General features: G+C 70.7%; 60 protein-coding genes, 1 tRNA gene and 1 other RNA gene (2 of these 62 only partly in view). 41 read left to right on the forward strand and 21 right to left on the reverse strand.

Features of this window, described 5'->3' with window-relative positions:
• From ypfJ to IEZ08_RS17920, 3 genes are all read left to right on the forward strand, one after another.
• Positions 1 to 692 carry the 3' portion of a KPN_02809 family neutral zinc metallopeptidase gene (gene ypfJ, locus IEZ08_RS17910; RefSeq protein WP_068928211.1) on the forward strand. Its footprint begins 163 nt before the window's first position, so the window shows 692 of its 855 coding nt (coding positions 164–855); the start codon falls outside the window, past its left edge; its stop codon occupies positions 690 to 692.
• Between the two features lie 113 nt (positions 693 to 805).
• Positions 806 to 1,108 carry a type II toxin-antitoxin system VapB family antitoxin gene (locus tag IEZ08_RS17915; RefSeq protein ID WP_068928210.1) on the forward strand — a complete coding sequence of 101 codons (303 nt, stop codon included), beginning with the start codon at positions 806 to 808 and terminating at the stop codon, positions 1,106 to 1,108.
• Positions 1,109 to 1,738: 630 nt separating this feature from the next.
• Positions 1,739 to 2,572, forward strand: a complete 834-nt coding sequence (locus tag IEZ08_RS17920) for a hypothetical protein (RefSeq protein WP_189242515.1) — start codon at positions 1,739 to 1,741, stop codon at positions 2,570 to 2,572.
• A gap of 55 nt (positions 2,573 to 2,627) precedes the next feature.
• On the opposite strand, the gene IEZ08_RS17925 is transcribed toward IEZ08_RS17920, so the two are convergent.
• On the reverse strand, positions 2,628 to 3,293 hold the full coding sequence (locus IEZ08_RS17925) for a GntR family transcriptional regulator (protein ID WP_189242516.1): 666 nt from the start codon (positions 3,291 to 3,293) through the stop codon (positions 2,628 to 2,630).
• Positions 3,294 to 3,492: 199 nt separating this feature from the next.
• Here IEZ08_RS17925 and IEZ08_RS17930 point away from each other — a divergent pair, with 199 nt between their 5' ends.
• The 20 genes from IEZ08_RS17930 (at position 3,493) to IEZ08_RS18025 (ending at position 17,343) form a co-directional block, all read left to right on the forward strand.
• Positions 3,493 to 3,666, forward strand: a complete 174-nt coding sequence (locus tag IEZ08_RS17930; RefSeq protein WP_189242517.1) for a hypothetical protein — start codon at positions 3,493 to 3,495, stop codon at positions 3,664 to 3,666.
• A gap of 27 nt (positions 3,667 to 3,693) precedes the next feature.
• The gene (locus IEZ08_RS17935; protein WP_189242518.1) at positions 3,694 to 4,062 is read left to right on the forward strand and encodes a WhiB family transcriptional regulator; all 369 of its coding nucleotides are present in this window, start codon (positions 3,694 to 3,696) and stop codon (positions 4,060 to 4,062) included.
• On the forward strand, positions 4,062 to 4,229 hold the full coding sequence (locus IEZ08_RS17940; protein ID WP_189242519.1) for a hypothetical protein: 168 nt from the start codon (positions 4,062 to 4,064) through the stop codon (positions 4,227 to 4,229). Before IEZ08_RS17935 ends, IEZ08_RS17940 begins: the two co-directional genes overlap by 1 nt.
• 17 nt (positions 4,230 to 4,246) lie before the next feature.
• Positions 4,247 to 4,693, forward strand: coding sequence for a DUF3307 domain-containing protein (locus IEZ08_RS17945; RefSeq protein WP_203863156.1), 447 nt, complete (start codon positions 4,247 to 4,249; stop codon positions 4,691 to 4,693).
• A gap of 17 nt (positions 4,694 to 4,710) precedes the next feature.
• Positions 4,711 to 5,289, forward strand: a complete 579-nt coding sequence (locus tag IEZ08_RS17950; protein ID WP_189242520.1) for a hypothetical protein — start codon at positions 4,711 to 4,713, stop codon at positions 5,287 to 5,289.
• A gap of 62 nt (positions 5,290 to 5,351) precedes the next feature.
• Positions 5,352 to 6,419, forward strand: a complete 1,068-nt coding sequence (locus IEZ08_RS17955) for a RapZ C-terminal domain-containing protein (RefSeq protein WP_189242521.1) — start codon at positions 5,352 to 5,354, stop codon at positions 6,417 to 6,419.
• Positions 6,416 to 6,925, forward strand: a complete 510-nt coding sequence (locus tag IEZ08_RS17960; RefSeq protein WP_189242522.1) for a hypothetical protein — start codon at positions 6,416 to 6,418, stop codon at positions 6,923 to 6,925. Before IEZ08_RS17955 ends, IEZ08_RS17960 begins: the two co-directional genes overlap by 4 nt.
• Positions 6,922 to 7,119, forward strand: a complete 198-nt coding sequence (locus IEZ08_RS17965) for a hypothetical protein (RefSeq protein ID WP_189242523.1) — start codon at positions 6,922 to 6,924, stop codon at positions 7,117 to 7,119. The genes IEZ08_RS17960 and IEZ08_RS17965 overlap by 4 nt, the downstream gene beginning before the upstream one ends.
• Entirely contained in the window at positions 7,116 to 7,736 is a 621-nt protein-coding gene (locus IEZ08_RS17970; protein WP_189242524.1) for a M48 family metalloprotease, read from the forward strand. The genes IEZ08_RS17965 and IEZ08_RS17970 overlap by 4 nt, the downstream gene beginning before the upstream one ends.
• Positions 7,733 to 8,665 carry a conjugal transfer protein TraI gene (locus tag IEZ08_RS17975; protein WP_189242525.1) on the forward strand — a complete coding sequence of 311 codons (933 nt, stop codon included), beginning with the start codon at positions 7,733 to 7,735 and terminating at the stop codon, positions 8,663 to 8,665. The genes IEZ08_RS17970 and IEZ08_RS17975 overlap by 4 nt, the downstream gene beginning before the upstream one ends.
• Positions 8,662 to 9,312, forward strand: a complete 651-nt coding sequence (locus IEZ08_RS17980; RefSeq protein ID WP_189242526.1) for a hypothetical protein — start codon at positions 8,662 to 8,664, stop codon at positions 9,310 to 9,312. Before IEZ08_RS17975 ends, IEZ08_RS17980 begins: the two co-directional genes overlap by 4 nt.
• The gene (locus tag IEZ08_RS17985; RefSeq protein ID WP_189242527.1) at positions 9,309 to 11,591 is read left to right on the forward strand and encodes a P-loop NTPase family protein; all 2,283 of its coding nucleotides are present in this window, start codon (positions 9,309 to 9,311) and stop codon (positions 11,589 to 11,591) included. Before IEZ08_RS17980 ends, IEZ08_RS17985 begins: the two co-directional genes overlap by 4 nt.
• Positions 11,592 to 11,731: 140 nt before the next feature.
• Positions 11,732 to 11,950: a hypothetical protein gene (locus IEZ08_RS17990; protein ID WP_189242528.1), complete on the forward strand. Its 219-nt coding sequence runs from the start codon at positions 11,732 to 11,734 to the stop codon at positions 11,948 to 11,950.
• A gap of 26 nt (positions 11,951 to 11,976) precedes the next feature.
• Entirely contained in the window at positions 11,977 to 12,657 is a 681-nt protein-coding gene (locus IEZ08_RS17995; RefSeq protein WP_189242529.1) for a hypothetical protein, read from the forward strand.
• A 22-nt stretch (positions 12,658 to 12,679) separates the two neighbouring features.
• Positions 12,680 to 13,528 carry a phosphoadenosine phosphosulfate reductase gene (locus tag IEZ08_RS18000; RefSeq protein ID WP_203863157.1) on the forward strand — a complete coding sequence of 283 codons (849 nt, stop codon included), beginning with the start codon at positions 12,680 to 12,682 and terminating at the stop codon, positions 13,526 to 13,528.
• Entirely contained in the window at positions 13,525 to 13,812 is a 288-nt protein-coding gene (locus tag IEZ08_RS18005) for a hypothetical protein (protein WP_189242530.1), read from the forward strand. Before IEZ08_RS18000 ends, IEZ08_RS18005 begins: the two co-directional genes overlap by 4 nt.
• A gap of 11 nt (positions 13,813 to 13,823) precedes the next feature.
• On the forward strand, positions 13,824 to 14,711 hold the full coding sequence (locus IEZ08_RS18010) for a bifunctional DNA primase/polymerase (protein WP_189242531.1): 888 nt from the start codon (positions 13,824 to 13,826) through the stop codon (positions 14,709 to 14,711).
• The gene (locus IEZ08_RS18015) at positions 14,708 to 15,862 is read left to right on the forward strand and encodes an AAA family ATPase (RefSeq protein ID WP_189242532.1); all 1,155 of its coding nucleotides are present in this window, start codon (positions 14,708 to 14,710) and stop codon (positions 15,860 to 15,862) included. Before IEZ08_RS18010 ends, IEZ08_RS18015 begins: the two co-directional genes overlap by 4 nt.
• Positions 15,859 to 16,119: a helix-turn-helix domain-containing protein gene (locus tag IEZ08_RS18020; protein WP_189242533.1), complete on the forward strand. Its 261-nt coding sequence runs from the start codon at positions 15,859 to 15,861 to the stop codon at positions 16,117 to 16,119. The genes IEZ08_RS18015 and IEZ08_RS18020 overlap by 4 nt, the downstream gene beginning before the upstream one ends.
• Before the next feature lie 12 nt (positions 16,120 to 16,131).
• Positions 16,132 to 17,343 carry a tyrosine-type recombinase/integrase gene (locus tag IEZ08_RS18025; protein WP_189242534.1) on the forward strand — a complete coding sequence of 404 codons (1,212 nt, stop codon included), beginning with the start codon at positions 16,132 to 16,134 and terminating at the stop codon, positions 17,341 to 17,343.
• Between the two features lie 95 nt (positions 17,344 to 17,438).
• On the opposite strand, the gene IEZ08_RS18030 is transcribed toward IEZ08_RS18025, so the two are convergent.
• The 3 genes from IEZ08_RS18030 to IEZ08_RS18040 form a co-directional block, all read right to left on the reverse strand.
• Complete coding sequence (locus IEZ08_RS18030) at positions 17,439 to 18,113, reverse strand: hypothetical protein (protein WP_189242535.1); 675 nt, start codon at positions 18,111 to 18,113, stop codon at positions 17,439 to 17,441.
• Entirely contained in the window at positions 18,113 to 18,442 is a 330-nt protein-coding gene (locus tag IEZ08_RS40635) for a PadR family transcriptional regulator (RefSeq protein ID WP_373294359.1), read from the reverse strand. The genes IEZ08_RS18030 and IEZ08_RS40635 overlap by 1 nt, the downstream gene beginning before the upstream one ends.
• Before the next feature lie 190 nt (positions 18,443 to 18,632).
• Positions 18,633 to 18,721: transfer RNA gene (locus IEZ08_RS18040), tRNA-Ser, on the reverse strand.
• A gap of 82 nt (positions 18,722 to 18,803) precedes the next feature.
• Between IEZ08_RS18040 and ffs the strand changes: the two genes are divergently transcribed.
• Positions 18,804 to 18,902: signal recognition particle sRNA small type (gene ffs / locus IEZ08_RS18045), an RNA gene on the forward strand.
• A gap of 31 nt (positions 18,903 to 18,933) precedes the next feature.
• A complete protein-coding gene (locus IEZ08_RS18050) occupies positions 18,934 to 21,288 on the forward strand; it encodes a DNA polymerase III subunit gamma and tau (protein ID WP_189242537.1) in 2,355 nt (784 codons plus the stop codon).
• 87 nt (positions 21,289 to 21,375) lie between these two features.
• Here IEZ08_RS18050 and IEZ08_RS18055 read toward each other — a convergent pair whose 3' ends face one another.
• Complete coding sequence (locus tag IEZ08_RS18055; RefSeq protein WP_141704324.1) at positions 21,376 to 22,965, reverse strand: helix-turn-helix domain-containing protein; 1,590 nt, start codon at positions 22,963 to 22,965, stop codon at positions 21,376 to 21,378.
• A 517-nt stretch (positions 22,966 to 23,482) separates the two neighbouring features.
• Between IEZ08_RS18055 and IEZ08_RS18060 the strand changes: the two genes are divergently transcribed.
• The 8 genes from IEZ08_RS18060 (at position 23,483) to IEZ08_RS18095 (ending at position 30,012) form a co-directional block, all read left to right on the forward strand.
• On the forward strand, positions 23,483 to 23,836 hold the full coding sequence (locus IEZ08_RS18060; protein ID WP_176728702.1) for a YbaB/EbfC family nucleoid-associated protein: 354 nt from the start codon (positions 23,483 to 23,485) through the stop codon (positions 23,834 to 23,836).
• A 3-nt stretch (positions 23,837 to 23,839) separates the two neighbouring features.
• Positions 23,840 to 24,439, forward strand: a complete 600-nt coding sequence (gene recR, locus IEZ08_RS18065) for a recombination mediator RecR (protein WP_068928207.1) — start codon at positions 23,840 to 23,842, stop codon at positions 24,437 to 24,439.
• Positions 24,432 to 24,962, forward strand: a complete 531-nt coding sequence (locus IEZ08_RS18070; protein WP_189242538.1) for a DUF5063 domain-containing protein — start codon at positions 24,432 to 24,434, stop codon at positions 24,960 to 24,962. The genes recR and IEZ08_RS18070 overlap by 8 nt, the downstream gene beginning before the upstream one ends.
• 91 nt (positions 24,963 to 25,053) lie before the next feature.
• Complete coding sequence (locus tag IEZ08_RS18075) at positions 25,054 to 26,328, forward strand: aspartate kinase (RefSeq protein ID WP_068928205.1); 1,275 nt, start codon at positions 25,054 to 25,056, stop codon at positions 26,326 to 26,328.
• Positions 26,325 to 27,398: an aspartate-semialdehyde dehydrogenase gene (locus IEZ08_RS18080; RefSeq protein WP_068928204.1), complete on the forward strand. Its 1,074-nt coding sequence runs from the start codon at positions 26,325 to 26,327 to the stop codon at positions 27,396 to 27,398. The genes IEZ08_RS18075 and IEZ08_RS18080 overlap by 4 nt, the downstream gene beginning before the upstream one ends.
• 246 nt (positions 27,399 to 27,644) lie before the next feature.
• Positions 27,645 to 28,265, forward strand: a complete 621-nt coding sequence (locus IEZ08_RS18085) for a TetR/AcrR family transcriptional regulator (RefSeq protein ID WP_229803225.1) — start codon at positions 27,645 to 27,647, stop codon at positions 28,263 to 28,265.
• Positions 28,266 to 28,465: 200 nt separating this feature from the next.
• A complete protein-coding gene (locus IEZ08_RS18090; RefSeq protein WP_068929306.1) occupies positions 28,466 to 29,434 on the forward strand; it encodes an LLM class F420-dependent oxidoreductase in 969 nt (322 codons plus the stop codon).
• 239 nt (positions 29,435 to 29,673) lie between these two features.
• Positions 29,674 to 30,012: a YkvA family protein gene (locus tag IEZ08_RS18095; protein ID WP_068928202.1), complete on the forward strand. Its 339-nt coding sequence runs from the start codon at positions 29,674 to 29,676 to the stop codon at positions 30,010 to 30,012.
• Here the strand turns inward: IEZ08_RS18095 and IEZ08_RS18100 are convergent.
• Positions 29,993 to 31,189, reverse strand: a complete 1,197-nt coding sequence (locus IEZ08_RS18100; RefSeq protein ID WP_068928201.1) for an amidohydrolase family protein — start codon at positions 31,187 to 31,189, stop codon at positions 29,993 to 29,995. The genes IEZ08_RS18095 and IEZ08_RS18100 overlap by 20 nt on opposite strands.
• A gap of 318 nt (positions 31,190 to 31,507) precedes the next feature.
• On the opposite strand from IEZ08_RS18100, the gene IEZ08_RS18105 reads away from it, so the two are divergent.
• Together IEZ08_RS18105 and IEZ08_RS18110 are read left to right on the forward strand one after the other, a co-directional pair.
• Complete coding sequence (locus tag IEZ08_RS18105; RefSeq protein ID WP_068928200.1) at positions 31,508 to 32,272, forward strand: hypothetical protein; 765 nt, start codon at positions 31,508 to 31,510, stop codon at positions 32,270 to 32,272.
• Positions 32,273 to 32,332: 60 nt separating this feature from the next.
• Positions 32,333 to 33,028 (forward strand): hypothetical protein, encoded by a 696-nt coding sequence (locus tag IEZ08_RS18110; protein ID WP_068928199.1) that lies wholly within the window; start codon positions 32,333 to 32,335, stop codon positions 33,026 to 33,028.
• Positions 33,029 to 33,112: 84 nt separating this feature from the next.
• Here the strand turns inward: IEZ08_RS18110 and IEZ08_RS18115 are convergent, their stop codons facing one another.
• Entirely contained in the window at positions 33,113 to 33,967 is an 855-nt protein-coding gene (locus tag IEZ08_RS18115) for an SURF1 family cytochrome oxidase biogenesis protein (protein ID WP_189242539.1), read from the reverse strand.
• A gap of 126 nt (positions 33,968 to 34,093) precedes the next feature.
• Complete coding sequence (locus tag IEZ08_RS18120; protein WP_229803227.1) at positions 34,094 to 34,672, reverse strand: winged helix-turn-helix transcriptional regulator; 579 nt, start codon at positions 34,670 to 34,672, stop codon at positions 34,094 to 34,096.
• A 185-nt stretch (positions 34,673 to 34,857) separates the two neighbouring features.
• Here IEZ08_RS18120 and IEZ08_RS18125 point away from each other — a divergent pair, with 185 nt between their 5' ends.
• Together IEZ08_RS18125 and IEZ08_RS18130 are read left to right on the forward strand one after the other, a co-directional pair.
• On the forward strand, positions 34,858 to 35,352 hold the full coding sequence (locus IEZ08_RS18125; protein ID WP_229803229.1) for a GNAT family N-acetyltransferase: 495 nt from the start codon (positions 34,858 to 34,860) through the stop codon (positions 35,350 to 35,352).
• Positions 35,353 to 35,404: 52 nt separating this feature from the next.
• Positions 35,405 to 36,001 (forward strand): TetR/AcrR family transcriptional regulator, encoded by a 597-nt coding sequence (locus tag IEZ08_RS18130; RefSeq protein WP_068928197.1) that lies wholly within the window; start codon positions 35,405 to 35,407, stop codon positions 35,999 to 36,001.
• A gap of 28 nt (positions 36,002 to 36,029) precedes the next feature.
• Here IEZ08_RS18130 and IEZ08_RS18135 read toward each other — a convergent pair whose 3' ends face one another.
• Positions 36,030 to 36,341: a hypothetical protein gene (locus IEZ08_RS18135; RefSeq protein ID WP_068928196.1), complete on the reverse strand. Its 312-nt coding sequence runs from the start codon at positions 36,339 to 36,341 to the stop codon at positions 36,030 to 36,032.
• Between the two features lie 135 nt (positions 36,342 to 36,476).
• On the opposite strand from IEZ08_RS18135, the gene IEZ08_RS18140 reads away from it, so the two are divergent.
• Positions 36,477 to 37,919 (forward strand): DUF7059 domain-containing protein, encoded by a 1,443-nt coding sequence (locus IEZ08_RS18140; protein WP_229803230.1) that lies wholly within the window; start codon positions 36,477 to 36,479, stop codon positions 37,917 to 37,919.
• 352 nt (positions 37,920 to 38,271) lie between these two features.
• Here the strand turns inward: IEZ08_RS18140 and IEZ08_RS18145 are convergent, their stop codons facing one another.
• The 3 genes from IEZ08_RS18145 to IEZ08_RS18155 form a co-directional block, all read right to left on the reverse strand.
• Complete coding sequence (locus IEZ08_RS18145; protein WP_189242541.1) at positions 38,272 to 41,373, reverse strand: AfsR/SARP family transcriptional regulator; 3,102 nt, start codon at positions 41,371 to 41,373, stop codon at positions 38,272 to 38,274.
• A gap of 308 nt (positions 41,374 to 41,681) precedes the next feature.
• Positions 41,682 to 42,326 (reverse strand): GNAT family N-acetyltransferase, encoded by a 645-nt coding sequence (locus IEZ08_RS18150; protein ID WP_084781125.1) that lies wholly within the window; start codon positions 42,324 to 42,326, stop codon positions 41,682 to 41,684.
• A gap of 184 nt (positions 42,327 to 42,510) precedes the next feature.
• A complete protein-coding gene (locus IEZ08_RS18155; RefSeq protein ID WP_189242542.1) occupies positions 42,511 to 43,797 on the reverse strand; it encodes a pyridoxal phosphate-dependent aminotransferase in 1,287 nt (428 codons plus the stop codon).
• Positions 43,798 to 43,892: 95 nt separating this feature from the next.
• Between IEZ08_RS18155 and IEZ08_RS18160 the strand changes: the two genes are divergently transcribed.
• From IEZ08_RS18160 to IEZ08_RS18170, 3 genes are all read left to right on the forward strand, one after another.
• Positions 43,893 to 44,828: a LysR family transcriptional regulator gene (locus IEZ08_RS18160; RefSeq protein ID WP_068928191.1), complete on the forward strand. Its 936-nt coding sequence runs from the start codon at positions 43,893 to 43,895 to the stop codon at positions 44,826 to 44,828.
• A 95-nt stretch (positions 44,829 to 44,923) separates the two neighbouring features.
• Positions 44,924 to 45,592: a ribonuclease HII gene (rnhB, locus tag IEZ08_RS18165; protein ID WP_189242543.1), complete on the forward strand. Its 669-nt coding sequence runs from the start codon at positions 44,924 to 44,926 to the stop codon at positions 45,590 to 45,592.
• 13 nt (positions 45,593 to 45,605) lie between these two features.
• Entirely contained in the window at positions 45,606 to 46,640 is a 1,035-nt protein-coding gene (locus tag IEZ08_RS18170; protein WP_068928189.1) for an LLM class flavin-dependent oxidoreductase, read from the forward strand.
• A 19-nt stretch (positions 46,641 to 46,659) separates the two neighbouring features.
• On the opposite strand, the gene IEZ08_RS18175 is transcribed toward IEZ08_RS18170, so the two are convergent.
• The 9 genes from IEZ08_RS18175 to IEZ08_RS18215 all read right to left on the reverse strand — a co-directional run.
• Positions 46,660 to 46,905 carry a hypothetical protein gene (locus IEZ08_RS18175; RefSeq protein WP_229803231.1) on the reverse strand — a complete coding sequence of 82 codons (246 nt, stop codon included), beginning with the start codon at positions 46,903 to 46,905 and terminating at the stop codon, positions 46,660 to 46,662.
• A gap of 62 nt (positions 46,906 to 46,967) precedes the next feature.
• A complete protein-coding gene (locus tag IEZ08_RS18180; protein ID WP_141704322.1) occupies positions 46,968 to 47,252 on the reverse strand; it encodes a hypothetical protein in 285 nt (94 codons plus the stop codon).
• A 63-nt stretch (positions 47,253 to 47,315) separates the two neighbouring features.
• On the reverse strand, positions 47,316 to 47,567 hold the full coding sequence (locus IEZ08_RS18185; RefSeq protein ID WP_068928186.1) for an AbrB/MazE/SpoVT family DNA-binding domain-containing protein: 252 nt from the start codon (positions 47,565 to 47,567) through the stop codon (positions 47,316 to 47,318).
• Positions 47,568 to 47,696: 129 nt separating this feature from the next.
• Entirely contained in the window at positions 47,697 to 48,083 is a 387-nt protein-coding gene (locus IEZ08_RS18190) for an SCO5389 family protein (protein WP_068928185.1), read from the reverse strand.
• Between the two features lie 63 nt (positions 48,084 to 48,146).
• Positions 48,147 to 49,112: an ATP-binding protein gene (locus tag IEZ08_RS18195; RefSeq protein WP_189242544.1), complete on the reverse strand. Its 966-nt coding sequence runs from the start codon at positions 49,110 to 49,112 to the stop codon at positions 48,147 to 48,149.
• Between the two features lie 170 nt (positions 49,113 to 49,282).
• Positions 49,283 to 50,758 (reverse strand): LCP family protein, encoded by a 1,476-nt coding sequence (locus tag IEZ08_RS18200; protein WP_189242545.1) that lies wholly within the window; start codon positions 50,756 to 50,758, stop codon positions 49,283 to 49,285.
• Positions 50,759 to 50,951: 193 nt separating this feature from the next.
• Positions 50,952 to 51,893 carry an NAD-dependent epimerase/dehydratase family protein gene (locus IEZ08_RS18205; protein WP_068928183.1) on the reverse strand — a complete coding sequence of 314 codons (942 nt, stop codon included), beginning with the start codon at positions 51,891 to 51,893 and terminating at the stop codon, positions 50,952 to 50,954.
• Positions 51,890 to 53,413 carry a class I adenylate-forming enzyme family protein gene (locus tag IEZ08_RS18210; RefSeq protein WP_068928182.1) on the reverse strand — a complete coding sequence of 508 codons (1,524 nt, stop codon included), beginning with the start codon at positions 53,411 to 53,413 and terminating at the stop codon, positions 51,890 to 51,892. The genes IEZ08_RS18205 and IEZ08_RS18210 overlap by 4 nt, the downstream gene beginning before the upstream one ends.
• A gap of 79 nt (positions 53,414 to 53,492) precedes the next feature.
• Positions 53,493 to 54,146, reverse strand: the 3' portion of a protein-coding gene (locus IEZ08_RS18215) for a cytochrome P450 (protein ID WP_229803232.1). It continues 513 nt past the right edge of the window; the window shows 654 of its 1,167 coding nt (coding positions 514–1,167); its start codon lies off the right edge, out of view; the stop codon is at positions 53,493 to 53,495.

A 54,146-nucleotide genomic window follows, 5' to 3' on the forward strand; every position in this document is an offset into this window, starting at 1 on the left:
GCGACCCCGCACCGGTCGGTCCCAGCTCGAACCTGGGGGCCCAGTGCAAGACCGGTGAGGACGCCGACCAGAACGAGGAGTGCCGGGTGGTCGGCGTGGTCAACAGCATCCAGGAGTACTGGCCCAACGCCGTCGAGGGATACCAGCCGGCGAAGACCGTGCTGTTCTCCGGCGCGGTGAACACCGGTTGCGGGGCCGCCGACTCCTCGGTGGGGCCGTTCTACTGCCCGAACGACCAGCGGGTCTACCTCGACCTGAGTTTCTTCGACCAGTTGCAGAGCCGCTTCGGCGCGGAGGGCGGGCCGTTCGCCCAGGCTTATGTGATCGGGCATGAGTACGGCCACCACGTGCAGAACCTGACCGGCGTCCTGAGCCGGTCGCAGAACGACCGGCAGGGGCCGGAGAGCGGGGCGGTCCGGGTGGAGCTGCAGGCGGACTGCTACGCGGGCGCGTGGGCCAAGAACGCCTACGAGACCGGGCTGTTCGAGAAGCCGTTCACCCAGTCCGACATCGAGCAGGCGCTGAGCGCCGCCGCCGCGGTGGGCGACGACAACATCCAGAAGCGCGCCCAGGGCCGGGTCGACCCGGAGGGGTTCACCCACGGAACCTCCGAACAGCGCGTCAAGTGGTTCTCCACCGGTTACGAGACCGGTGACCCGCGGCGCTGCGACACCTTCTCCGGCGGGATCTGAGAAAAACATCGGGAGCCTTCTCTGCCCGTTCCCGTACGGGTTTCGCGCTGGTTCCGCGTGGCGCGAGAAGACGGGGGCGGGCAAAGAACCCGATTCTCTCCTAAAATATATGGGTGATCTTCAAGCTGATCGGCGATGGACGGCCGTACCCCGACCACGGTCTCTCGAACCGCGAGTGGGCCCAGATACCGCCGCGCCAGGTCCGGCTCGACGCTTTGGTCACCACGAAAGCGGTGCTCGACCTGCATTCCCTGCTCGCCAAGGACTCCACGTTCTACGGCGATCTCTTCCCGCACGTGGTGCAGTGGCGCGGCGAGCTGTATCTGGAGGACGGCCTGCATCGGGCCCTGCGCTCCGCGCTGCACCAGCGCTCGGTCCTGCACGCCCGGGTCCTGGAGCTCCGCTCGGACGACTGAGTCCGGCGGCTCCCGGCCTCCTCGGCGTGCCGAGACGGAGCCGTACTGAGGCGACAACGCCAGAGGGGCCGGTCCGCATGCGCGGGCCGGCCCCTCTGAGCTGGCGGAGGATAGGAGATTTGAACTCCTGAGGGGTTGCCCCCAACACGATTTCCAAGTCCGTGGATCTCTGTTCGCCGGGGGTCACGGGGGTATCAGGCACGAGGTCACGGGCAGGGCCGTACCCCGGTGAACGGCCGTGTACGGCGGTGAACTGAGACGGAAACTGAGACGGAGCCGAGGCTCTGAATGCCCCTCCGTGGTCGGAGACGACGGGGAGTACCCCTTCCTCCCTCCCCTTGCGAGAACGGCTCTCTGCCGGCCTCACAGCGCCGCGCTGCTTCCCTGTGCCATTCGGATGGGCCAGCAGTGATGGCGAGAGACGCTGAAACACGATCGTGTTTCAGCCATCCTGGCCGACGGGGACAGGTGTCCCCAGGTGTCCCCTGACTCGGACCATTGTTTTCCCAGTTCAGGGCCTAAGCGGGGACTCGGGGGACAGCGGGGACACCTACCGCCGTAGCCGAGGATCGACTTCCGATGCGTCAGGAAGCGTGGCACAGGCGAGGTCAGTGCGGGAAACTCGTCTGCATGGCTCAGCTGGCTATGACATCAGCACGATGGGACGAACTCACTGCGCTGCTGAACGATGAGCAGCGGCTTCAGTCCGAGTATCCCAAGGTCGCCGAGTACCTGGATATGGCGACGAGGCTGCCAGGGACAGGCGACGCCAACACCGACGCGGCGTTCGATCTGCGGCTCGTGCACTTCATGACCGGCGGAAGCGATGTGAGTTCCAACCCCTACTGGGACATCGTTGAGCCGTTCGTGTTCGAGCACGAGGGCCGCCGCGTAGTGAACGGTGGCAGAGCGGAAGGAAGCGCGCGACTCGCCTTTGCGCAGATGGTCTTGCAGGCGACATACGCCTACGCGATACCTTCCCCGCAGACCATCGAGTGGATATCCCGTTTCTGTGCCGATCTCCCGATCGTGGAGCTGGGGGCCGGCCGGGGCTACTGGGCAGCACAGTTGTCGCGTTCAGGGCTGGTCGTTGAGGCATATGACGTGGAGCCGCCGGACAAGACCAAGAACACGTCCTTCCCTGGGGCAACTGGGCAGGCAGACGTATGGCACCCTGTCAATGATCTTCACGGCTTCGCGACTCGCGCTCAGGTAGCCGACCACGTGCTGTTTCTTTGCTGGCCGCCCGGCTGGGGGGACACGATGTCATCTGAGGCACTGACATCCTTCGAGGAGTCCGGGGGAAGACGACTCATCTACATCGGAGAGTCCAAGGGAGGCAAGACCGGCAACGACGCCTTCTTTGACGCCCTGACAGCCCGCTGGAGGTTGGACTCCGTAGATCCACACTTTGTTTCGTGGTGGACAGAGGCAGATGTCGCTCAGGGCTGGGTGCGGAAGTGAGGATACAGAAGAAAGGGGGCGCCGACCTGGTCGGCGCCCCCTTTTGCTTTCTCCCCTACTTGAGGGCCATGCGGAACACGAAGGCGTCGTAGCGATCTCTCGGGTACGAGACATTCGAGATCATGATGATCCGATCATCGGCGGAGAGAAACCGCTGCTGGACCGTCTTGACGAGATCGCCGGGGGTCGTACGCAACCACTCGGCATGCAGCGATGTCGGTAGCTGGTCCGAGACGGTCTCTTCCAGGAAGTCGGCCCCCGATACATCGGCAACATCCACCGGGTGGTAGGTGTCCGAGATCGAGATCGGCCGACCATCCTCGCTGGCCCGGGTGATGACGTGGGTGATTAGCTCGCCCTCCGTGAGGCCCAGAGCCTCCGCAAGTTCGCTGGTAGCGGGGATCTGCTCAGTCTCGCGTTCTACTCGGATGTCTCGATCGGTTTCGTTCTGGAACGTGCGCTCGGCGGATTCCAGTTGGCGTTCGGGAGAAACCCGAACGAGGTTGGGCCGGTCGGCGACGAAGATTCCCCTCCTCCGTACGGATCGAACGAGCCCCTGACTCTGGAGCAGTTCGATCGCCTTTCGAACCACGATGTCCGATACGCCGTTCTGCTGGGCGATCTCGGCGTAGCTCGGTAGTTGCACGCCGGCCGGAAGCTCCCCCGCGCGAATGCGCCGGGCGTACTCACCTGCGACACGGACGTAGGCCGGTTCTGGCACTTGAGGATCAATCCCTTCAGCTGCTTCTTCGGTGACGCCTACAGCGTATACGCAGCATCGTATACCAAGGGCTTGTGCGTATACGAAGTTACGTATACGCTGAACCTGTAACCCGCTCCCCAGGGGGTCCGTGCAGGTCAGGAGCCTGTGCGCTGATCCCCGCCGGATGTGACAACGACTTCCTGAAGGGACCTGTTCGATGCTTCCCACCCCGACGAAGACCGGCCGCTTCCTCCCGACCCTGCTCCTGGTCCTGGCGCTGATCTTCATCGTCCGCCAGCCCGAGAAGGCCGCGCACTTCGCCACCAGTGCCCTGAACGGCCTGATCGCCCTGGCCGACGCCATCGGCACCTTCGCCAGCAACCTCGGCTGACCCGACCGCAGAAAGGAGTTCACCGTCATGACCCGTCTCATGAAGACCGTCCCGCTTCTCCCCGCCGTCGGTGGGGGCAAGGTCCGTCCCGAGCGCTACCACCTGCCCCGGCGCGGGGCCGCCGACCTCGCCGAGCTGCGGAACGTGCTGATCGATGCCGGCCCGGCCTGTGACACCACCGACGCGGAGCTGTTCACCGGCCCCGATGAGGTCGAGCCCGACGAGGTCCGGGAGGCCCGTGAGGCGGTGGCCAAGGAGATCTGCGCCGGGTGCCCGGCGCGCACCGCGTGCCTGGCTTATGCCCTGGCCATTCGCCCCGCGGTCGGGGTGTGGGCCGGTCACACGGCCGACGAGATCCGCACCATGGCCACCGCCAGCGCCCGCGAGGTGGCGTGATGGCCCGCTTCTCCTGCCTGGACTGCGGCACCCGCTCCAACAGCGCGATCAGTTGCCGCCGCTGCCGTAGCACCGCCCGCCAGATCCAGCGCTGCCCCATCCACGGGGGCCGCTGCATCGGCGCCTGCCGGATGTGCCGCCGCCTGGCCCGCTCCCGTTCCTGCTGACTTCCGAGGTGATCCCCATGACGATGACCACCGACCTGGCCGCCTTCGCCGCCCTGTTCGCCGCCCACAACGTGGGCGATCACTGGGTGCAGACCCACCACCAGGCGTGCGCCAAGGCCGCGCCCACCACCGCCGGGCGAATCGCCTGCCTGAAGCACGTGGTCACCCTCACTGCCACCAAGGCCGCCGCGCTGGCCGCGCTCGCCCTGATGGTCGGCCTGACGCTGCACCCGCTGGCTCTGCTGGTCGGGCTGGCGGTGGACGCCGCATCGCACTACTGGGCCGATCGGCGCGTCACTCTCGCCGCCCTGGCCGACGCGATCGGCAAGCGCGGTTTCTACGAGCTGGGCAGCCCGCGCCCCGGCCGCGACGACGCCCCCCACCTGGGCACCGGCGCCTACGCCCTGGACCAGTCCTGGCACATCGGCTGGCTGTTCATCGCCGCCCTGATCATCACCATCTGATCGGAGACCCGCCCACCATGAGCGCCTTGATCCTGACCCTCCCGACCACCCCCGACCATCCCGACAGATCCACCTATCCCCACCTGGAGGAGGCCGCCGCCGGGCGACCCTTCGACCAGGTCGGCGTGGAGTTTTGCCCCTCTCAGCCCACCAACCAGCGCGGTCTGACCCGCCTGGTGCTCTACCCCGGCGTGATCAACGACGACGCTGACGAGTTCTTCGCCTGGGGCTACTGCTGGCTGCTGGCCGCCGCCATGAACGAGGCCACCGGCTGGCCGTACGGCCTGGTCGAGCGGTGGCGCGAAGGTGCCTGGGAGTGGACCCATGTCGGCGTCATCACCCCGGCCGGCTGCTTCCTGGACATCCGGGGTTGTCACGACCGCGACGACCTGACCGCCACGTTGGTGACCGCCTACGGCACGCCAACCCGCATCCGCACCGGCACCTTCGCCGACCTGCGGCAGGCCATGCGGATGTCGGAGGACACCACGCCGGACTGGTGGCTGGGCACGCTGCGGGCGCCCATCCTCACCGACGTCGTGCGCTACTTCGCCGCCCACCTGCTCACCCAGCACGCGCGAAGGGAGACGGCGTGATGGCCCACCTTCCTGCCCACCGCGGCCCCGCCGCACCTGTGACCTGTCGAGACGGAGATGAGATGAACACCACCACCCGCACCTACACCCACCCCGACGTGCTGACCATCGGCGTCCGCGACGGCTGGGCCGACCCGGAAACCGACCCGGCCCGCCTCGACTGGACTGCCCGGCAGGCCGCCGCCGTCATCCCGTTCGCCGTGGTGGACGGCCGGCCGGTCAACCCGTACGCGCCCACCGGCATCCGCTATGGCAGAGGCGAACTGGGCCACTGGGGCGAAGCGCTGTGTGCCGACGCCGTCGTGACCGCCACCGACCCGACCGGCCGCCGCTGGCTGGTCATGGTCGAGCGCGATGACGGCCACGGCTGGGCACTGCCCGGCGGCACCGTGGACCCCGGTGAGAGCCCGGCTCAGGCCGCGGTGCGCGAGCTGGCCGAAGAGACCGGCCTGCACCTGGGAGACGACGCGCCCTGGCAGCCACTCCCGGCCCGCTACGTGCCCGACCCCCGCGCTTCCGATGAGGCATGGATGGTCACCGTGCCCGCCCACTGCCACCTGGGAACCATGGACCACGCCGACCTGCCCACCGTGACCGGAGCCGACGACGCCGCCCGCGCCGCCTGGGTACGCGCCGACGACTACGCCGTCCTGACCGCCGACCTGGAGGCGATCTACGGCAGGACCGTCTTCGCCGCCCACACTGCCCTGCTGCGGGACTTCCTCGACCTGCCGATGCCGAGAGTCGCCGTCATCTCCTTCGGCTACGGCCACGGCACCCCGCCCCCGGCCGATCTCACCTTTGATGTGCGCACCGCGCTGCGCAACCCGCACCACGACCCGGCTATGCGCTATCGCACCGGCCTGGAGGAGGCCGTACACGAGCACGTCATGACCACCCCCGGCGCCACCGACATCGTGCGCTTCCTGACCGCCCTGGCACTCGGCCTGCTGCCCGAGACCCCCACCGGCCAGCCGGTGCGCATCGCCATCGGCTGCGCAGGCGGACGGCACCGCTCGGTCGCCCTGGCCGAAGCCCTGGCCGCCGTGCTGGATGACCTCGACATCGGCGCCATCGCTGAGCACCGCGACATCACCAAGCCCGTTCTGCCGAAGGGAGCCCACCGGTGAGCCTCGCCCTGCTCCCCACCACCCCCGACGTCAGCCGTACGCCGCGGGTGCTGCTGACCGACCCGGCCGGACTGTTCGCCACCCTGGCCGCCCTGCGCCTGCCCCGCGGCTTCTACGTCATCTGTGGATCGGCCGCGCTGTACATCCGCGGCCTGCGCGCCCGCCTGGGGGACCTGGATGTGCTGGCCACCGGCCCCGCCTGGGACATCGTCACTACCCTGGATGCCCCGCGCCCGGCCCTGTCCGGCCACGGCCTGGTCATTCACCACCCGCACGCGGCGATCGAGTTCGTGGACCGCTGGACCCCCGGCTGGGACACCACCCGCCTGATCACCTCCGCCGACCTCATCGACGGCCTGCCCTTCATGCGCCTGGGCGATGTGCTGGCCTGGAAGCAAGTCGCTCGCCGTCCCAAGGACCTGCCCGATATCGCCGCCGTGAACCGGCTGCGCCGGGCCTGGACTGGTCCTCACCCCGCCGTCCTGGGACGGAGGTGGGCGGCATGACCTGTCTGTCCCTCGCGCTGCGGGTGCACCTGAACGACCTGCTCATCTGGGCACGCGCCCGCGGCCTCATCGCCACCGCTGCCCTGCGCGGTCAGCGCACCAGCACCGTTGCCCGCGCCTGGTCGGCTTGCCCGGCCAACTGGTGCGACCGGCCCGCCTGCCCGTCCTGCTGGAGCCGGGGGTGGACGGCATGAGCACTCCCACCCCGGCGAGCCTGGCAGCCCTGGCCGACACCCTACGCACCGCCGCGGCACTGCCCGGCCTGCTGGTCTACCTCAGCCCCGAGCTGGACGACAACGCCTGCGCCGAGACGCGGCGCTGCACCCCGGCGCCGCTGGTCGGCATCGGCACCGCCCTGCTGGCCACCGCCGGATCGGACGCGCTGCATGGCACCATCGCCCACGAGATCGCCCACCACGCGCTCGGCCACTCCACCGACCCGGCCGTCCCGCTCTTGGATCGGCTGAGCACCTGCTCGGCCATCGGGGCGGCGCTGGCCTGGGCCGCGCACCTGCCCGGCGCCCTGACCCTGGCCCTGGCCGTCGTCGCCATCACCGCCTACCTGACGTCGGCCTGGATGCAACGCCGCGCCGAGTACGCCGCCGACGCCTACGCCGCCGTGCTGCTGGATCGCATCGGCCAGCCCGGCGCCGCCATCGTCGCCGCCACGCTCAGCGCGCACCTGGCCGACGAACCCCGCTGGTATGCCCGCATCGGCTGGCTGACCGGCAGCCACCCGACCACCGCTGCCCGGCTGCACCGCCTCACCCACCCCCGCACACCGAACACCGCAAGGAGAACCCACGCATGAGCGTGACCACCCCGACCCCGGAACCCACCCCCGACGACGTCTCACGCGGCCTGGTCGCACTGGAACGCCACCTCGCCGAACAGGCCTCCCGTCCGGCATCGCGCCCGCCGGCCATTCCCAGCGAGACCCGGCGGGTCCGGCAGCTCCGCGCCGAAGTGGCCGAAGCACACGCCCTAGCCGACCTCCAGGACGACGACACGCCACTGACGCTGGACACGCCCAAGGTCCGCAAGCGCCGCAAGGCCGCCCACGAGGCCGCCCGGCTGCACGCGCTGGCTCAGGACCCGGCCATGCGCGCCTGGCAGGCCGCCCGCATGCGGCGCCTGCTGGTCACCATGGCCCTGATCTCACTGACCCTCGCCCTGGCCTGGTCCACCGCGGGCGTGCAGGCGTTCGCCGCCGACGACGCCCCGGCCTGGTCCCCGGCCTGGATCTTCGCCTGGCTGGTCGAGCCGTTCCTGTCGCTGGCCCTGCTGGTCGTCGTCGGTGCCCGCGCCTACACCGCCACCCGCAACCAGCCCATCACCGCCCCCGCCCTGATCCGCATCGAATGGCTGTTCCTGGCCCTGACGGTCGGCATGAACGCCTGGCCGTACCTGCCGCTCGTGGCGGAGGAGTTCTCCTTCTCCCGGCTGGTGCTGCACGTCCTGGGGCCGATCGTCGCGGTGGCCATCGTCACCGCCCTGCCGATCATCCTGGCTGCGTTCACCGGCCTGGACCACGGCCCCCTTACTGGCCTTACGTACAGGGCGAACACCGGCCCGCAGGGGGCCGACATCGCCACCCTGACCGACAGAGCGCGGCGACTGATCGACAACGGCGAGCTGCCCGCCGCCCCGAGCGCCCGCCGGATTCAGCGGACCCTGCGATGCGCCATGGACGCCGCCCGCGCGGTGCGCGACGCCCTGACCGAAGGAGAGAGCCGATGACACGGAAGATCCCGCCCACCCACCCCGTCACCCCCGGAAGCGTCTGGCGTGACCGCCGCGACATCGACGGCATGCGCACGCTGCGGGTGGAGTCCATCGACGGCGAGCGCGCCGTGTGCACCACCCTGACCAACTCCTCCGAGGTGCACAGGCGCCTGATGCTGGCCGCCGAACACCCCGAGTACGGCCCGCTGTACGGCAACGTCCGCGACATGCGCGGCTCCACCACCCGCATCCTGCTGGATCGTTTCCGCCCCACTTGCAACGGCTTCGACCTCGTCACCACCCGCCTGGGACAGCCCAGCGAGGACGACCGCGAGCAGGCCAGGGCCTACATCGACGCCCACTTCCGGATGCTGTTCACCCAGCACCGCGGGATGCCGTGGGCGGACTTCTGCGCCCTGAGCGACGAGCACAGCGAGTGGGAGCACACGGAAACGCTCACGGACCTGCGCGCCCAGCAGATCAGCGAGACCGTCATCGGCACCCCTCAGGCCCGGCCCGTACGCGCTCTGCTGGCCGCGCTCGGACACTCCCTGATCGAGCCGTCCCGTTCCGTACGGGACGCGGCCCCCACTCCGCCAAGAACAGTGGCCGCGCCCCGCAACCCCGCCCACAGCAACGGCAACGAGGTGACCTCATCATGACCGACCACACGACCACCACCAACGGCCATCACCCTGTTCCACCCGTAGAGCTGGCCGTTCTGCCCGAGCACCCGCCGGTCCCGAACCCGGGTGACGGCCCCGGCGCCGAGGTGGTGTCCATCACCGCCGTCCGCGACCGTCGCCACCCCTACCCGTCCGCAACCCCGCAGCAGGACGCTCCGGCCGACGGCTCAGTGCTGGAGGGCGAGGTCATCCGGGTGGACCAGCCCGGCGAGGCGGACCGCGACTGGCGGACTGAGCTGGCTGAGAAGAACCGCACCCGCCGCCCGATCGTGCCGCTGTGGCTGCGCTCGCGCGCCGAGGCGATCGAGACGCTGAAGTGGGCGGGTGAGTACGCCGCCTACGTGTCCGGCTACCAGCTCGCCCGCACCCCGCTGTATGCCACCCGGCTGACCCTGCGCGCCCCGCGCGGCCTGGCCCGCCTGGTCTACGGCATGGTGCGCTGGACCTTCGACCTGGAAGGCGAGCCGGTCCGGCTGGCCACCGTGGTCAAGGCCGACCCCGAGTCCTACCTGAAGCTGTCCCGCCAGCGTGACTCGCGGGTGCGGCTGCGGGTGTGGGTGACCGGTGCCGCGCTGGTCACACTGCTGATCGCCTCCCTCGTGGTGGCGTCGGCGCCCACCGCCGCCCAATGGACAGCGCTCGCGGCGGCCGTGGCCGTGCTGGGCATCGTCGGCCGCCCGGCCGACCGGCCGCTGATCGAGCGCGCGGTCATTCCGACCCGCGTGGAGAAGCTGACCAGCGACATCGTCATCCGCGCCCTGTCCACGCTGAGCATCGCCGGCATCACCCAAGCCCTGGCCAAGAACCCGGCCGACGCCATCCGGTTCGTGGCCCCGATCACCCGCGACGGCCCCGGCTGGCGTGCAGACATCGATCTGCCCTACGGCGTGACCGTGGGCGACGTCCTGGACAAGCGCGACCGATTGTCAGGGTCGTTGCGCCGCCCGCTGGGCTGCATCTGGCCCGAAGGCGACTCCTCCGTCCATGAGGGACGGCTGATCCTGTGGGTCGGTGACAAGGACCTGTCCAAGACCATCGTCAAGTCGCCCCTGCTCAAGGCCGCCAGCCACGATGTGTTCAAGGGCATCCCGTTCGGCAACGACCCGCGGGGCCGCCTGATCACGGTGCCGCTGATCGAGAACAACGTGCTGATCGGCTCGCTGCCCGGCCAGGGCAAGACCGCATCCGTGCGGGAGCTGGCCGCTGGGGTAGTGCTCGATCCGACCGCCGAGCCGTGGTTCCACGAGCTGAAGGGCTCCGGCGACCTGGACCCCTATGAGAAGGTCTGCCACCGCTACGTCTCCGGCATCGAAGACGAGGCCATCGGCTATGCCGCCGACTCCCTGGTCCTGCTGCGCGCGGAAGTCATGCGCCGTGCCGGGGTGCTCAAGAGCCTGCCGAGCGACCTGTGCCCGGACAAGAAGGTAACCCGGGCCATCGCCGATCGGCGCTCACTGGGATTGCACCCGCTGGTGTGCATCATCGACGAGTGCCAGAACCTGTTCGCCCACCCCAAGTACGGCAAGCAGGCCGGTGAGGACGCCGAGTTCATTATCAAGCTGGGGCGCGCGCTGGGGGTGGTGCTGATCCTGGCCACCCAGCGCCCCGACAAGGACAGCCTGCCCACCGGGATCAGCGCGAATGTGTCTATCCGGTTCTGCCTGCGGGTGGCCGGTCAGGTCGAAAACGACATGATCTTGGGCACGTCGGCCTACAAGAACGGCATCCGGGCCACGCTGTTCGTGCCCGGTCCGCCCGACAAGGGCGGTGACGCCGGGACCGGCTACCTGGTCGGCGCCACCCCGATGCCCAAGGTGGTCAAGTCCGCCTACCTCGACACCACCGCCACGCAGCTCATCGCCGATCGGGCGTACGCGCTGCGCAAGGCCGCCGGGAGGCTGACCGGTCACGCCGCCGGGGAGCAGCCCGCGGCCAGCGCGCCCGCCTATGACCTGCTGGCCGACGTCGCCGCGGTGCTGGCCGCCGATGAGGCCAAGATCTGGAATGAGGTGGTGGTGGACCGACTGGCCGAACTGCGGCCCGAGGTCTACGGCCCCTGGGCACAGCAGGAAGGCCCGGCCAAGACCGCGCAACTCACCAACGCCCTCAAGCCCTACGGCGTCAAGACGGGTCAGGTCTGGGGCACCCCGCCCGGCGGCGGCAAGGGCGCCAACCGGATCGGCATTGTCCGCGACGACATCCTGAGCGCCATCACGGAGCGTGATGGAAAGCGGGGTTCCGGCGCCGGTTCCTGAGCCTCGATCTGCCTCTAGGTCTAGAGGCTTCCCCCTCTAGACCTAGAGGCCCGCCTAGAGCCCGATTTCCTGATCTACCAGCGATCTAGCGCCTAGAGCGCGACCTGCGAAAACCCCGAAAACCGGCCCTGGAGGCCCTCATGGCAAGCGCCATCGTCCTGCTAGTCCTCTGCCTACCCATCGTCACTCTCTGTTACATCGGCTTCTGCCTCGCCTCCCCCTGGGGCAAGTGCGCGCGGTGCGCGCCCGGCGAGGTGAACCGCACCTGCCGGGCCTGCAACGGCACCGGGATGCGCCCGCGCATCGGCTGGCAGCTCTACACGCACTTCCGCCGCATCCACCGGGACGGCACCCGATGACCCCCGCGCCCAAGGAGCCCACCGCCATGACCACCACCATCGCCACCCGTGAGATCACCACAGAGATGACCGGCCGCGAGCTGCGCCAATTCCTCGGCGCGGTCCTACCGCACGCTGGCACCGATGCCCTGCTCGACGTGCTGACCGTCGTGATCCTGGAGGCATCCGGCGGCATGCTGCACGCGCTGGCCACCGACCGCTACACCCTGGCCCTCGCTCGCCGGCCTCTGCCCGAAGCCACATCCGGCGCCCTCATCGGGGCCGTGGCCGCGGCCGCCCTTCAGGCAATCGTTCGCCAGATCAAACCTCGGGCCAGCGTGCGCCTCACCCTCACCTCCGAAGGGCTGAGCATCGACCAGCTCAGCGACCCGCAGATCAGCTACCGCCTGCCGAGTCGCCCGGCCTTCACCCCGCTGCTGCGGTGGCGGCCCTGGCTGGCCGAACAGCTGAAGCAGAAGCCCCAACCGGTAGTGACCGCCGCCCGCGGGATTGCGCTCAACCCCGCCTACCTGGCCCGCTTCCGCACCGCCTCACGCGACGGCCTGCCGCTGGAGATGCGCCCGGCGGGACGCTGCATGGTCATCACCTGCGGAAGCCACTTCTTCGGTCTGGCCATGCCCATGGACCTCAGCAAAGCGCGTGCCGCCAACCCAGACCCGCTCACCGGCTGGCTGACCGACCCGCCGCCCGCACAGCGAGCGGCCTAACGCCGGAAAGGAGGACCCCGTCATGACCATCACCACCGCGGCCCCCGCCACCCCGGCACCCGAGACCGTCCCTGACCTGGAGACCTTCAGCTACGGCGGCGGCTGGCAATCCACCGCCGCCCTGGTCCTGGCCGCCCGCGGCGAACTGCCCTTCCGCACCTTCCTGTTCGCCAACGTCAGCGACGACTCCGAACACCCCGCCACCTTGCGCTACCTGGCTGAACACGCGGCGCCGTTCGCCGCCGCCCACGGCATCGCCCTGCACCAGCTGGCCCGCATCCGCCGCGATGGCTCCACCGAGACCCTGTATGGCCGGCTGACCAAGCCCGAGTCCCGCTCGCTGCCGATCCCGGTGCGCATGTCCAACGGCGCCCCTGGCACCCGCTCCTGCACGGCCGACTTCAAGATTCGGGTGATCGGCCGCTGGCTCAAGGCCCACGGCGCTACCGCCGAGCACCCGGCCACCATCGGCATCGGCATCAGCCTGGACGAGATCGAACGCGCCAACAATCGCCGCTGCGAGCCGCACGAGCGCATCGTCTACCCGCTGCTGGACCTGCGCATCCGCCGCGCCGACTGCCCCCGCATCATCCGCTCCGCGGGCCTGCCCGTCCCACCCAAATCCTCGTGCTGGTTCTGTCCGCTGCATCGGCTGAGCGCCTGGACCGACATGCGCCGCACCGAACCGGAGCTGTTCGAACGCGCGTGCGCGCTGGAAGCCCACCTCAACGCCCGCCGGGCCGACCTCGGCAAGGACCCGGTCTGGCTGACCCGGCGCGGCGCCCCGCTTGCTGAGGTGGTGCCCACGGACAACGTACTGCCGCTCGACTTCGGCGACGGCGCCTGTGACTCCGGCTGGTGCTTCACATGATCGGGCAGGTCATCGCCCGCGCGGCAGGCACCTGCCAGTGCCGCGCCGACTCCTCCACAGCCTGTGGACGGCCGCACAAGTCCACCGGCGGCACCTGTCTGATTCCGCACCTTCCCGAGCGGCCATTGCACATCGTGCCGCGCGCCGATGTCCGCCCCGAGCGGGCCGCCGCGCTGCCAGCAGAGGAGTTCATGGCTCTTTGCGACGGCTGCCACGCCGCCCTGCTGGCCATGCGCCGCAAGAGCCGCGTCCGCGCCGTGCCCGTCCCTGACGCCCTGTTCTAAAGGAGCACTAGATGAACAGCACCGTCCGCTACGCACTGGCCGCCGCCGCCCGCGGCTGGCACGTCTTCCCGCTCGCGATCGGCGACAAGCGCCCTATGCGCGGCTTCACCGCCTGGGAACAGCAAGCCACCGCCGACCCGGAGGCCATCCGCCGCATCTGGGCACGCCAGCCCTTCAACATCGGCATCGCCTGTGGGCCGTCCCGGCTCGTGGTCATCGACCTCGATGTGCCGAAGGACGGCCAGCGCCCGCCCGCACCGTTCGATGTACCCGGCGTCAACGACGGCGCCGACGCCTTCGCGCTCGTCTGCGCACAGGCTGGCCAGCCGTTCCCATTCGAGACCTTCCAAGTCCGCACCCGCAAGGGCGGTCTACACCTGTACTTCACCGCCCCGAAAGGGACGTCGCTGGGCAACACCGCCGGACGGCTGGGGTGGCTGATCGACACTCGAGCCTCCGGCGGCTACGTCGTCGGCCCGGGCAGTCTCGTGAATCTGCCGGACGGCACCGGTACCTACGAGCCGATTCACACGGGGGCCGTTGCGCCGCTCCCGGCATGGCTGGTCGAACGCCTTCGCCCGGCACCGTTGCCCCCCCAAAAGCCGGTCACAGTGCCGCTGGCCGCGACCGATAGACGAAGCGCCTACTTGCGCGCGGCTATCACCGCGGAATTGGAGCGGGTGACCGGCTCCCCGCCGGACGGTCACAACGATGCCCTGTATCAGGCGTCAGTGGCGCTGGGTCAGCTCGTTGCCGGAGGAGCACTGTCCGAGAGCGAGGTGACCGCCTGGTTGACCGCTGCCGCCGCGCAAGTCGGCCAACAGCCCGGCGAGACCCGCCGCACCATCGCCTCCGGTCTGCGGGCTGGGGCCAGACGGCCCCGGAGCATCGCGGCATGAGCACCCCGCCGCGTCCCACCTTGCGCCTGGTGTCTGGCACCGACGCCCCTCCCAGGGCTGAGGTGTCGGCGCCGGGCGCGCCCGGCGGTCTGCGCACCTCTTGGACCGCCGATGAGCTGATGGCCATGACCTTCCCCGAACCCTGCTGGGCCGTGCCGAACCTCATCGCTGAAGGGGTCAACCTGCTGGCCGGGCCACCCAAGGTCGGCAAGTCCTGGCTGTCGCTGGGGGTCGCCCTGGCGGTGGCCGCCGGGGGCAGAGCCTTGGAGGCCATTCCCGTGCAGAGCGGCCCCGTGCTCTACCTCGCCCTGGAAGACACCCCACGCCGTCTCCAGTCGCGCATGGGAAAGCTTCTGGGCGGTCAGAAGGCGCCTGCGGGGCTGACCCTGGCTACTTCCTGTCCCACCCTCCCGCAAGGCGGACAAGAGGCCATCGGGCGATGGCTGGAACGCCATGCCGACGCGCGCATGGTCGTCATCGACGTCTTCGCCAAGATTCGCGGTACTACGGCGCCGGGGCTGTCGGCCTATGACGCCGACTACGCCGCTATGGGCCACGTCAAGCGCCTGGCCGATACCTACGGCGTGGCGATCGTGCTCGTCCACCACGTCCGCAAGATGGCCTCTGACGACTTCCTGACCGAGGTCTCCGGTACCAACGGCTTGGCCGGCGCCGCCGATGCCACGCTCGTGCTCAAACGCGCCCGCGGCACCGCCGACGGCGTGCTGCACGTCACCGGTCGCGACGTGGACGAAGCCGAGTACGCCATGGCCTTCCAACCGGCCTGCGGTGCCTGGCACCTGCTCGACGGCCCTCCGGAAGACCACGCCCTGTCCGAGACCCGCGCGGCCATCATCCGCCACGTCCGAGCCCACCCGGGAAGCGGTCCCAAGGCCATCGCTGAGGCGATCCAGCTCGGCTATGACAACGTCAAGCGCACCTGCCAGCGCATGGCTGCTGACGGCCAGCTCCACGCCGACGCCGCCGGACGTTACCGCGTGCCGGGGACAGCCCCTACAGCAAGTGTCCCCGCTGTCCCCACTGTCCCCGAACCGCTGCCTACCAGCGAAAACGCAGATGAGTTCGGGGGACACCTGCCCGTTGCGGGTGTCCCCGCTGTCCCCGCTGATGAGGAGAACACTCCGTCATGACCACCACGGCGCCGGACAGCGTCCGGCTCACCGCCATCACCGCCACGGACCCGGAAGAGTCACCCCTGCTACTCACGGTCGAAGAGGCCGCAAGGAAACTCCGGATCTGCCGCACCCGGATGTACCACCTGCTGAAGACAGGAGAGGTCGAATCCACCCTCATCGGCAGATCCCGCCGGGTGCCGGTTGAGTGCCTGCACGAGTACGTGAACAACCTGCTGGCCAACGGTGGCCAGCGACAGAAGACCGTGGCCTGAAGGAGGCGCTGAATGGGACGTAAGCCGAACGGCGCTTCGACGGTCTACCTCGGCAAGGACGGGTACTGGCACGGGCGGGTGATCGTAGGTGTCAAGGACAACGGCCAGCCGGACCGCCGTCATGTGCAGGCCAGGACCGAGTCCGAGGTTATCCGGAAGGTTCGCGAGCTGGAGCGGGCACGCGACGACGGGAACGTCCGCAAGGCGGGCCAGCGGTGGACCGTCGCCAAGTGGCTCACACACTGGATCGAGCACATCGCGGTCCCGCCGGCCATCCGGGAGAACTCCCACGCGAGCTACCGCGTGGACGTACAGACCCACCTCATCCCCGGTATCGGAGCGCACCGCCTCGACAGACTGACCCCCGAGCACTTGGAAAAGCTCTACGCCAAGATGCAGCGCGAGGGAAAGTCCGCAGGAACCGCCCACCACGTGCACCGAACGATCCGGGCAGCGCTCAACGTGGCCGTACGGCGAGGCCACCTCACCCGCAACCCCGCCATGCTCGCCAAGGCACCCACCGTTGTGGAGGAGGAGGTAGAGCCCTACGAGATTGACGAAGTGAAGCGTCTGCTGAAGGCCGCCGAAGCGCTCCCGCGCAACAGCACCCGATGGGCCGTCGCCCTGGCCCTGGGCCTTCGCCAGAGCGAAGCCCTGGGCCTGAAATGGGCAGACATAGATCTCGACAAGGGCACCCTGCGCGTACGGCGGGGCCGCCAGCGCCCCAAGTACGAACACGGGTGCGGGGAGACCTGTGGGCGCAAGGCGGGGTACTGCCCACAGCGCAAGCAGGTTCGAGCGGACACAGCGGAGACGAAGTCCCTGGCCGGACGCCGAACCATCGGCCTGCCCGGCCAGCTCGTCACCCTGCTCCGCACGCACCGGGAGGAACAGGACGCGGACAGGGCGAACGCTCGGGACCTCTGGAAGGAAGGCGGGTGGGTCTTCGCCACCGCGACGGGCGGCCCCCTCAACCCGAACACCGACTACCACCAGTGGAAGGACCTGCTGAAGGCCGCCGAACTCCGAGACGCCCGGCTACACGACGCGCGGCACACCGCCGCAACGGTCCTCCTGATTCTGGGAGTCCCCGAGCGGACCGTGATGGCCATCATGGGATGGTCGAGCACCGGCATGACCCGTAGGTATCAACACGTGACCGACACCATCCGGCACACCGTCGCCAAGCAGGTGGACGAACTACTCTGGAAAACTACTTCGTAACCTCTTACGAAGAATTTCTACGATAAGTGTGCGATGAACTTTTGTAGAGCTATGCCCATGTGATTACAGTGGCATAGCTCTATGTTTTGATACAATTAAACATCTAGATCGATGGATTTCACTCTCGCGTATAGGAGAGCTTGGGGTATTACCTTAAGGGAGACTCTGATCCAGCTTTTGGGTCGTTCTCGGCGCAGTGCTTCGATGACTATGAAAGATGTTATCGCGCCTCGTAAGAGTGCTTTACAGGCTGCTCGGGAGGCTCGGCTGCCATCTATGGGGAAGAGAAGATATACCTTTACTCCGCTCCCATTCTTTGCTTCGTACATGATGTCGTTTGTGTCGACTCTTGCGGTCACTGCGAAGGCTGCTACTACCTGCGCCATCGCTATCATGTAGATCGACTTTGCGACGTCTTGTATGCCTTCCCGGATAGCCTTTACCCCTGCCGTTTCCTTGCTTTTTTGAATGGCCCATAGATTTGCTGCGAATGCTCGCGCGGTAACGGCTCCGTATTCGAGAGCCATCCTTCGGCTGCCAAGCCAGATGCTGATCGACTTGATGAGTTTTATTAACTTTAAGCCGTCGAGAGATGCGAGTTCAGCTAGCCATTCATCCTCGTATCGAGAGCGTAACTCTTCCTGGGGAAGCTTGACTGCTGCCCTGTGTATGATGCGGGGCGCAAGCCATGCACTAACATCTAGTAGTTCGGCTGTAATGCCACCGAGGAGTGCGCCACCGAAGATGCCGAGCCAGAATTCCGGGCCCATCAGCCGATGCTCCCTCTAGCGGGAAACCACGAACGGGGTGTCGTGCGGCGGAGAGCTGCTTCAATCGCAGAGCGCGCCTGGCAGGCTCCGTCCTCAGTGAGGCGGTAGTAGCGACGGCGTGGCCGACCCAGTTCGGTTGATTCCTGGTCTTCCCAGAAGGACTCCACCCAGCCCGCCTGCTCCAGGCGGGCAAGGATGGGATACAGCGACCCTGTCGCCAACCCCGCCTCCCTCGCGATATCGAAGCCGTACCGCGAAGCGCTCAGATCATCCAAGAACACCTTGAGTACGGCCTGCGTCGCGAGGGTCATACGTAGACCACGAGACATGTCGGAACTCTACATAGGGGTGGAGGAGGTTTCAAGGTGGTTCCCTTGATCGTCTAGGAGGGTGTCCTCGGTTCGTGATCCCTGCTGCGATGCGGCTCTGCGGGGCCTCGGACAGCGTCCAACTGAGACTGAAACTGAGACGACAACGCCAGAGGGGCCGGACGGCGTGAACCGTCCGGCCCCTCTGAGCTGGCGGAGGATAGGAGATTTGAACTCCTGAGGGGTTGCCCCCAACACGATTTCCAATCGTGCGCCCTAGGCCAACTAGGCGAATCCTCCGCCCGCAAGCTTAGCGGACTTTGCGCGGTACTTCGCACACCAATTCGCGGCGTCGAGTACTGCGCCGGGGGGATAGACTGTCGGAGGACCCCTCGCGCGGCGTCATCCTGTGAACCTCCCCAGGGCCGGAAGGCAGCAAGGATAAGCGGGCTCTGGCGGGTGTGCGAGGGGTTCCTTCGTTGCAGGACCCCTCGCAGGCGGGAGCTCCCTGGATGAGTCTGGCGCTCTACCGCAAATACCGGCCCGGGACCTTCGCCGAGGTCAAGGGGCAGGAGCACGTCACAGAGCCGCTGCGGCAGGCGCTGCGGAGCGGCCGGATCAACCACGCCTACCTGTTCAGCGGGCCGCGCGGCTGCGGCAAGACCTCCAGCGCCCGCATCCTCGCCCGGTCCCTGAACTGCGAGCAGGGACCGACCCCCGACCCGTGCGGCGAGTGCGAGTCGTGTGTGGCGCTGGCCCCGACGGGCCCCGGCCACCTCGACGTCATCGAGATCGACGCGGCCTCGCACGGCGGTGTGGACGACGCCCGCGACCTGCGCGAGCGGGCTTTCTTCGCGCCCGTGTCGGCGCGTTACAAGATCTACATCATCGACGAGGCGCACATGGTGACCCGTGAGGGGTTCAACGCGCTTCTCAAGCTCGTCGAGGAGCCCCCGCCCCACCTGAAGTTCGTCTTCGCGACCACCGAGCCGGAGAAGGTCATCGGGACGATCAAGTCCCGGACCCACCACTACCCGTTCCGGTTGATCCCGCCGGCGTCGCTGCGCGCGCTCATGGAGGAGATCCTCACCGCCGAGGACGTCCCGTTCGAACCGGCCGCGCTGCCGCTGGTGGTGCGGGCGGGTGCGGGCTCCGCCCGTGACTCGTTGTCGATCCTCGACCAGTTGTACGCCGGGTCCGACGAGGCGGGCATCACCTACGCGCGGGCGGTCTCCCTGCTCGGCTACACCGACGGCGACCTGCTCGACGACGTGGTCGACGCGTTCGCGGCACGGGACGGCGCGCGGGTGTTCCAGGCGGTGAACCGGGTGATCGAGGGCGGCCACGACCCCCGGCGCTTCGCCATGGACCTGCTGGAGCGCTTCCGCGACCTGGTGATCCTGGCCAACGTCCCGGAGGCGGCCAGCAGCGGCCTGCTCGACCGGCCCGCGGACGAACTGGAGCGCCTCCAGGCGCAGGCCGCGTCGATGGGGCCCGCCGACCTGACCAGGGCCGCCGAGGTCTTCAACACCGGGTTGATCGAGATGCGCGGCGCGGCCTCCCCCCGGCTGCTGCTGGAGCTGATGTGCGCCCGGGTGCTGCTGCCCGGGGCGGCCCAGGGGGAGGCGGCACTGCTCGCCCGGCTGGAGCGGCTGGAGCGGAGCGGCGTCGCGGCGGCTCCGGCGGGGTACGCCGCTCCGGTTCCCGCGGGATACGCCTCCCCGGCCCCCACGGGGTACTCCGCCCCGGCTTCCGAGGGATATCTCGCACCGACCCCCGCCGCGTACACGGCTCCCGCCTCCGCCGCGTCTCAGGCCCCGGTTCCCGCGGGTGCCGTACCGGCCGCTCAGGACGAGAGCGGTGCGGTGGCACGCCCGGACTCCGGTACGGCCTCCGGGACGCCCGCGTCTCCGTCTCCGGCTCCGTCTCCGTCAGCTGGTTCGGACGATTGGCCCACCCCTGTCAGGCCGGGTGCCGCCCCCGCGGCCGAGTCGTCCGCGCCGGCTCCGGCCCAGACGCCCTCCCCGGCCCAGGTCCAGGCGCCGCCCGTGTCCGGGGCGGAGGCGGGAGCCGTCCAGCAGGCGTGGCCGCAGGTGCTCGGCGCTCTCAAGCGGCGCAGCATCGTCGTCTGGGCGAACGTCAACACCAACGCCCAGGTCGTCGGGGTGGAAGGCAAGATCGTCACGTTGGGGTTCACCCAGGTCGGGGCGATGCGGAACTTCACCGGCGGCGGCAAGGACACGGTCGTCGCGGCGGCGCTGCAGGACGTGCTCGGCGGCAGCTGGAAGGTCGAGGCCGTCGTGGGCGGGTACGGCGGAGGCGCTCCCGCCTCCGGAGGCGGCCGTCCCCCCGCCGCCCCGCCGCAGCCCCCGTCCCCCCGGCCGGAACAGGACGCGCCCCGGCCCGGCCCGTCGCCCGCGGTCCCCGCCCCGGCCGCCCCGCCGGACCAGGAGGGCCGTACGGCCCAGGCCCGGCAGGAGGTCACGGTCGGCGCGGGAGACCGGTCGGCGCGGACGGCTCCGGCGCCCCAGCCCGCCCAGCCCGCCCAGGCTGTTCGGTCGGCCCCGACCACCACGGACGAGTCCTGGCCGGACGAGCCCATGCCCGAGGATCCCGGTTCGCCCCCGCCGGGTCCCGGCCTGGCCGCCGCCCGCTCGGCGGCCCGGGCCGCCGCTCAGACGGGTCCCCGTACCGGAGGGAACAAGCCCGCCTGGCCGGACGCGGTCCCGGGACGCGGGCCCGCACCCGACGCCGACGAGGTCGACCCGCTGAACGACGCGGACGCCGACGTCGACGAGCTCAGCGGTATGGCCCTCATCCAGCGCGAACTCGGCGGCCAGATCATCGAGGAGATCGACCACTCCTGACCGGTCGCCCCTCGCCGTACCGGCGTCGTGGGGAAGACAGCCGGGTGCGGTGAGCCGGGTGCGGTGAGCCGGGTGCGGTGAGGGCGCTCAGGGGTCGCAGGCGGCGAGGCGGATGCGGGCGGTGACGGCCCGGGGGTCGTCGGCGGGCAGGGCGGCGACGAGGCGTTCCAGGACGTGGACGTCGTTTCTGCCGGGTTCGGTCCCGGCGTAGGCCCACAGGTCGTCCGGGGTGCCCCGGCGCAGGAGACAGGCGTGGACCTGGCCGTCGAGTTCCTCGCGTTCGCCGCGGATGGCGGGGGACTCGGAGGCGGGCAGCAGCGGACCCCGATAGATCTCGGCGACCCCGGCGGTGTCCTCGGCGGCGAGCAGGCGCTTGAGGGTCAGGAAGTCCGCCTCGACCGCGCAGGTCAGCCGGTACGGCTTGGCGGCCACGGCCGGGCCGAGCTGGGCGCGGAGGCGGTGGATCTCGGCACGTGCCGTCACCGGGTTGCCCGCGTCGCCGTACAGGAGGAGGGAGAGGCGGTCGGCGGTCAGGCCCCGGGGGTTCAGCGCGAGCAGGGCGAGGATCTCGGCGTGGCGCGGGGACAGCGGGACGCGGACCCCGTCCAGGCGTGCCCAGGGGTGCTCGGCGCCGAGGAAGGGCAGGATCAACCGGGAGGTGCGGGACCGGCCGGGGAGACGGAGCAGGAAGCCGCCCTCCAGCGGTTCGAGCACGCCGGCCCGGCCGTCCGGGAGGAGCACTTCGCCTCCGGCTCCGAGGTTCCCGGCTCCGAGGCTTCCGGCTCCGCGGTTCCCGGCTCCGCGGTTCCCGGCATCGGGTGTTACGGACTCCGGGGTCCCTGCCCCGGGGTTTCCGGGACCAAGGGTTCCCGGCTCCAGGTTTCCGGGCTCGGGCAGCGCGATACGGCCTCCCCGGCCCATGGCGAGGTCACCGGCGACGATCCGGCCGGTGGCGGTGACCAGGGCGCCCGGCGCGCCGCGCAGCGCCCGCAGGCGACCCTCGTGACGGGCGCGGAACCGGTCGTCGCGCTCGCGCATGCGGAGCTGGAGATGGCTCTCGGCCAGGCGCGCGGTCGTCTCGACGAGGGCGACGGTCGCCGGGTGCAGGGCGCTCATGACGCCGCTGATGTCGATGCAGCCCAGCACGTCGCCGCTGTCGGGGTCGGTGATCGGAGCCGACGAGCACGACCAGGGATGGAGCACGCCGAGCAGGTGTTCGGCCGAGCAGACGTGAACGGGACGGCCGGTCGCCAGGGCGGTGCCGATGCCGTTGGTACCGACCATCCGCTCGCCCCAGTGGAAGCCGTCGGCCAGGCCGACCTCGTCGGCGCGTCCCATCACCCGGCTGCTGCCGCCGCGCCAGAGCACCCGGCCCTCCGCGTCGGTGACGATGAGGACGTGCGCGGTCTCGTCGGCCATGTGCAGGAGCGTCCCGGTGATGAGGGGCAGCAGACCGCCCATCGGGTGGGCGGACCTGATGTCCCGGACGTCGCCGGGGGAGAAGGCGGGCGGGGCCGAGACGGCGCAGGGGTCGACGCCCGCGGCGAGGGACCGGCGCCAGGACGCGGAGATCAGGCTCCGGAAGCCCTCGCCGTCGGGCGGCGGACCGCCGGTCAGAACCGCCTCGTACAGGCGGCGCAGCCGCGTCGAGTGGGCGTCCGGATCGGAGATCCGCACGGAGCCCGCGGAGGTCGCAGGGCCCACGGAACTCGCAGGTCCCGCGGAGGTCGCGGAGGTTGCGGCGCTCGGGCGGCCGCCGGTCATACACAACTCTCCTGACGTCGGATCGATGGCCAGGGCATCGGGGGGCATCGGCGGGCATCGGTGGTGGGAGGGCGTCGGGCCCTCGGCTCGTTGCCCTCAGCTCATTGAAGCAAACCGCGGGCGCGCAACGTGAGTGAACGAACGCAACGTGTATGCAACCTGCGCCTCGTTACGGTGTGGCCACGCACCGCCGAACGCGGCCGCTCCGGTGGTTGCGACGTCGGGTCCCGGATGTCTGGAGGGGGGTCCGGGGCCCGGCGCGCGGCCGTCCTCATCGCCGGGCGATCCCCGGGCGGCGCATGGTCGTTCGGGAAGAGTTCCCTGTCGGCATGGGCATCCCCGGGGAACACATGCCCGCGCCAGTGCACGACGCGGCTTTCACCCCGTAGGCTCGGTGACGACTGATGTCGTGGATGAGGAGCGCATGACGGTGAACCCAGGGGACGTCAACCTCCAGCAGTTGCTGGAGCAGGCACAGCTCATGCAGCAGCAGCTGGTGAGCGCCCAGCAGGAGCTGAACGACGCGGAGATCGAGGGCTCGGCGGGCGGAGGCCTGGTCGTCGCCACGGTCAACGGCGGAGGCGAGCTGCTGGAACTGAGGATCAGTCCGGAGGCCGTGGATCCCAGTGATCCCCAGGAGACGGCCGACACCATCGCCGACCTCGTCATCGCGGCGATCCGCGATGCCGTGCGGGCCGCGGCCGAGTTGCAGCAGGAGAAGCTCGGTCCGCTCGCCCAGGGGCTGGGCGGCGGGGGCGGGCTCGGCCAGCTGCCCGGGTTCTAGATCATGTACGAGGGGGTCGTCCAGAACCTGATCGACGAGCTCGGCATGTTGCCGGGTGTCGGTCCCAAGAGCGCGCAGCGGATCGCGTTCCACCTGCTGGCCGCGGAGCCGACCGACGTCAAGCGGCTCGCGCACGCGCTGCTGGAGGTCAAGGAGAAGGTCCGCTTCTGCCGCGTCTGCGGGAACGTGGCGGCGGAGGAGGAGTGCCGGATCTGCCGCGACACCCGGCGCGATCCCCATGTGATCTGCGTCGTGGAGGAGTCCAAGGACGTCGTCGCGATCGAGAAGACCCGCGAGTTCCGTGGCCGTTACCACGTGCTCGGCGGGGCGATCAGCCCGATCGACGGCGTCGGCCCCGATGACCTGCGCATCCGGGAGCTGATGACGCGCCTGGCCGACGGCCAGGTGACGGAGCTGATCCTCGCCACCGACCCCAACCTGGAGGGGGAGGCGACGGCGACCTATCTGGCCCGTCTGGTGAAGCCGATGGGTTTGAAAGTCACACGACTGGCCAGCGGTCTACCGGTGGGCGGTGACCTCGAATACGCCGACGAGGTGACCCTGGGCCGCGCGTTCGAAGGACGGAGGCTGCTGGATGTCTGATGAGTGGAGCGCGTTCGCCGACCGCATCGCGGTGCATGCGCAGAACTACCTGGACGGTCTGTCCCGGTTGGCCGGAGGCGAGGGCGGCAACGCCGTCCTGCCGCTGCTGCTGGTGGAGGTGGCGCAGGTCAGCTCGGCCGGTGCGCAGCTCGGCGCGAGCCAGGACGTGATCCTGTCCGGCAACTGGGAGCCGCATCTGAGCGAGGACCCCGACGTCGACCCGCTCCGTACGGCCCTCGCCGAGCGGCTGAGCCCGGTGGACGACTACGCGGAGGTCTTCGACCCCTACAAGGACACCGCCGTCACTCCGTACCGCCTCTCGGACGACCTCACCGCGGTGGCCGCCGACCTGATCCACGGTCTGCGGCACTACCAGGCGGGCCGTCCGCTGGAGGCTCTCTGGTGGTGGCAGTACTCCTACTTCAACACCTGGGGAAACCACGCGGGAGCGGCGATGCGGGCGCTTCAGGCGCTCGTCGCCCACACCCGTCTGGACGTGGCCGAAGAGCGCACGACGGTGTGATCGTCCACATAGTGGTCTAAACCAGAGGGAACATATCGGTGCGCCAGTAGACTGAGAGCTCCACAGCCCTAGATTGCTTCGGAGACATCTCGTGGCGCTCGTTGTTCAGAAGTACGGTGGTTCGTCCGTCGCCGACGCGACCAGCATCAAGCGGGTCGCCCAGCGGATCGTCGCGACGAAAAAAGCCGGCAACGACGTCGTGGTGGTCGTCTCCGCGATGGGCGACACCACCGACGAGCTCCTCGACCTCGCCCAGCAGGTCTCGCCGCTGCCCCCGGGCCGCGAGCTCGACATGCTGCTGACCGCGGGCGAGCGCATCTCGATGGCGCTGCTGGCGATGGCGATCGCGAACCTGGGTCACGAGGCCCGCTCGTTCACCGGCTCCCAGGCCGGTGTCATCACCGACTCCACCCATGGCAAGGCGCGGATCATCGACGTCACGCCCGGGCGGATCCGGGAGGCGCTCGACGAGGGCCAGATCGCGATCGTGGCCGGGTTCCAGGGTGTCTCGCAGAACACCAAGGACATCACCACGCTGGGCCGGGGCGGTTCGGACACCACGGCGGTCGCGCTGGCCGCCGCCCTGGAAGCCGACGTGTGTGAGATCTACACCGACGTGGACGGCGTCTTCACCGCGGACCCGCGCATCGTGCCGGCCGCCCGCAAGATCCCCAGGATCTCCTACGAGGAGATGATGGAGATGGCGGCGTGCGGCGCGAAGATCCTGCACCTGCGCTGCGTCGAGTACGCCCGCCGGTTCAACCTGCCGATCCACGTCAGAAGCTCGTTCAGCACCAAGGAAGGCACGTGGGTCGTCGCAGACCCCGACAGTGAGGGAACAGAGATGGAGCAGCCGATCATCTCCGGCGTCGCGCACGACCGGAGCGAGGCCAAGGTCACCGTCGTCGGGGTGCCCGACAAGGTCGGCGAGGCTGCGACGATCTTCAAAACGCTGGCGGACGCCGAGATCAATATCGACATGATCGTGCAGAACGTGTCGGCGGCGGCGACCGGCCGGACGGACATCTCCTTCACCCTTCCCACGAGCGACGGCCCTGCGGCCCTGTCCGCGCTGAAGAAGGTCCAGGACCGCATCGGCTTCGAGTCGCTGCAGTTCGACGACCAGATCGGGAAGGTGTCCCTGATCGGTGCGGGCATGCGCTCGCACCCCGGCGTCACCGCCACCTTCTTCGCCGCCCTCGCCGACGCGGGGGTGAACATCGAGATGATCTCCACCTCGGAGATCCGCATCTCGGTGATCGTCGGGCAGGACGAGGTGGACGCGGCCGTCGGTGCCGCGCACCGCGCGTTCGACCTCGACGCGGACCAGGTTGAGGCTGTTGTCTACGGAGGTACCGGGCGATGAGCGCTCGCAAGCCCACTCTTGCTCTTATCGGCGCGACCGGTGCCGTCGGCACCGTCATGCGCGACATCATCTCCAGCCGTGAGGACGTCTACGGCGAGATCAAGCTCGTCGCCTCCGCCCGTTCCGCGGGCAAGGTCCTGCGGGTCCGCGGCGAGGACGTGGTCGTCCAGGAGCTGACCCCCGAGGTCTTCGACGGCGTCGACATCGCGATCTTCGACGTGCCCGACGAGGTCTCCGCGACCTGGGTGCCGATCGCCGCCGAGCGCGGCGCGGTCGTCATCGACAAGTCCGGCACCTTCCGGATGGACCCGGACGTGCCGCTGGTCGTGCCGGAGGTCAACCCCGAGGCCGCGCGCAACCGGCCGCGGAACATCATCTCCACCCCGAACTGCACCACGCTGTCGATGATGGCCGCAATGGGCGCGCTGCACGAGCAGTACGGCCTGCGCGAGCTGGTGGTCGCCTCCTACCAGGCGGCCTCCGGCGCGGGCGTGGCCGGTTCGGCCCGCCTCTACGACGAGGTCGAGGCGCTCGCGGGCGACCGTACGGCGGGGCAGACCGCCGGCGACGTGCGCAAGGCGATCCAGAACAAGCTGGGCGACGGCGAGTCGCCGTTCCCGGCCCCGCTGGCCTTCAACGTCGTGCCGTGGGCGGGCTCGCTCAAGGACGGCGGCTGGGCCTCCGAGGAGCTCAAGCTCCGCAACGAGTCCCGGAAGATCCTCGGGATCGACGACCTGAAGGTCTCGGCGACCTGCGTCCGCGTCCCGGTGATCACCACCCACTCGCTGGCCGTGCACGCGACCTTCGAGCGCGAGATCACCGTCGCCGACGCCCACCGGATCCTGGAGGCCGCCCCGACCGTGGTCGTCATGGACGACCCGGCCAACGGCGTCTTCCCGACCCCGGCAGACGTCGTGGGCACCGATCCCACCTACGTGGGCCGGATCCGCCAGGCGCTCGACTTCCCGAACACGCTCGATCTGTTCGTCTGCGGCGACAACCTGCGCAAGGGCGCGGCTCTGAACGCGGCGGAGATCGCCGAGCTGGTCGCGGCCGAGTTCGCCGGATAGTCCTGGATCCTCATCGTCCGGACGGCCATGGCGGCCATGACCGCCATGGCCGGATCGCCCTTCCGCCGAGAGGAGCGATGCCACCGCTGAAACCCGGCGACTCCTCCGAGGGCCCTGTTTTTACCCTGTGATGCCGATCACCGTGCGCCGCCATGACCTGATGGGGTCAGGGGACGTACAGTGACGAGCGTGGCCACGTCTGCCCGGAAGAGGGTCCGGGGATCCGATCGGACCCGTGAGATCATTGTGGAGACAGCTCTGCGGTTGTTCCGCGAACGGGGCTACGAGGCCACCACGATGCGCGCCATCGCCGCCGAGGCGGGGGTCTCGGTGGGCAACGCCTACTACTACTTCTCCTCCAAGGAAGCGCTGGTCCAGGCCTACTACGACCGGGCGCAGGCCGAGCACGAGGCGGCGTGCGAGGGGTTGCTGGCCACCGAGCGGTCCTTCGCCGGGCGCCTGGACGGGGTGCTGCGCGAGTGGGTACGGGTCTCCGAGCCGTACCACGAGTTCGCGGTGAAGTTCTTCAAGCACGCGGCCGAGCCGACCAACCCGCTCAGCCCCTTCAGCGTCGAGTCCTCGCCCGCGCGGGAGTCGTCGATCGCGATCTACCGCCGGGTCGTGGAGGGGTCGGAGGGGCGGATGGACCCGGAGTTCCGCAAGGAACTGCCCGAGCTGCTCTGGCTGCTCTCGATGGGCGTGGTGCTGTTCTGGGTGCACGACACCTCGGAGGGGTGCCGGAAGACCTACCGGCTCATCGAGCTGACCGTGCCGCTGGTGGACCGGCTGGTCGCGCTCTCGCACCTGCCGGGCCTGCGGGGCATCGCGAAGGATTTCATCGCCGGGGTCCACGAGCTGCGTTCCTGAGGTTCCCCGCGTTCCTGAGGTTCCCCCGGACGGGGGCCGGGAACGGGCCGTTCTCCGCAACATACCGTCCGGTTGGTATGGTCAGATTGTTGACGGCCCCCGGTACCGGTGCGGCAAGCTACACCAGAACGTCGTTCTAGACAGTTCCGGACAGTGGTGTTCCGGACAGTGTTCGAGCAGGAACCATGGGAGGCAGCACGATGGCGACGGGCGCACGCTGGGGAATGACGGTTCCCTTCTACGACCGTTCACTGGCCGCATCGAAGGACCTGGTCGCCGAGCTGCCCGAGCTCGGCTACACCGACATCTGGTCGGCGGAGGTCAACGGCGTCGACGGCTTCACACCGCTCGCGCTCGCCTCCGAGTGGGCTCCCGGCCTCCGCCTGGGCAGCGCGATCGTCCCGGTCTCCACCCGGGGACCCGGCCTGCTGGCCATGTCGGCCGCCACGCTCGCCGACCTCGCCCCCGAGCGGTTCGTGCTGGGCATCGGCGCCTCCTCCCCGGCCATCGTCGAGCGCTGGAACGCCGGGGAGTTCGTCAAGCCGTTCTCCAGGACCCGCGACACGCTTCGCTTCCTGAAGAAGGCGCTGGCCGGCGAGAAGGTCACCGAGAAGTACGAGACCTTCGAGGTCAAGGGCTTCAAGCTGGAGCGCGCCCCCAAGGTCGCGCCGAAGATCGTCCTGGCCGCGCTCCGCCCCCGGATGCTCCGCCTGGCCGCCGAGGAGGCCGACGGCGCGATCACCAACTGGCTCTCCCCGCAGGACGTACGGAAGGTCCGCGCGGAGATCGGCCCGGACACCGAGCTGATCGCCCGTCTCTTCGTGTGCGTCAGCGAGGACGCGGAGAAGGTCAGGGAACTCGCCCGGTGGATGCTCGCCAGCTACCTGACCGTCCCCGTCTACGCGGCCTTCCACGACTGGCTGGGACGCGGTGAGACCCTCCGCCCGCTGCACGAGGCCTGGGCCGCCGGAGACCGCCAGGCGGCGCTCAAGGCCATCCCGGACGAGGTCGTCGACGACCTCGTCGTCCACGGCGACGCGGCGACCTGCCGCGCCCGGATCCGGGAGTACGTCGACAACGGCCTCACCACCCCGGTGCTCGCGCCCATCCCGGGCGGCGAGATCCCCATCACGCAGGCCGTACGGGATCTGGCCCCCACCGCGGGTTGAGCGCCGCCCACGGGCACCGGACGACTCCGCGCCACGGCTCGCCGTACCGGCGCCCTCTCCGCCCCGCGGTCCGGTGGAAGGGCGTGGTGCGGCGCCGGGGCGGGCACGGGGCGCCGGGAGTCCGGCGGAAGGGTGCGGTGGGATGCCGGGGAACCCTCCGAGGGGATCACGCGTTATATCGCGAGGAGGCCGGGTAGAGGCCGCGACTGGAACGAGCGTGTTCTGCGAGGAGGTTCCCCATGGCGAAGGCGGCACGTGCGGCGCAGGCCTGGAAGGCGTACAGGGAGGTGACCCGGCCGGGGACGCCGGGACTCGGGGCCCGGCTCCGGGCGATCCCCCGGCTCGTCGGTTCCGTGCTCAACGGCAGCTATCCCGGCATGGGCCGGGGCAAGCTGGCCATGCTGGGCCTCGGCGTGCTCTACATGATCTCACCGGTGGACGTCATCCCCGAGTTCCTGATGCTCATCGGGGTGGTCGACGACTTCGGCGTCTTCCTCTGGCTGATGGGCTCACTGCTCGGTGAGAGCGGGCGCTACGTCGAGTGGGAGCGCAACCACGTCAGAGTTCTTCCATCCTGAGCCAGGCGCGGGACGGGAGCGGGTGGCCGAAGAGCCTGGCGGCGTTGCCGTAGGCCACCCGGGCGATGTCGGCGGGCGGCAGCGCGCCCAGGGTGCGGGCGACGGACTGCTGGGTGTCGGGCCAGGTCGAGTCGGAGTGCGGGTAACCGCTCTCCAGCAGCACGTGCTCCAGCCCCACGGCCAGGCGCACGCCGGACAGGGCGTGGTCGTTGAGGGTGCCGAAGAAGAAGTTGCGGCGCAGCACCTCGCTGGGCTTCAGGCCGCCCTCCCAGGAGGCCTCCCCGGCGACCGGGTGGTCCAGGGCGTAGTCGGCCCGCTCGGCCAGCATCGGCAGCCAGCCCACGCCGCCCTCCACGATCAGGATCCGCAGCGCGGGGAAGCGCAGCGGCACGCCCGACCAGAGCCAGTCGGCGCAGGCGAACATGGCGCTGGCCGGAACGAGCGTGGTGATCGCCTCGATGGGCGTGTCGTTGGAGGGCACGGGGGTCCAGGAACCGGTCCCGGTGTGCAGGCAGACGACGGTGCCGGTCTCCTCGCAGGCCCGGAAGAACGGGTCCCAGTGGTCGCTGTGGATCGAGGGCAGGCGCAGGCGGGAGGGGAACTCGGGGAAGACCACGGCCTTGAACCCGCGGGAGGCGTTGTCCCGGATCTCCTTGGCGGCGATCTCCGGGTCGGCCAGCCAGGGGAGCTGGAGCGCGATGATCCGCTCCGGATAGGTGCCCGCCCAGACCTCGACGTGCCAGTCGTTCCAGGCGCGTAGGAGCGCCAGGCCCAGCTCCTGGTCGCGGGTCCTGGCGAAGGCCAGCCCGGCCTGCCCGGCCAGCATGCCGGGGAAGCAGAGCGCCGCCCAGACGCCGCCGCGGTCCATGTCCTCGATCCGGGCCTCGATGTCGTGACAGCCCGGCCGCATGTGCTCGAAGCGGACGGGGTCGAGTGTCCACTGCTCACGCGGCAGCCCGGCGCCGACGTCGATCCCGGCGCACGGGTAGGTGGCCCCGCCGTACCGCCAGACCTGGTGACCCGAGTCGGTCTCCACCACCTTGGGGGCGAGGTCGGCGTATTTCTCGGGGAGACGGCCCTCGAACGTGTCGGGGGGCTCGATCAGGTGATCGTCGGCAGAGATGATCACATAGTCCCGCCGCCTGGGCTCGGGGTCGGGCAGCAGCGGCGTCGTCACGCGATTAACGGTACGGTGCCCGCATCACGGCGGACAAGCCACGAGGTCTCGTGTTGATCCCGGATCCGCCTTGGATCCACCTTGGATCCGCCCCGGAACCGGATCCGCCCCGGAACCGCCGGAGGGGGATGGTCGGCGGTTCCGAGGCTTCAGGACCCGCCGGGAGGGTGCTGCTCGTGGCGGGCCCTGACAGCCCCTCCTACCCACTAATCCCTCAACTATCAGAAACTTATGAGGAATGTAGGTTTAGCGCGGCAAGCTGGCTCTTCAGTGCCCCGCACCCGTCGCGCGGGCCGGTGTCTCGGGGAGGAAGCGGGCGTGCTGACGGTTGTTCCGGTGCGCAGGGAGATCCCGTACGGCGCGCGCCTCCAGACGGTCGTCCCGGTGCGGAGCGGGATCCCCTACGGCGCGCGCCTCGCCCTGCTGTTCGTCCTCGCCCTCTCGACCGTCGTCGTCCACCTGAACCAGGCCCCGCCCCTGCGCGACGCGGAGGAGCTCATCGCCGACCTGCGGGCCGGCGGCGTCACCAAGGTCGTCTACGACCGGAGCTGGCCCGCGTACGGCACCCTGACCTGGTCGCACGGCCCCCTGTCCTGGAGTCAGGCCCGCTTCGACCAGCCCGGCGACGTCTGGGACCCGGAGACCACCCGGCTGATCCCGCAGGCCCTGGAGCGCCGCCAGGAGGCGTTCCTGGCGCGGGTGCGGGCAGCGGCGGACCCCTCCGTCGAGATCGTGCGGATCGGGGGTTCCGCCCGGGGGCCGATGGGCCTGACGGCGGGCTCGCCGGCCTACGGGCGGTGGTGGGCGCCGTTCGCGCCGTTGGCGATGGCGGCGGAGGTGCTGGCCTGGCTGCTCATGCTCACCCGTCGGGACCACCGCTACGCCAGCCGTCCCGCCTGGTGCTGGATGTTCCTGGTCGGCGGGTCGTTCCTGTACGTGCTGCTGGAGCCGTACCCGCTCTGGCGCGGGCGGTACGAGCCGCTGCCGTGCGAGCCGCTGCCGGCCGGGCCCGGGATCGACGGGACGAAGGGGTTCGTCCTCGCCGTGACGGTCGCGTTCGGCCTGGGGATCGCCGCTTCCTGATCTCGTGAGGTAGGAAGGAGGGGACGGGCGAGCGGTAGGTACGTCACCCCCGGAGGTCCGATGGACGAGCAGCGGGTACGCGCTGTCCGGCGAGGCGTGGGGATCGCGATACGGGTCGCGCTGCTCATGGTGTTGCTCGGAGGCGCCCTCGTCGTCTCGCTGAGCTTCGCGCCGTCCAGCCGCACGCTGGAGGAGTTCCGGACGGCGATGGCCGCCGGCCGGATCGCCCAGGTCACCTACTGGCACGAGGGGGGTGACATCTCCCGCCTGGTGTGGTCGGAAGGGTCGCTGATCTGGCACGCCGCCGTAATGCCGACGGGCGAGAGCCCGGACGCCTACTCGATCAGGCAACTGCGGCGGGACATCGGTGAGAAGTTCGTCCGGGCGGAACAGGCGGACAGGCGGACCGCGGACTCCAACTGGATCCTGCCTGACTGGCCGTTCTACGCCCCCCTGGGCGCAGGCGTCTGGGTGGTCGGCGCCGCCTGGGTGATCACATTCCTGACCATGCTCGGCTCGACACCCCGGCTGGGCAACGGGTGGGCCTGGTTCTGGCTGTTCACCGTCGGGCAGGTCGGAGCGATCCTCTTCCTCCTGCTGGAACCCCGGCCGATCTGGTACGGAGCCGAACGGCATCCCAAGCCGCGCGGGCGGGTGAGCGGCGGATCGGGCTGCCTGCTCTCGGTCGGTCTGGGCTTCCTGTCCGCCGTCGCCGCCGTGGGGGTGGGCCAGCTCGCCGGGCTTCTCCTCGGATAGACCGGGCCTCTCCCCGGAACTCCACCGGACCGGGACGTCCCCGATGGTGTGCGGCCTTATGGTGCGCGGCCTTTCGGCGAGGGGCTACGCGGTCGTCGACTCGGTCTCGGTCTCCGCGTCCGGTCGCTCACTCTGTCCGTCCTGTCCGTCTTGACCGACCGGCCTGTCCTGTCCGGTCTGCTTGGCGGCCTCCGCCTTCAGGTCGGCGGCCTCGCGGCGGATCAGGAGGAGCCAGCCGCCGACCGCGACCCCGATGAACAGCCACCACTGCACGCCGTACGCCAGGTTCAGCCCGCCGCCCTCGCCGACCTCCGGGGCGGGGACCGGGTCGGGGGCCGCGGCGGCCCGCGGCGACTGCTCGACCAGGTCGACGTATCCGCCCAGGAGACGGTACGGCAGGCCCCTGCCGACCGTCTCGGCGTTGATCAGGAGCACCTGCCCCGGGGGGAGCCCCGCGCGGTCGCGGATGCCGGAGGACTCCTCGGTCTCGGAGGGGCGTATCCGTCCGGTGACGGTCACCTGGCCCGCCGACGGCGCGGGGACCTCCGGGAGGGCGTCGGCCGTGGCGCCCGCCCTGACCCAGCCCCGGTTCACCAGGACCGCCTCGCCGTTCCCGGTGACCAGGGGGGTGACGACGTAGAAGCCGACGACGCTGTTCTGGACGCGGCGCCGTACGAGCAGCTGGTGGGCGGCGTCGAAGGTGCCCGTGGCCGTCACGGTGCGGTACTTGTCCCGCTCGTTCACGCCGCCGCCGGGCCGGCTGAGCGCCGTGACGGGGACCGGGGGAGCCTCCAGGTTGGCGGAGATCTGGTCACTGCTGGCCGAGCGTTCCTCGAAACGGCCGAACTGCCACTGTCCGAGGAAGACGAAGGCGGGGATGACCAGCAGCACCACGATGTGGAGTGCGATCCATCGGGGAGTCAGCAGGAACCGGTACACGTTCCCAAGGGTAGGCACCGGACCGACCGCCCCGTTCCCCGGCCACCCCGCAGGGCGTGTCCCCCGGCGGAGAGGGCCCGGCGGGTCCGGCCCCCGGTGATCAGCCTTGGTGGTCAGCCCTGTTGATCAGCCTCCGGCGTCGGCCGTACGGTCCGGCGCTCGGTCCGGCGCGTCCCCGTCCCGGCTGTCCCCGTCCCGGCTGTCTCCCCTCGGCGTGCCCTTGCCCGGCGTGGCCGGGGCGCCGGGGCCGGGGAGGGGGGTGACCTCGCGAGGTCCGGCGATCTCGTGGCCGTCGGCGCACCGGAAGTGCTGCTCCACCAGAGCCCCGCAGCCGCGGTGGGTGAGCAGGACCGGGGGGCCGTCCGGCTCGGAGAGGTACCGGTCGCCCCAGTGCATCAGCGCGACCATGATCGGATAGAGGTCGAGACCCGCCTGCGTCAGCCGGTATTCGTCCCGCTGGCGCTGGCCGGGCTCCCGGTAGGGGACCTTGCGCAGCAGTCCCTCCTCCACCAGCCGGGCGAGCCGGGCGCTCAGCACCTGCCGGGGCGCCCTCGTGGCGGCCTGCATGTCGGCGAAGCGGCGGACCCCGCTGAACGCCTCGCGAAGTACCAAGAACGTCCATTTTTCGCCCACGATGCCCAACGTGCGCTCGATTGAGCAGTTGTCCACCCGGAAGGGCAGGTTGCCGAGGGTCGCCTCACTCATGTCCGCATCGTAAGTGGCCATGGCGTCACCTCCAACGCGGCTAAGTCTAGTTGACAGACTCAGGTGTCCTGCGGGAGTCTGAGTCCATGATTCGAACTCAGCTGGTACGACCCCGCCGTGATCCGGCGCGGGTACCACCGGGAAACGCCGGGAGGGTCTCCCCCGGAGAGACCGGGCGACCCCTGGTGGGAGACGGCGGGCGGTTCCCGGCGTCCGACGGAGTCGAGATCCGGCCCGCGCGGATGGACGACGAGGAACGGGTTCGCGGCTTCCTCGCCGAGTTGTCGCCGCACACCCAGGCGTTGCGCTTCTTCACCGGGCTCGGCGATCCGGGCGCGAGCATGGTGCGCGCGCTGCTCGCGGTGGACGAGCGGCGTGACGCGCTGCTGGCGGTGTGCGGGGACACCGTGGTCGGGCACGCGATGAGCTTCCGGGGCGGTGAGAGCGACGTCGAGATCGCCGTCGTGGTGACCGATGACTGGCAGGGGCACGGGCTGGGCTCCCGGCTGGTCCGCAGGCTCCTGCGCCGGGCGGCGGCGGGCGGGGCGCGGACCGTGGGAATGGACGTGCTCGGCGGCAACCGCAAGGTGCTGTCGATGATCCGCAAGGAGTGGCCGGGGGCTGTGATGCGGGTCTCTTCCGGCACGGTGGAGGTGTCCACTAAGATCGACCCGGGCTGAGGTGTGCCGGAGTATTTGCGGAACAAGGTTCTGTTGCTCCACCATTGACCTCGTGAAGAGTGCCAAGAACGGCCGTGACGGCCGGAGCCGGATCGTCGACGGAGCCCTGCGCCGATTCAGTCAGGACGGGGTCTCGGCGACCACGCTGGCCAGCCTCCGCAAAGAGAGCGGCGTCAGCGTTGGCAGCTTCTACCACCACTTCGCGAGCAAGGAACACGTCTTCGGCGTGCTCTACGCCGACACCCTGAACATGTACCAGGAAGCCTTCATCACCGAGCTGCGCAGGCACGAGGGCGCGCGCGAGGGCATCGAGGCCATCGTCGCCCTGCACATGTCCTGGTGCGGCGAGCACCGTGAGCGGGCCCACCTGCTGATCAGCGAGCGCCCGCCCAAGCGGGACGAGCCCGGGGGCGTCGAGGTCGCCGACTCGCGGCGGGCGTTCTTCCGGCAGGTCTCCGACTGGTGGCGGCCGCACATGAAGGCCGGGCTTCTCCAGCCGGTGCATCCCACGATGTGCTACGTCCTCTGGCTCGGTCCGGCGATGGAGATGTGCCGTCTGTGGTTCGCCGGGGCGCACCAGCCCACGCCCGAGGAGATCTCCGGCCTCTGCGAGGCCGCATGGCAGAGCCTGCGCCGGCACTCCGACTGATCGGGGCCGGCGCCGGCCCTTCTCCCGCTCAGTGCGCTCCCGCCAGCTGGCGCGAGCGGGTGGGAACACGCCAGACCTTCTCCTCCAGGGAGATGTCCAGGCGCATGTCCTGCCGCTGCCGCCGCAAGCCGGGAACGCGCAGCCGGTCGCTCACGTCGAACTTGCCGCGCCGCTGGTAGCCGAACCCGAGCTCACCGGGGAAGACGCGCAGTTCGTCCTGGTTACCGCATCGCGGGCAGGTCCAGAAGACCAGATCCTTTCCTCGACGGTAGTCATGGCATGCCTGGAAGTACTCTTCCGGCCGGAAGCGGGACTCGCAGGCGAGACAAGGGATCAACATGGCGGATCCTCACGGGTGCGGGGGAGGCGGCCCATACAGAATTACCGCCTGAGACTTGTACGACGCTTGCAGATCCCTTACGTCGATCTGTAACAGTCTCATCACCTTAGGTATCGACGATGTAAGGATGAACCGGTGAAGGACCCGCTGGGCAGGCTCCGTGACCTACTTCTTGAGGCCGGCTACACCGTCGAGGGCGTGCGGGGGCGGCTCGGTGACGTCGCGGCCACGGCCCTGTCCCGGGAGGAGCTCGTCCCCGCCCTGCGCGCCACCCGTGACGGCGACCCGCTCGGCACGCTGATCCGGCTGTGGTGGCTCGGCGTCCCCGTCGAGGCCCCCGCCGGGCTCCCGGTGGCGGAGCTCGCGCGTATGGGCCTGCTGGCGGTCGACGGCTCCCGGATCACCGCCGAGGTCCACCTGCAGCCCTGGGAGACCGGTGGATACGTCGTCTCCGACCGGAAGGTCCGGCCCGGGGACCGGGCGCTGCGCGCGGACCACGTGGTCGGGGCGGGCGGCGCCTCGGCGAACCTCGCCCAGCTGGTCACCCGCCGCCCGGTGGGGCGCGCCCTCGACCTGGGCACCGGGTGCGGGGTGCAGGTGCTGCACCTGGCGGGACGGGCGGAGGAGATCACGGCCACCGACGTGAACCCGCGCGCGCTGGAGCTGGCCCGGATGAGCTGGGCGTTGTCCGGGATCGACGGCGTGGACGCCCGTGAGGGCTCGCTCTTCGAGCCCGTCGAGGGCGAGCGGTACGACCTGGTCGTCTCCAACCCGCCCTTCGTGATCTCTCCCCGGGGCCGGTTCACCTACCGCGAGTCCGGGTTCGAGGCGGACGGTTTCTGCCGCGATCTCGTACGGCGGGCGCCGCGCTTCCTCAACCCCGGCGGCACCTGCCAGCTCCTGGCGAACTGGCTGCACGTGGCCGGGGAGGACTGGCAGGACCGGGTCGGCGGCTGGCTGGCCGGGACCGGCTGTGACGGCTGGGCGGTGCAGCGGGACGTCCAGGACCCGGCCGAGTACGTCGAGCTGTGGTTGCGCGACGCCGCCGAGCAGGGCACCGACCGCTACCGGGAGCTGTACGACGACTGGCTGGGCTGGTTCGAGGCGGCCGGCGTCACCGGAGTCGGGTTCGGCTGGATCACGCTGCACGACTCCGGGAGCCTGGACCCGGTCGTCCGGGCCGAGGAGTACGGGCGGCGGGTGGAGCTCCCGGTGGGCGGCTACGTGGACGAGGTCCTCGGCTCGATCGCCGACGCGCACCGGCTGAGCGACGCCGAGATCCTCGCGGCCCGGCTGGTCGTCGCCGACGGGGTCGTGGAGGAGCGGACCGGCCCGCCCGGAGCGGAGGACCCCTCCACGATCGTGCTCAGGCAGACGCGGGGGTTGTGCCGCAGCGCCCGGGTGGGGACGGTGGAGGCCGCCCTGGCGGGTGTCTGCGACGGTGATTATCCACTGGCCCCGTTGCTCGCCGCGATCGCCGACCTGACCGGGGAGAGCGCCGATGACCTGCTGGCGAAGGCGCCGGAAGTGCTCCGTCCGCTGATCGCCGAGGGGTTTTTCCACATATCCACAGGCTGATCCTCCACAGGCTGTGGATATCCCGCGATCGGTTGTTGATTCGACGTTGAACGGGGTGGGGGAAGCTCTGGGCATGGCACAGGCCCGGGGGGTGAAGGGCCGGTGCCAGGAGATCCGGCCGGCCGTCGATGTGAGGCGGCTAGCCACCGCAAGGCGCACCGGTATCAACCCGGGCCCCCTACGCGCTGAGCGATGGTTGTGACGGCCGGCCGGGTCGTCAACCGGACCACCGCGCGCGGCACGGCCGTGAACCCGGCCGGTTACCAGCCCCGAGCCGCCGTACACTGTACGGCTACGAACCCGAAGGATTAGGTTGATCAACCACGTGTGGATGACGCGCCTCGACGACGGGCTATACGACGGGCTCGGAACCGTCTCCGGCCTGGTCCCGGTCGAGGACGGCCCGCAGGTCCCCGGCCTCGGGGGCGCCGAGACGGGCGAAGAGGTCGTGGGCACGCCGGAGACAGTCCCGGCTCCGCGCGACGCCGCCCTGCCCGGAGAGCGCCCGGCCTAGCACCCACAGGGCCTGCGCCTCGCCGTACGGGTGACCGATCTCGCGGCTCACGCTCAGGGCCTGCTCGGCGTGGCGGACGGCGTCGCCGAACCGGCCCGCCGTGATGAACGTCTCCGCCAGCCGCGAGCAGACCCGCTGCTCCCACACCCGCTGGTTGCTCGCCCGGAAGAAGGCCAGGCACTCGGCGTGGTGGTGGACCGCCTCGTTCAGGCGCCCGACCCGTGACAGCACGATGCCCAGGTGGTAGCGGGCCCGCGCGGTGCCCGCGGCCGAACCCATCTCGCTGAAGGTCGCCAGGCCCTGCTCGGCGGCGGCGATCGCCTCCTCCGGCTGGCCCAGGAACAGGTGCTCGCGGGCGGAGTAGCTGAGCGTCAGCGCCTCCCCGCCCTGCCCGCCGATCTCCCGGAACGCCTTGCGGGCGGAGTCGAACCAGGCCAGCGCCTCCACGTGGCGGCGCTGCCGCCCCACCACGACGGCCAGCGCGTTCAGTGTCTCGCCGGTGACGATCCGGTCGCCCCCGGCCGACAGCTCCAGCGCGGCACGGAACGCGTCCTCCGCCTCGGTCAGCCGGTTCGCGCCGAACAGCAACCGGCCCAGCAGGTAGCGGCAGCGCAGCTCGGCGGCGGCCGACCCCACCCGCTCGGCGGCGGCCAGCACCTCCTGGATCCGCTGGTCGAACTCGCGGACGTGGGTGCCGGACTCCAGCAGCGGTTCCATGGCCAGCAGCAGGTCGGCGGCGGGCAGCAGCGACGCGGCGTCGGCGGTGCCGGCGGCGGCCTGGGAGATGGAGGCGAACAGCGCGTCGGCCTCGACCGCGAGCCAGGTCATGGCCTCGTCGGCGGAGGAGAACACGTGCCCGGAGCCGGACACGGTGAACTGGTCGGCGACCACGCTGCCCTCGTAGGCGAGCCGGTGCGCCGACTGGGCCGAGGCCAGGTAGAAGCCGAGCAGGCGGCTCAGCGCCGCGGGACCGGCCTCGGGGTCGGGGCCGCGCTCGGCGGCCCGGCGGGCGAACAGCCGGAGCAGGTCGTGGAAGCGGTAGCGGCCCGCGGCGGGGGCCTCCAGCAGGCTGGAGTCCACCAGCGACTCCAGGAGGTCCTCGGTCCGGGTCGGGTCCAGGTCCAGTACGGCGGCGGCGGCCGAGACCGAGATGTCCGGCCCGCCGGGCAGGGACAACAACCGGAACGCCCGTGCCTGGGCCTCCTCCAGCTGGCCGTACCCGAGGGCGAACGTCGCCTCCACCGCGAGGTTCCCCACGCGCATCTCGTCCAGCCTGCGGCGCTCGTCGGCCAGCCGGGGGACGAGCGAGGCGACCGTCCAGGTGGGCCGGGCCGCCAGGCGGGCCGCCACGATCCGCACGGCCAGCGGCAGGAATCCGCAGGCGGCGACCACGTCCATGGTGGCGGCCCGCTCGGCGGCGACCCGCTCGGCGCCGGCGACCGCGCCGAACAGCGACAGCGCCTCCTCCGGCTCCATCACGTCCAGGTCGAACAGCCGGGCCGAGGCCAGGTCGGCCAGCTTGTGGCGGCTGGTCACGATCGCCGCGCACCCGGTCGAGCCGGGCAGCAGGGGTGTGACCTGCACGGCGTCGCGGGCGTTGTCGAGCAGCACGAGCATGCGCCGCTCGGCCAGCAGCGAGCGGAACAGCGCCGAGCGTTCGGCCAGGCCGTCCGGGATGACGTCGGGGGGCAGGCCCAGCCCGCGCAGGAACGCCGCCAGCGCCGACTCGGGGGCGGTCGGTTCCTCACCGTAGCCGCGCAGGTCGGCGTAGAGCTGCCCGTCGGGGAAGAGGTCCTGCATGGCGTGGGCGACGTGCACCGCCAGGGCCGTCTTGCCGACGCCTCCGATGCCGGAGATGGCGGCCACCGGCACGCCCTCGGCGCCGCCCTGGGGGCTGCCCTGGACCGACAGCAGGCTGCGCAGCCGGGTGATGATCTGGGAGCGGCCGGTGAAGTCGCTGACCGCGGCCGGGAGCTGCGCCGGGCGGGGCAGCTCGGGCACCTCGGGCGGAGCGGTGATCGTTCCCGCGGTGATCGTTCCCTCGGTGGTCGTCCCTGCGGCGACCGTCTCCGCGGCGGTTCCCGTCCCGGCCTGTCCCGTCGTCGTGGAGTCGGCGGCGGGGGGCGGGAGCCGTACCGGCTCGGCGGGGGTGGGGGCGAGGGCGGGGTCGGCGGCGAGGATGCGCCGGTGCAGGGCCGCCAGGTCGGGGCCGGGGTCGATGCCCAGCTCGTCGGCGAGCACCCGGCGGGTGTCGGCGAAGACCGCCAGCGCGTCCGCCTGCCGTCCGCACCGGTAGTAGGCCAGCATGAGCTGGGCGCGCAGCCGTTCGCGGAGCGGGTGCTCGGCGGTCAGCGCGATGAGGTCGGAGACGACGTCGGCGTGCCTGCCGAGCTCCAGGTCGAGCTCCATGAGGTTCTCCAGCACGCTCATCCGGCGCTCGGCCAGCCGGTCGCGCTGGTGTTCGGCGTAGGGGCCCACGGCCCCGGCGAGGGGTTCGCCGGTGCACAGCGCCAGCCCCGTGCGCAGGCTCTCCGCGGCCGCGGACAGGTCCCCGGCGCGCCGGGCCGTCTCGGCCTGCTGGACGTGCCGGTTGAAGAGCGTCAGGTCGAGACTCGCGCCGGTCAGGATCAGCGCGTAGCCCTTGCCCACGGAAGTGAGCATCTCCGGCCGGGTCCGCGGGGAACGGCCGGGTTCCAGTACGGCGCGCAGCCGGGAGACGTAGGTGCGCAGCGCGCCCAGCGCCCGGGGAGGCGCCTCCTCCCCCCAGATGGCGTCGATCATCTCGGTCGGGGTCACCGCCCGGCCCTCGCGCAGGAGCAACATCGCCAGAATGGAACGTTGCAGCGGGGTGCCCAGATCGAGCTCGGCACCGTCACGCCAGGCCTGGACAGGGCCGAGTACGGCGAAGCGCAGTCCGGCTTCGCTGCCCTGAACAGCCATTTTCGGAATCTCCGCACTCGGGGAATATTTATGACGGAATGATAGATCCTTCGTTGCCCGCTCCATAGAAACCGGTACGGGTGCGGGCGTCCGTCAACCGTGACGTTGATCGGGCGTCAATCAGGCATCAAGCCAGGTCCGGGATGCTAAGTCATGCCGGACATGGCCCCATGCGGGGGCGGTCATGCCCGGTCCTCAGGCCCTCGCGGGGCGGCGAGTGCTCAACCGATAGATGAACAAAGGCCCACCCGGAATACCGGGTGGGCCTCATGCTCCATTGGGTCATCGAAGTGACGGGGGACGACGCTCTACGCGGCCTCGACCAGACCGAGCCGCGCGTGCAGGCGTTCTCGCACGAGCGGCCACTCGGAACTCAGGATCGAGTAGAACGCGGTATCTCGGACCGTGTCGTCGGCGCCTCGGCTCTCCGCCCGCCGCACACCGTCCAGATGCGCGCCGAGGGCCTCGATGGCGGCCCGGGATCGTACGTTCCGTATGTCTGCCTTCAGGGTGATGCGGTGGACCTGCCACGTCTCGAAGGCGAGGGAGAGCATCAGGTACTTGCTCTCCCGGTTGACACCCGTGCCCTGGGCCGATGCGGCCAGCCAGGTGTAACCGATGTCCGCCACGGACGGGACCTCGCCCACCGCGCCACGTGAACCCGGAGGCCAGGGCATGGGACCCTGCCAGTACTCCAGGTTCATGAGACGGGTGGCACCGACGACGCGGTCGGTGTGCAGCCACCGGATGGCGAAGGGCAACGCGCGGCCCTCCGCCTGCTCAGCCAGAGCGGCCTCCACGTAGGAGACCATCTCCTCCCGGCCATGGGGAACGCGGGTGAAGGTGTACGTCGTACGGTCTTCACCCGCCGCGGCGACGAGATCGTCGACGACCGCGAGGCTGAGCGGTTCCAGGCGCACGGAGCGCCCAGACAAGGTGACAAAAGCGGGCATGAGCACATGATGGGGGCTGCTCAGCATGTCTAATGCCAAATAGCACGAGACATCTCAGTGAGCATCCGGGAAAGCGGTGACCGCGCCTACCCGGAGGGGGAGAAAGCGCAGATCAACCGGGCTGTCATCACCCCGTCCCGGCGGCTCGCCCGGGTGTCGTTATCCAACTGATGCGTGCTGTGGATCACCCGGCCGCGGGGAGTGCCGAGAGATCCGTACGGCGGGGCGCGCGGGCGGCGGGCCGTACCGAGTTCAGACCGTCGAGAGCCTGGTCGAGATGGTCGAGGGAGGCGGCGATCCAGGGCAGGCCGAGGGGGTCGCGGGCCTCCAGCGCGGCCAGCCGCCGCTCGGCCGTCTCGCCGTACAGCAGGCTGGTGGCCACCCGCACCCGGAGCGCGGCGGGGTCGTCGCCGAAGGCGTCCCCCGGGAGCACACCGACGCCGTGCCGGTCGAGCAGGAAGGCGGCCAGCCCGGCGGAGGTCGCGAAGCCCCCGGGCAGGCCGGTGAAGTCCGGGTAGAGGTAGAAGCCGCCCTGGGGCGCGTGCACCGTGACGCCCGCCCTGACGAGCCGGGCGTGCACCGCCCGCGCGACGGTGCCGTGCAGCAGCCTGCTCCGGTCGATCCGCTCGACGAGCTCGGGCGGCTCGGTGTAGGCGTAGGCCGCCGCCTCCTGCACCGGCGCCGCCGGGCTGGACCAGATCTCGCTGGCCACCGCGAGCAGCCGGGCCCGCAGCTCGGCCGAGGGCACCCGGGCCACGCCGATCCGCCAGCCGCCCAGGGCCAGGCTCTTGCTGAGCCCGCTGGTGACCACGGTGCGTTCGGGGGCCACGTCGGCGGGGCTGAGGAAGTCCTCCTCCGGCAGGTGGACGAGGTCCCGGTAGATCTCGTCCGAGATGATCGTCAGGTCGAGGGCGCGGGCGATCCGCGCGATCTCCTTGATCGTGTCCTTGGCCGCGAGCCGGCCGCTGGGGTTGTCGGGCAGCGTGACCACCAGTGAGCGGACCTCGCGCCCCTGGGAGCGGGCGTGCAGGACCGCGGGGACGACCAGCTCGGGGTCCGGCACCCCTCCCTCGCCGGGGGGCGCCGGGATCAGCAGCGGGCGTGCCCCGGCCAGCTCGGTCTGGGCGGCGTAGCTGACCCAGCTCGGCATCGGCAGCACGACGTCACCCCCGATCGCCAGCAGCAGGCCGTACAGCAGGGGCTTGCTCCCGGGCCCGCAGACGACCGTCTCCGGGTCGGTGGGCAGGCCCCGGCGCTCCCAGTAGCCGGCGGCCGCCTCGCGCAGCGCGGCCATCCCGGCGACCGGCCCGTACCCGTTCCGCCCGGCCGCGCGGGCCAGTCTCTCCACCAGGGACGGGTGCACGGGGAGCCCGGCCTCACCGAAGGCGAGGTTGAGCACCCGCTCACCCGCGTGTTGTCGACGGGCTATCTCCTCATTTGCCGCCAAAGTGGCGGAAAGTGTGACGCTCATGGATATTTCTCCTTCTCTTAGGAACGTTCCCAGATTCGGGGATATAAGGCATCAGGACAAGCTTCGGTTCGTGTGGGTAGGCGTAAGGAACTCCGATGCTCGATCTGCGTCGTCTTGCCTTGATCTGCGAGTTCTCCCGGAAGGGAAGCATCGCCGCGACCGCCGCGTCGCTGGGCTACAGCCCTTCGGCGGTCTCCCAGCAGCTGGCCGCGCTGGAGCGTGAGGCGAACGCCGTACTGATCGACAGGACCGCACGCAGCGCCGAGCTGACCGAGGCCGGACGCCGCCTCGTCGCCCACGCCGAACGCATCCTCGCGATGGTGGAGGCGGCCGAGTCCGACCTGTCGGCACAGGCGGCCACCCCTTCCGGCAGGGTCGCCGTGACCGCCTTCCCCACAGCGGCCGTGGCATTCGCACCGGCGCTGGCCAGATCGCTGCGCCGGCACGCCGCGCTGACCCTGCGGATGTCACAGAGCCGGGCCGGGCGCGGGCTCCGCGAGGTCCAGGCGGGTGAGGCGGACATTGCGCTGGTGGACGACTGGTATGGCAGGATGCACGACTCGGAGACGACGCGGATCTTCCCGCTCCTGCGCGACCCGCTGGTGCTCGTGGTCCCGCGCAGACACCGGCTCGCCGATCCCGGGGAGCCGGTCGACCTGATGGAGCTCCGCGACGAGCCCTGGATGGCCACCCCGGACGGGGAGCCCTCCCGGCTGGCCGTCGACCGGATGCTCGCCGAGGTCGGCGGGGCGCCACCGGTGCCGTGGGAGTTCGAGGGGCTGAGCACCATCCTCAGCCTCGTCGCCAAGGGCGTCGGCATCGCCGCCGTCCCGGCGCTGGCCCTGGCCGCCGGGGTGCGCGGCATCGCCGTCCGGGAGATCCCCGGCCCTCCGGCCGGCCGCGACGTCCACGCCGTCGCCCGTGCCGCCAGCGTCCAGCGTCCCGCCGTCGCCGTCACCCTGCGGGCCATCCACGTCGCCGCCCGCTACCTCGCCGCCGACCTCACCGCGCTCGAACCGGCGATCCCGTGAGCGGCACCCGCGCGGCGAGGCGGCCCGCGCCGGCAACCGGGAGCCCGCGCCGGCAACCGGCGGCCCCGGAGCCGCCGGCCCCGTAAACTCGCCCCATGCCTCCCTCGTACGCGCTCGAACGCCTGCTGTCCGCCGGCGGGCCGACGCCGGTCGCCGGGATCGACGAGGTGGGACGGGGCGCCTGGGCCGGGCCGGTGGCGGTCTGCGCCGTGGTCACCGACCTGTCGGAGCCGCCCGCCGGGCTCACCGACTCCAAGCTGCTCACCCCGGCCCGCCGCGAGGCCCTGGTTCCCGAGATCACCGCGTGGGCGGCCGGGATCGGGTACGGCGAGGCGTCCCACGAAGAGATCGACGAGCTGGGCATGACCGAGGCGCTGCGCCGGGCCGCCCGCCGGGCCCTCGCCGAGCTGCCGGTCCGCCCCGGCGCGGTGATCCTGGACGGCAAGCACGACTACCTCGGCGCCCCCTGGCCGGTCCGGTGCGAGATCAAGGCCGACCAGTCCTGCGTCTCCGTCGCCGCCGCCTCGGTGATCGCCAAGGTCCGCCGGGACGCCTACATGGCCTCCCTGGGCTTCGAGGAGTACGGCTTCGCGAGCAACGCCGGCTATCCCTCCCCGGTGCACCGGCGGGCCCTGGCCGAGCACGGCCCGACCGAACACCACCGCCTGTCGTGGTCCTACCTCGACAAGCTGCCCCGCTGGAGTCATCTGAGGAGACACCGGGACGCCACGGCCGGGGCGGGCCAGCTCGGGCTCTTCGGGTAGCGGGCGGCACCCGGTGCGCGTCGGCGTCTTCCTGATCGCGGCGGGGTTCCCCGGCCGGTCCCCGGGCGAGGTGCTGCGGGACACGGTGGAGGCGGTGGTCGCCGCCGAGGAGGCCGGGTTCGACGACGCGTGGATCGCCGAGCACCACTTCATGTCGTACGGCGTGTGCCCGTCGGCGGTGACGCTGGCCGGCGTGGCGCTGGGCCGTACCCGCCGGATCCGGGTCGGGACGGCGGTGAGCGTGCTGTCCACCCGGCACCCCGTGGACCTGGCCGAGCAGGCGGCGATCCTGGACGCGGCCTCGGGCGGCCGGTTCACGCTCGGTGTGGGCCGGGGCGGGCCGTGGGTGGACCTGGAGGTGTTCGGGACCGGGCTGGACCGGTTCGAGCGCGGCTTCGCCGAGTCCCTCGGCCTGCTCTGCGCGGCTCTCGGCGGGGACACGGTCGCGGCGGACGGGGAGTTCTTCCGGTTCCGCGAGGTGCCGATGGTCCCGGCGGTACGGCTCCGCCCGGTGGTGGCGTGCACCTCGGCCGGGACGGTGGCGCTGGCGGCCGGGCGGGGGCTCCCGATGTTGCTGGGCATGCACGTGGGGGACGAGGAGAAGGCCGCCATGATCCGGGCCTACGGGGAGCGGGCCTACGGGAGGCGGGCCGGGGGCGCCGCGGCGTTCCCGTCAGGGAGGAACGACCACGCCGGGCACATCGCCGCGGCGGTCGGACACGTGGCCGACTCGACGGCTCAGGCCGTACGGGAGTTGAAGGCGAGCATGCCGCGCTGGCTGGAGCCGGGGCTCGCGGGATACGTGCCGGTGGACGGGCGTCCTCGACCGCAACGCGATATTTCCGGATATGTCGACTTCCTCTGTGCGACCCACCCGGTGGGATCGGCGGATCACTGCGTCGCGTCGATCGAGCGGACCGTTGCCGCGACGGGCCTGCGTCATCTGATCCTGATGGTCGAGGGAGCCGGCGAACACGCCCGCACCCTGGAGAACATCAGCCGCCTCGGCACCGAGGTCCTCCCCCGGCTCCGTGAAGAAGGCCGGTGAATCTGACCACCTGTCCGGATCAGGGACGGTTGTAGATCGAGTGGTCCCCGATCCGGCGCGATTGGAGAACGGGTTCGCTGTCGTCATGGGTGGTGAAGCGAAATGTCGCTCGTCCATCGGGGGAGGCGAAATTCCACGTCAATGAGTAGATATCGGTGTCAGTCAACTTGTGGATCCGCAGCCTGGTCGGCCACGGCACCGTGCCGGTGTGCGCTCCCTGGGAGATAGCGGGGAGAAAATGCTTGTAGACGGCATCCTTGAACATCGTGTAATGCTCCGGGGGGAGCCGTGATGCGTCTCGGAGGAAAGACGCGGCGCGTTCGTATCTCACCCCATGTCCTCGCCTCGAACGACATCGATCTCGGCGAACATGTCGTCCATGGTGTCGAAAACGCGGGTACGGCCTTCTCGGAAGTCAGCATCGGCTTCTGCCTCCGCGGCCTGCCAGCCCGGAGTCCAGTACCACGCTTCCTCGGTGGGCACGATGGCGGCGACACGGTGGCCCTGATCGGTGAGATAGGCGATCGTGCGGCGCTCGGTGGCGGCGGCGATGACATCGGGCAGGTGCCCGTCCACCTCGTTCAGCGGGACCTCGAACGCGTTCTCGCTCATGGTGTGAGTGTAGGTGTGCACGTGTGCGGGGGTCACCCAGCGAATCGTAGTCAATGCGACACGTTACGTCACTATGCCGCTTCCCCAATCGTCGCCCCGTAGCAGCCGCATGAGTTCATCGGTGCTCATCGTGGTGGAGGCAGCGCCCCGCATCCGGCGAACCAGCCGCTGCCCTCTGGTCTCGCCGCTCTCACGGTGCACGATCGTCAGCGTGCCGCCGACCTCGATCACATCCACCTCGTCGCCCTCGGTGATGCCGTACTTCTTGCGGAGATCGACGGGGATCGTGATCTGCCCCCTGCGGTTGACTCGCATTCCTGAACCGCCAGTTCGATAGTCAGGTGCCGACTCTCACATGATTCCAGGACTGGCCCCGGTTCCGTGAATGTGAAAGGGCGCGGGTGTCGGGCCCGCGCCCTGGTTGTGGTCAGGTGGTCCGGAAGGTCAGCAGTCGACGAGTTCGGGGGACTGGTTGAGGATCTGGGACCGGGCGGTGACGAACTCGGCGTGGGCCTCGGTGGCGGACGGGGCGAAGACCGCGACCCGGTGGCAGTTCTGGAAGGCCAGCTTCATGCCGAAGTGACGCTCCAGGGCGCCGCGCATGGAGTCGCTGGCCAGGCAGCGCAGGAGCTGTCCGCGGGCGGCCTCGTCCGGCGGGGGGACGGTGTTGTCGGCGAACTCGGCGCCGGTGCGCTCACGCTCCTCCACCAGGCCGCTGATCACCGACCAGGCGTAGGGGAGCGAGTCGCGGACGCAGGCGACGAACGCCGCGTCGTCCACCTCGCCGGCTCTCGCCTGGTCGAGAAGATCGTTCGAAACGGTCAGCGACATGCTGCGTTCTCCTCTCATAAGGGGATTGTTCAGACGCTAAATCGGGTTGGGCGATCACTCCATCTAGCGATGGGGCGACACTCGCGTGGGCCCGAAGACGAAACCGGGATCGATCTGGGCGGCCAGGTCCTCGCCGACGGCCCGGTTCGCCCACGCCTCCGCGTTGCGGAGGTGGAACTCGGCGGCCTGGCGGCCGAACCGCGCCCAGTCCTTCTCCTGGGCGTCGAGGTGCTTCAGGAGCACCGTGAGGGCCTCGGCGTTGACGGGTTCGAGGTCGTCGAGGGTGAACGGGCGGCCCTGCTCCATGGCCCGGACGGCGGGCGAGTGCTCCAGACAGACCAGCAGGTCGTCGCCGACGTGCTCGCGCAGGAAGGCGACGTCCCCCGGCCCGTGGACCTTGTTGCCGACGACCGCGATGGGCACGCCGTAGTCGGCGGCGTAGTCGCGGTACTGCCGGTAGACGCCGACGCCCTGCCGGGTCGGCTCGGCGACGAGGAAGGTCATGTCGAAGCGGGTGAACAGGCCCGAGGCGAAGGAGTCGGCTCCGGCGGTCATGTCCACCACGACGTACTCCCCGTGGCCGTCGACGAGGTGGTTGAGGTAGAGCTCGACCGCCCCGACCTTCGAGTGGTAGCAGGCCACGCCGAGGTCGTCCTCGCCGAACGGGCCGGTGACCATGAGCCGGAGGCCGTCGGGGGCGGTGACGGCGAACCGGGAGTGGATCGGGTCGTCGGCCGGGTCGAGGGTCAGCAGGCGGGAACCGCGGCCGGGTGGAGTGGTCTTCACCATGGCCGCGGCCGAGGTGATCCGCGGGTTGTCGCCGCGCAGGTATTCCTTGATCTCCGTCAGGTGGGAGCCCAGCGACCGGGGCAGCCCGCCGTCGTCCACCCCCAGGGCCATGCCGAGGTGCTGGTTGATGTCGGCGTCGACCGCGACGACCGGCGCGCCCTGGGTCGCCACGTACCTGGCGAACAGCGCGGACAGGGTCGTCTTGCCGCTGCCGCCCTTCCCGACGAATGCCACCCGCATGATGGGAGATCCAATCTGATTATGAAAACCATTGCAACCCTCGGGTGCATCATGCCACGCTCAGCAGAGGCCGGGGGCGGATATGGCGAGAACGGCCGCGTGTCGCGACCGTACGGAAGCAGCCGGGGCCTCGGCGGGTCGGGGCCTCGTGGGGTCAGGGCCTCGTGGGGTCAGGGGCAGGCTTCGTCGAGGGTGACGGGCTCCTGAGGGGAGGCCGGCGCCGTGGGGGAGGTCGTGTCCGGGGCCGGGAGTGACGTCGTCTCCGGGGCCGGAACCGGGACCGGAGCCGGGGGCGCGGGTGTGGAGGTGGAGGCGGCCAGGGGCTTGCGGGTGGCGGCGGACGTGCGGGTGGGCCTGTCCCCGGCCTTCTCCGACAGGGCCGCGGCGACCTTCCGTCTGATCAGGTGATAGTCCGGGTCGAAAGTGTCGATCAGCGGCGGGACGAACTGGAGGCTCTCGATCCTCGCGGTCTTCACCTCGCCCGCCAGGGTGACCAGCGCGGGGAGCAGTTCCCTCGGGATGTCGGTGGAGACGGTGTCCACCGCCGCGTCGGCCAGCCGCTCGAAGCTCCGCAGCACCGTCACCGGGTCGGCCTGCTTGGCGACCGCGTTCAGCAGGCACTTCTGGCGGCCCATCCGGACGTAGTCGTCGCTGAAGGTGCGGGACCTTCCGTACCAGAGAGCCTCCTCGCCGGAGAGCGTGCGCGTGCCCGCCTCGATCAGGCCCTCGTTGCGCCGGCCGTACACGATCGGGCCCGGGACGGTGACCCGCACCCCGCCCATCGCGTCGATGATCCTGACGAAGCCCCTCATGTCGACCATCGCGTAGTAGGAGACGTCGAGGCCCAGGATGCCGCCGATCGTCTTCTTCAGCAGGGTGGGGCCGCGTTCTCCCGCGGCCACGCCCGGGACGAGTTCGGGATGGTCCTCGGCGTACTGCCAGACCTCGTTGAGGATCCCCGGGGTGTACGGGGGCTCACCGCCGAAGCCGAGGGGGAAGCGGTCACGCGCCGGGCCGGCCGGGAGCGGGACCCGCTGCAGGTTCCTGGGCAGGCCGAACAGCACGGTCGCGCCGGTACGGGTGTCGACGCTGGCCACCGTCATGCTGTCGGTGCGCACGCCGTACCGGCTGGGCGCCGCGTCCGCGCCGATGAGCAGGATGTTGACCCGCTCCCGCCCCTCCCACGGATCCGCCGCCACGGGGGTGGAGCTGGTGCCGAACACCGAGGACACCAGCCCCCGGGAGACGTAGGCGAGCCGGGCGGCGTAGGCCATCGGGACGACCATGAGGACGCACAGCAGGCCGACGGCGGCGGCGGAGAGGTAGTCCGCGGCACCGGTCAGCGGCCGGGGCCGGACGAGCTGGTAGGAGCGGATGACCACCGCCATGGTGGCGAGCGCGAACAGCACCGCGCCCACCCCGAAGACCCCGAGCCAGAGCGGCTGCACCGCCAGGGTGAGCAGGAACGACCGCGCGGTGAGAACGGTGGTGGTCACCGTGGCGACGACGGTCAGGTAGGACGCCATCAGGACGGCGCCGGTCCGGTGACGGCCCGTCCGCAGGTGGGCCAGGCCCCACAACAGCGCGGAGCCGACGGTGAGCGCCAGGCCCGACCCGGCGTGCGGACGATTCCCGTTACCCGACATTCGCCTTACGTCTCTCGTGCGGGACACTGAACGTCACAGGGTAATTACACCCCGTGGACGACTGTGCCGCGGCACGAGTGATACGCCGTACAGATCACGTCAAGGTTCGACTCACGTCGAGGTTCGACTCGCGTCAAGGTCCGGCGCTCCCCGGTCATCGGGCGGTGGCGGCGCCGGCGGGGGACGTCGGGGATCACCAGGCGGCGGCGCCGGCGAAGGACGTCGCGTCCGGCCGGTAGCCGAGCCTCTCCCGGGCGGCGGTGATGTCCAGCGTGCGCTCGACGGCGAGGTGACCGGCGGCGTAGCGGGTGAGCCGGGGCGGGTCCGCGCGCCCGAGCAGCCGGAAGGCCGTCTCGGCGGCGACGGCGAGGGGTTCCACCAGTTTCAGCGGCAGGTAGTACGGCTCGGCGTCGATGCCCCGCTCCCGGAGGATCGAGCGCAGGGCGTCGTCCAGGACGACGGGCTCGGCGTCGGTGACGTTGAAGACGCCGTGCCCCGCGTGACGATCAGCGGGCGCGGCGGCCAGCAGGCAGGCCCGGACCAGGTTGCCGATGGAGGTCAGGCTGACGCGCTGCCGCCCGTCGCCCACCGCCAGCAGCCTCCGGCCCCGGACCGCGCCGAGGACCCGGGGGAGCAGGGTCGTGTCCCCGGGCCCGTAGACGGCGTGCGGGCGCAGGACGACCGTCCGGCCCGGCGCCGCCCGCATCGCGGCCCGTTCGGCGGCGGCCTTGGAAGCCCCGTAGGCGTTGACGTACCGGCCGACCGGCGCCTCGTCCTCGCCCGCCATCACGGTCGGCCGGAACGGGTCGTAGACGCTGGCCGTACTGACGTGCACGAACCGCGCACCGGGGAAGGCCGCCGCCGCGTTCGCGGTCCCGGTCACGTTGGCCGCCCAGATCTCGCGGGCGGGTCCCCAGTCGGTGACGCTCCCCGCGCAGTGGATCACTGCGTCCACCTCCGGCAGCTCCGGCCGCTCACCGAGCAGATCCCACGCCCGGTACGGGGCACCGCCGACGTGTCCGGCCCCCACTGAGGCCCGCCTGCCGAAGGCGTGCACCTCCCACCCCTCGGCACGGGCGGCCCGGCACACCGCGCCGCCCACGAACCCGGAGGCCCCCGTCACCGCGATCCTCACCCCGTACTCCTTCCATCACCCGGTGACACCCTCGCGCGCAGGGCGGCGCGGTCGAGTTTGTCGGCGCGGCCGGAACGGGGGAAGACGTCCAGGGAGACGATCCGGTCGGGGAGCGCGGCGGCGTCCACGAGGTCGGGGAGCGCCTTGCGCAGGAGCGTCTCGTCGTATCCCGCCGCCGGGACGACGGCGAGCACGACCTCCTCGTCCCCGGTCCCGGGATCGGCCAGGCCGACGATCGCCGCCTCGGCGACGCCGGGCAGCGAGGTGATCGCGGGCTCGTAGAGACCCGGGTAGATGTTGAACCCGTCGCGCAGGATCATGTCCTTCTTCCGGCCGAGCAGGACCAGCCGGCCGTCCTCGACACGGACCAGGTCACCGGTGGCGACCTCGCGCAGCGGCTCCTCGCCGAGGTAGCCCCGGGCGAGGTGCGGCCCGGAGACGAACAGCTCGCCGTCGTCCGCCACCCGTACCCCTACCCCCGGCAGAGGCGCTCCGAGCAGGTCCCCCTCGCCGTACTTCTCGGTGTGCTCCAGTTTCTCCCGGGCCGAGGCGATCGAGATCGGCAGCGCCTCGGTCATCGCGTAGACCGACAGCACCTCCGGCCCGGCCTCGACCGCCCGGCGGAGCACCCCGGCGGGCGCGGGAGCCGACCCGAGCAGCAGGTAACGCAGGGTCTCGGGCAGGACGGGCGTCTCGCGGAGCATCCGGTCCAGCCGTACGGGGACCGCGAACGTGTGGGTCGCCCGCCGCGCCGCCAGCTCCTCGGCCGGGGGCCCGCCGCCCGGGAGCGACCAGGTGGCTCCGGCCATCAGCGCGGGCAGCCCGAGCATCAGCTGGTCGGTGTGGACGACGTCCCCCGGTCCGAGCGGGAACGCCTCCCGGAACAGCTCCAGTCCCGACGCCAGGGATCCCCGGGTGTGCACCACCCCGCGCGGGCTGGCCGTGGTCCCGGAGGTGAAGATCGCCGCAGCCGGTTGATCCGTGTGGTGGGGGCCGGGGACGCCTCGGCCGTTCACCGTCTTGAGCACCGAGGCCAGGCGGAGGGCGCCGCGGGGGACGCCGGGGAGCCAGGGGCCGGTGTAGAGGTGGCGGACCGGGTGGCCGGGCAGGGGGTCGCGGAGGTCGGGCAGGAGCAGGCCGCGGCGGCGGGCCAGGCCCTTCAGCGGGCCGCTCAGGGTGTGCAGCAGCGACTCGGTGATCACCCACTTCGGCCGGGTCGCCGCCATCCGGGCGGCCAGCACCCCGGGGGCCAGGCCGGGGTCGGCGAGTACGAGCATCCCGCCCGCGGCCACCGCGCCCAGGGCCGTCACGACCGCGTCCACGCCGGGCCGGACCGCGAACAACACGCCGTCCCCCGGCTGGAGCGCGCCGTCGCCCCGGGCGGCCAGGGTGGCGCGGACGGCGTCCACCCGGCGGGCCAGCTCCGCGTAGGTCAGCTCGCGGCCCCGGCCGTCGATGATCGCGGTCCGGTACGGCTCCCGCCCGGCGGTCGCCATGATCCCGGTGATGATGTCGTTCATGGGGAGGAGTCCAGTTCACGGGGGTTGAAGGTGGGGGTGGGGAAGGGGAGCGGGGAGGTGGCGGAGCGGTGTCGCGAGGTCAGGAAGCGGTGATCCACAGGTGCTCGTAGGTGGGGATGAGCACCCCCCGGGCCGCGCGGCGCCGTACGACGCGGACGCGGTGGGACAGCACCGTCGACGCCACCGCCCGGATCTCGGCCAGCGCCAGCGGGTAGCCGATGCAGAAGTGCGGCCCGGCGCCGAACCACAGGTGGCGCAGCTCGGGAGGGTGGGGCCGGGACGGGTCGAAGGGGCCGTGGGCGCGGGCGCAGTTGTGGGTGGCGATCAGCACCCGGTCACCGGGGCGCACCGCCACCTCGCCGACCAACGCGGGCTCCGCAACCGAGCGCAGCATGACCGGTGTCGGGGTGGTGACCCGCATGGCCTCGTCGATCACCCGGTCGAGCCGGTCCGGGCCGTCCACGGTCGTGCCGTGGTCGCAGACGAGCGCGACCAGGCGGGGGACGAAGGTGGCGACCGTCTCGGTGCCGGTCAGGAAGAAGGCGCCGGCCGCGCCCCTCGCCTCGGCCGCCGACAGGCCCTGGACCCGCATCCTGCCCATGACCGTGGACTCGTCTCCGGCCTCGTAGGCGGCCTGGGCGATGTCCCCGATCCGGTCGAGCACCCGCCGGGCGATCGCCACCTGGCGGTCCGAGAGCCGCCGGGAGCGCAGCGAGACCATCGAGACGACCCG

This window comes from Planobispora rosea, assembly GCF_014648175.1.
GTDB lineage: Bacteria > Actinomycetota > Actinomycetes > Streptosporangiales > Streptosporangiaceae > Planobispora > Planobispora rosea.

Bases quoted from the DNA above. Each gene is read 5' to 3' on its own strand.
- IEZ08_RS17920 (WP_189242515.1), top strand. From the start codon at position 1,739: ATGGCTCAGCTGGCTATGACATCAGCACGATGGGACGAACTCACTGCG.
- IEZ08_RS17930 (WP_189242517.1), top strand. From the start codon at position 3,493: ATGCTTCCCACCCCGACGAAGACCGGCCGCTTCCTCCCGACCCTGCTC.
- IEZ08_RS17935 (WP_189242518.1), top strand. From the start codon at position 3,694: ATGACCCGTCTCATGAAGACCGTCCCGCTTCTCCCCGCCGTCGGTGGG.
- IEZ08_RS17940 (WP_189242519.1), top strand. From the start codon at position 4,062: ATGGCCCGCTTCTCCTGCCTGGACTGCGGCACCCGCTCCAACAGCGCG.
- IEZ08_RS17945 (WP_203863156.1), top strand. From the start codon at position 4,247: ATGACGATGACCACCGACCTGGCCGCCTTCGCCGCCCTGTTCGCCGCC.
- IEZ08_RS17950 (WP_189242520.1), top strand. From the start codon at position 4,711: ATGAGCGCCTTGATCCTGACCCTCCCGACCACCCCCGACCATCCCGAC.
- IEZ08_RS17955 (WP_189242521.1), top strand. From the start codon at position 5,352: ATGAACACCACCACCCGCACCTACACCCACCCCGACGTGCTGACCATC.
- IEZ08_RS17965 (WP_189242523.1), top strand. From the start codon at position 6,922: ATGACCTGTCTGTCCCTCGCGCTGCGGGTGCACCTGAACGACCTGCTC.
- IEZ08_RS17970 (WP_189242524.1), top strand. From the start codon at position 7,116: ATGAGCACTCCCACCCCGGCGAGCCTGGCAGCCCTGGCCGACACCCTA.
- IEZ08_RS17975 (WP_189242525.1), top strand. From the start codon at position 7,733: ATGAGCGTGACCACCCCGACCCCGGAACCCACCCCCGACGACGTCTCA.
- IEZ08_RS17980 (WP_189242526.1), top strand. From the start codon at position 8,662: ATGACACGGAAGATCCCGCCCACCCACCCCGTCACCCCCGGAAGCGTC.
- IEZ08_RS17985 (WP_189242527.1), top strand. From the start codon at position 9,309: ATGACCGACCACACGACCACCACCAACGGCCATCACCCTGTTCCACCC.
- IEZ08_RS17990 (WP_189242528.1), top strand. From the start codon at position 11,732: ATGGCAAGCGCCATCGTCCTGCTAGTCCTCTGCCTACCCATCGTCACT.
- IEZ08_RS17995 (WP_189242529.1), top strand. From the start codon at position 11,977: ATGACCACCACCATCGCCACCCGTGAGATCACCACAGAGATGACCGGC.
- IEZ08_RS18000 (WP_203863157.1), top strand. From the start codon at position 12,680: ATGACCATCACCACCGCGGCCCCCGCCACCCCGGCACCCGAGACCGTC.
- IEZ08_RS18005 (WP_189242530.1), top strand. From the start codon at position 13,525: ATGATCGGGCAGGTCATCGCCCGCGCGGCAGGCACCTGCCAGTGCCGC.
- IEZ08_RS18010 (WP_189242531.1), top strand. From the start codon at position 13,824: ATGAACAGCACCGTCCGCTACGCACTGGCCGCCGCCGCCCGCGGCTGG.
- IEZ08_RS18015 (WP_189242532.1), top strand. From the start codon at position 14,708: ATGAGCACCCCGCCGCGTCCCACCTTGCGCCTGGTGTCTGGCACCGAC.
- IEZ08_RS18020 (WP_189242533.1), top strand. From the start codon at position 15,859: ATGACCACCACGGCGCCGGACAGCGTCCGGCTCACCGCCATCACCGCC.
- IEZ08_RS18025 (WP_189242534.1), top strand. From the start codon at position 16,132: ATGGGACGTAAGCCGAACGGCGCTTCGACGGTCTACCTCGGCAAGGAC.
- IEZ08_RS18030 (WP_189242535.1), bottom strand. From the start codon at position 18,113: ATGGGCCCGGAATTCTGGCTCGGCATCTTCGGTGGCGCACTCCTCGGT.
- IEZ08_RS40635 (WP_373294359.1), bottom strand. From the start codon at position 18,442: ATGTCTCGTGGTCTACGTATGACCCTCGCGACGCAGGCCGTACTCAAG.
- IEZ08_RS18050 (WP_189242537.1), top strand. From the start codon at position 18,934: ATGAGTCTGGCGCTCTACCGCAAATACCGGCCCGGGACCTTCGCCGAG.
- recR (WP_068928207.1), top strand. From the start codon at position 23,840: ATGTACGAGGGGGTCGTCCAGAACCTGATCGACGAGCTCGGCATGTTG.
- IEZ08_RS18070 (WP_189242538.1), top strand. From the start codon at position 24,432: ATGTCTGATGAGTGGAGCGCGTTCGCCGACCGCATCGCGGTGCATGCG.
- IEZ08_RS18080 (WP_068928204.1), top strand. From the start codon at position 26,325: ATGAGCGCTCGCAAGCCCACTCTTGCTCTTATCGGCGCGACCGGTGCC.
- IEZ08_RS18090 (WP_068929306.1), top strand. From the start codon at position 28,466: ATGGCGACGGGCGCACGCTGGGGAATGACGGTTCCCTTCTACGACCGT.
- IEZ08_RS18095 (WP_068928202.1), top strand. From the start codon at position 29,674: ATGGCGAAGGCGGCACGTGCGGCGCAGGCCTGGAAGGCGTACAGGGAG.
- IEZ08_RS18110 (WP_068928199.1), top strand. From the start codon at position 32,333: ATGGACGAGCAGCGGGTACGCGCTGTCCGGCGAGGCGTGGGGATCGCG.
- IEZ08_RS18120 (WP_229803227.1), bottom strand. From the start codon at position 34,672: ATGAGTGAGGCGACCCTCGGCAACCTGCCCTTCCGGGTGGACAACTGC.
- IEZ08_RS18135 (WP_068928196.1), bottom strand. From the start codon at position 36,341: ATGTTGATCCCTTGTCTCGCCTGCGAGTCCCGCTTCCGGCCGGAAGAG.
- IEZ08_RS18145 (WP_189242541.1), bottom strand. From the start codon at position 41,373: ATGGCTGTTCAGGGCAGCGAAGCCGGACTGCGCTTCGCCGTACTCGGC.
- IEZ08_RS18150 (WP_084781125.1), bottom strand. From the start codon at position 42,326: ATGCCCGCTTTTGTCACCTTGTCTGGGCGCTCCGTGCGCCTGGAACCG.
- IEZ08_RS18155 (WP_189242542.1), bottom strand. From the start codon at position 43,797: ATGAGCGTCACACTTTCCGCCACTTTGGCGGCAAATGAGGAGATAGCC.
- IEZ08_RS18160 (WP_068928191.1), top strand. From the start codon at position 43,893: ATGCTCGATCTGCGTCGTCTTGCCTTGATCTGCGAGTTCTCCCGGAAG.
- rnhB (WP_189242543.1), top strand. From the start codon at position 44,924: ATGCCTCCCTCGTACGCGCTCGAACGCCTGCTGTCCGCCGGCGGGCCG.
- IEZ08_RS18175 (WP_229803231.1), bottom strand. From the start codon at position 46,905: ATGTTCAAGGATGCCGTCTACAAGCATTTTCTCCCCGCTATCTCCCAG.
- IEZ08_RS18180 (WP_141704322.1), bottom strand. From the start codon at position 47,252: ATGAGCGAGAACGCGTTCGAGGTCCCGCTGAACGAGGTGGACGGGCAC.
- IEZ08_RS18185 (WP_068928186.1), bottom strand. From the start codon at position 47,567: ATGCGAGTCAACCGCAGGGGGCAGATCACGATCCCCGTCGATCTCCGC.
- IEZ08_RS18190 (WP_068928185.1), bottom strand. From the start codon at position 48,083: ATGTCGCTGACCGTTTCGAACGATCTTCTCGACCAGGCGAGAGCCGGC.
- IEZ08_RS18195 (WP_189242544.1), bottom strand. From the start codon at position 49,112: ATGCGGGTGGCATTCGTCGGGAAGGGCGGCAGCGGCAAGACGACCCTG.
- IEZ08_RS18200 (WP_189242545.1), bottom strand. From the start codon at position 50,758: ATGTCGGGTAACGGGAATCGTCCGCACGCCGGGTCGGGCCTGGCGCTC.
- IEZ08_RS18210 (WP_068928182.1), bottom strand. From the start codon at position 53,413: ATGAACGACATCATCACCGGGATCATGGCGACCGCCGGGCGGGAGCCG.